Annotated in this window: 50 protein-coding genes, 1 tRNA gene, 2 pseudogenes and 3 riboswitches (2 of these 56 cut by a window edge); of the genes and pseudogenes, 41 read left to right on the top strand and 12 right to left on the bottom strand. The window is 61.5% G+C overall.

Features of this window, described 5'->3' with window-relative positions; translation table 11 throughout:
* A riboswitch (molybdenum cofactor riboswitch) is annotated at positions 1-50 on the bottom strand (it extends 68 nt beyond the left edge of the window).
* A 96-nt stretch (positions 51-146) separates the two neighbouring features.
* A complete protein-coding gene (locus DSOUD_RS05280; RefSeq protein ID WP_053550019.1) occupies positions 147-1,310 on the bottom strand; it encodes an iron-containing alcohol dehydrogenase in 1,164 nt (387 codons plus the stop codon).
* 584 nt (positions 1,311-1,894) lie between these two features.
* A riboswitch (molybdenum cofactor riboswitch) is annotated at positions 1,895-2,013 on the top strand.
* Between the two features lie 87 nt (positions 2,014-2,100).
* A riboswitch (molybdenum cofactor riboswitch) is annotated at positions 2,101-2,218 on the top strand.
* A gap of 100 nt (positions 2,219-2,318) precedes the next feature.
* Between DSOUD_RS05280 and DSOUD_RS05275 the strand changes: the two genes are divergently transcribed.
* The 5 genes from DSOUD_RS05275 (at position 2,319) to DSOUD_RS05255 (ending at position 7,140) form a co-directional block, all read left to right on the top strand.
* Positions 2,319-3,566: a porin gene (locus tag DSOUD_RS05275; RefSeq protein WP_053550018.1), complete on the top strand. Its 1,248-nt coding sequence runs from the start codon at positions 2,319-2,321 to the stop codon at positions 3,564-3,566.
* Positions 3,567-3,708: 142 nt separating this feature from the next.
* Entirely contained in the window at positions 3,709-4,512 is an 804-nt protein-coding gene (locus DSOUD_RS05270; RefSeq protein WP_053550017.1) for an ABC transporter substrate-binding protein, read from the top strand.
* A gap of 18 nt (positions 4,513-4,530) precedes the next feature.
* The gene (locus DSOUD_RS05265) at positions 4,531-5,217 is read left to right on the top strand and encodes an ABC transporter permease (protein ID WP_053550016.1); all 687 of its coding nucleotides are present in this window, start codon (positions 4,531-4,533) and stop codon (positions 5,215-5,217) included.
* A 4-nt stretch (positions 5,218-5,221) separates the two neighbouring features.
* Positions 5,222-5,923, top strand: coding sequence for an energy-coupling factor ABC transporter ATP-binding protein (locus DSOUD_RS05260; RefSeq protein ID WP_053550015.1), 702 nt, complete (start codon positions 5,222-5,224; stop codon positions 5,921-5,923).
* Positions 5,923-7,140 (top strand): molybdopterin molybdotransferase MoeA, encoded by a 1,218-nt coding sequence (locus tag DSOUD_RS05255; protein WP_053552302.1) that lies wholly within the window; start codon positions 5,923-5,925, stop codon positions 7,138-7,140. Before DSOUD_RS05260 ends, DSOUD_RS05255 begins: the two co-directional genes overlap by 1 nt.
* Positions 7,141-7,203: 63 nt before the next feature.
* Here DSOUD_RS05255 and DSOUD_RS05250 read toward each other — a convergent pair whose 3' ends face one another.
* The gene (locus DSOUD_RS05250; protein ID WP_053550014.1) at positions 7,204-7,416 is read right to left on the bottom strand and encodes a TOBE domain-containing protein; all 213 of its coding nucleotides are present in this window, start codon (positions 7,414-7,416) and stop codon (positions 7,204-7,206) included.
* A 226-nt stretch (positions 7,417-7,642) separates the two neighbouring features.
* Here DSOUD_RS05250 and DSOUD_RS05245 point away from each other — a divergent pair, with 226 nt between their 5' ends.
* The 7 genes and pseudogenes from DSOUD_RS05245 (at position 7,643) to DSOUD_RS05220 (ending at position 15,184) form a co-directional block, all read left to right on the top strand.
* Complete coding sequence (locus tag DSOUD_RS05245) at positions 7,643-8,791, top strand: iron-containing alcohol dehydrogenase (RefSeq protein WP_053550013.1); 1,149 nt, start codon at positions 7,643-7,645, stop codon at positions 8,789-8,791.
* 271 nt (positions 8,792-9,062) lie between these two features.
* On the top strand, positions 9,063-10,721 hold the full coding sequence (locus DSOUD_RS05240) for a GAF domain-containing sensor histidine kinase (RefSeq protein ID WP_053550012.1): 1,659 nt from the start codon (positions 9,063-9,065) through the stop codon (positions 10,719-10,721).
* Positions 10,722-10,778: 57 nt separating this feature from the next.
* Positions 10,779-12,290 carry a sigma-54-dependent transcriptional regulator gene (locus DSOUD_RS05235; protein WP_053550011.1) on the top strand — a complete coding sequence of 504 codons (1,512 nt, stop codon included), beginning with the start codon at positions 10,779-10,781 and terminating at the stop codon, positions 12,288-12,290.
* A 42-nt stretch (positions 12,291-12,332) separates the two neighbouring features.
* Positions 12,333-13,667, top strand: a complete 1,335-nt coding sequence (locus tag DSOUD_RS05230) for a radical SAM/SPASM family putative metalloenzyme maturase (protein ID WP_053550010.1) — start codon at positions 12,333-12,335, stop codon at positions 13,665-13,667.
* Between the two features lie 168 nt (positions 13,668-13,835).
* Positions 13,836-14,255, top strand: a pseudogene (locus DSOUD_RS19145) (NUDIX domain-containing protein); the annotation flags it as partial.
* Positions 14,256-14,324: 69 nt separating this feature from the next.
* Positions 14,325-14,846 carry a molybdopterin-guanine dinucleotide biosynthesis protein B gene (mobB, locus tag DSOUD_RS19140; RefSeq protein WP_053552301.1) on the top strand — a complete coding sequence of 174 codons (522 nt, stop codon included), beginning with the start codon at positions 14,325-14,327 and terminating at the stop codon, positions 14,844-14,846.
* 29 nt (positions 14,847-14,875) lie between these two features.
* Positions 14,876-15,184, top strand: a complete 309-nt coding sequence (locus DSOUD_RS05220) for a ubiquitin family protein (protein ID WP_053550009.1) — start codon at positions 14,876-14,878, stop codon at positions 15,182-15,184.
* Positions 15,185-15,258: 74 nt separating this feature from the next.
* Here DSOUD_RS05220 and DSOUD_RS05215 read toward each other — a convergent pair whose 3' ends face one another.
* From DSOUD_RS05215 to DSOUD_RS05205, 3 genes are all read right to left on the bottom strand, one after another.
* Positions 15,259-15,549, bottom strand: coding sequence for a hypothetical protein (locus tag DSOUD_RS05215; protein WP_053550008.1), 291 nt, complete (start codon positions 15,547-15,549; stop codon positions 15,259-15,261).
* A gap of 386 nt (positions 15,550-15,935) precedes the next feature.
* Positions 15,936-16,265 carry an AzlD domain-containing protein gene (locus DSOUD_RS05210; RefSeq protein ID WP_232426505.1) on the bottom strand — a complete coding sequence of 110 codons (330 nt, stop codon included), beginning with the start codon at positions 16,263-16,265 and terminating at the stop codon, positions 15,936-15,938.
* Positions 16,262-16,966 (bottom strand): AzlC family ABC transporter permease, encoded by a 705-nt coding sequence (locus DSOUD_RS05205; RefSeq protein ID WP_053550006.1) that lies wholly within the window; start codon positions 16,964-16,966, stop codon positions 16,262-16,264. The genes DSOUD_RS05210 and DSOUD_RS05205 overlap by 4 nt, the downstream gene beginning before the upstream one ends.
* A 185-nt stretch (positions 16,967-17,151) precedes the next feature.
* On the opposite strand from DSOUD_RS05205, the gene DSOUD_RS05200 reads away from it, so the two are divergent.
* From DSOUD_RS05200 to DSOUD_RS05130, 15 genes and pseudogenes are all read left to right on the top strand, one after another.
* Complete coding sequence (locus DSOUD_RS05200; RefSeq protein WP_053550005.1) at positions 17,152-18,513, top strand: anthranilate synthase component I family protein; 1,362 nt, start codon at positions 17,152-17,154, stop codon at positions 18,511-18,513.
* On the top strand, positions 18,510-19,343 hold the full coding sequence (locus DSOUD_RS05195; protein ID WP_053550004.1) for an aminotransferase class IV: 834 nt from the start codon (positions 18,510-18,512) through the stop codon (positions 19,341-19,343). Before DSOUD_RS05200 ends, DSOUD_RS05195 begins: the two co-directional genes overlap by 4 nt.
* Positions 19,344-19,537: 194 nt before the next feature.
* Positions 19,538-22,450, top strand: a complete 2,913-nt coding sequence (locus DSOUD_RS05190) for a PAS domain-containing sensor histidine kinase (RefSeq protein ID WP_053550003.1) — start codon at positions 19,538-19,540, stop codon at positions 22,448-22,450.
* A gap of 3 nt (positions 22,451-22,453) precedes the next feature.
* Positions 22,454-23,881: a sigma-54-dependent transcriptional regulator gene (locus DSOUD_RS05185; RefSeq protein ID WP_053550002.1), complete on the top strand. Its 1,428-nt coding sequence runs from the start codon at positions 22,454-22,456 to the stop codon at positions 23,879-23,881.
* A gap of 318 nt (positions 23,882-24,199) precedes the next feature.
* Positions 24,200-24,619 (top strand): hypothetical protein, encoded by a 420-nt coding sequence (locus DSOUD_RS05180; protein WP_157671771.1) that lies wholly within the window; start codon positions 24,200-24,202, stop codon positions 24,617-24,619.
* Between the two features lie 129 nt (positions 24,620-24,748).
* Entirely contained in the window at positions 24,749-26,539 is a 1,791-nt protein-coding gene (locus tag DSOUD_RS05175; protein WP_053550000.1) for a cache domain-containing protein, read from the top strand.
* Between the two features lie 2 nt (positions 26,540-26,541).
* Positions 26,542-27,057, top strand: coding sequence for a chemotaxis protein CheW (locus tag DSOUD_RS05170; RefSeq protein ID WP_232426504.1), 516 nt, complete (start codon positions 26,542-26,544; stop codon positions 27,055-27,057).
* 23 nt (positions 27,058-27,080) lie between these two features.
* On the top strand, positions 27,081-29,339 hold the full coding sequence (locus tag DSOUD_RS05165) for a putative bifunctional diguanylate cyclase/phosphodiesterase (RefSeq protein WP_053549998.1): 2,259 nt from the start codon (positions 27,081-27,083) through the stop codon (positions 29,337-29,339).
* 77 nt (positions 29,340-29,416) lie between these two features.
* A tRNA-Leu gene (locus tag DSOUD_RS05160) sits at positions 29,417-29,502 on the top strand.
* Between the two features lie 81 nt (positions 29,503-29,583).
* Entirely contained in the window at positions 29,584-30,285 is a 702-nt protein-coding gene (locus tag DSOUD_RS05155) for a four helix bundle suffix domain-containing protein (RefSeq protein ID WP_082351080.1), read from the top strand.
* Positions 30,286-30,483: 198 nt separating this feature from the next.
* Positions 30,484-34,098: a class I SAM-dependent DNA methyltransferase gene (locus DSOUD_RS18810; protein WP_232426503.1), complete on the top strand. Its 3,615-nt coding sequence runs from the start codon at positions 30,484-30,486 to the stop codon at positions 34,096-34,098.
* Between the two features lie 157 nt (positions 34,099-34,255).
* Complete coding sequence (locus DSOUD_RS05145; protein ID WP_053549997.1) at positions 34,256-34,519, top strand: AbrB/MazE/SpoVT family DNA-binding domain-containing protein; 264 nt, start codon at positions 34,256-34,258, stop codon at positions 34,517-34,519.
* 72 nt (positions 34,520-34,591) lie between these two features.
* Positions 34,592-34,726, top strand: a pseudogene (locus DSOUD_RS19135) (cell filamentation protein Fic); the annotation flags it as partial.
* Positions 34,727-35,052: 326 nt separating this feature from the next.
* Positions 35,053-35,469, top strand: coding sequence for a nucleoside diphosphate kinase regulator (gene rnk / locus DSOUD_RS05135; protein ID WP_053549995.1), 417 nt, complete (start codon positions 35,053-35,055; stop codon positions 35,467-35,469).
* 92 nt (positions 35,470-35,561) lie between these two features.
* Positions 35,562-36,473, top strand: coding sequence for a rod shape-determining protein (locus DSOUD_RS05130; protein ID WP_053549994.1), 912 nt, complete (start codon positions 35,562-35,564; stop codon positions 36,471-36,473).
* Positions 36,474-36,980: 507 nt separating this feature from the next.
* On the opposite strand, the gene DSOUD_RS05125 is transcribed toward DSOUD_RS05130, so the two are convergent.
* Positions 36,981-38,060 (bottom strand): IS5 family transposase, encoded by a 1,080-nt coding sequence (locus tag DSOUD_RS05125; protein WP_053549738.1) that lies wholly within the window; start codon positions 38,058-38,060, stop codon positions 36,981-36,983.
* Positions 38,061-38,181: 121 nt separating this feature from the next.
* Here DSOUD_RS05125 and DSOUD_RS05120 point away from each other — a divergent pair, with 121 nt between their 5' ends.
* From DSOUD_RS05120 to DSOUD_RS05075, 10 genes are all read left to right on the top strand, one after another.
* The gene (locus DSOUD_RS05120; RefSeq protein ID WP_232426502.1) at positions 38,182-38,886 is read left to right on the top strand and encodes a transglutaminase-like domain-containing protein; all 705 of its coding nucleotides are present in this window, start codon (positions 38,182-38,184) and stop codon (positions 38,884-38,886) included.
* A 278-nt stretch (positions 38,887-39,164) separates the two neighbouring features.
* Positions 39,165-39,404, top strand: coding sequence for a type II toxin-antitoxin system Phd/YefM family antitoxin (locus DSOUD_RS05115; RefSeq protein ID WP_053549992.1), 240 nt, complete (start codon positions 39,165-39,167; stop codon positions 39,402-39,404).
* The gene (locus DSOUD_RS05110) at positions 39,391-39,786 is read left to right on the top strand and encodes a type II toxin-antitoxin system VapC family toxin (RefSeq protein WP_053549991.1); all 396 of its coding nucleotides are present in this window, start codon (positions 39,391-39,393) and stop codon (positions 39,784-39,786) included. The genes DSOUD_RS05115 and DSOUD_RS05110 overlap by 14 nt, the downstream gene beginning before the upstream one ends.
* Positions 39,787-39,801: 15 nt before the next feature.
* Positions 39,802-40,866 (top strand): virulence RhuM family protein, encoded by a 1,065-nt coding sequence (locus DSOUD_RS05105; protein WP_053549990.1) that lies wholly within the window; start codon positions 39,802-39,804, stop codon positions 40,864-40,866.
* On the top strand, positions 40,863-41,504 hold the full coding sequence (locus DSOUD_RS05100) for a hypothetical protein (protein ID WP_053549989.1): 642 nt from the start codon (positions 40,863-40,865) through the stop codon (positions 41,502-41,504). The genes DSOUD_RS05105 and DSOUD_RS05100 overlap by 4 nt, the downstream gene beginning before the upstream one ends.
* A 54-nt stretch (positions 41,505-41,558) precedes the next feature.
* On the top strand, positions 41,559-41,945 hold the full coding sequence (locus DSOUD_RS05095) for a hypothetical protein (RefSeq protein ID WP_053549988.1): 387 nt from the start codon (positions 41,559-41,561) through the stop codon (positions 41,943-41,945).
* 80 nt (positions 41,946-42,025) lie between these two features.
* A complete protein-coding gene (locus DSOUD_RS05090; RefSeq protein WP_053549987.1) occupies positions 42,026-42,286 on the top strand; it encodes a BrnT family toxin in 261 nt (86 codons plus the stop codon).
* Positions 42,276-42,503 carry a type II toxin-antitoxin system BrnA family antitoxin gene (gene brnA / locus DSOUD_RS05085; RefSeq protein WP_053549986.1) on the top strand — a complete coding sequence of 76 codons (228 nt, stop codon included), beginning with the start codon at positions 42,276-42,278 and terminating at the stop codon, positions 42,501-42,503. The genes DSOUD_RS05090 and brnA overlap by 11 nt, the downstream gene beginning before the upstream one ends.
* Positions 42,504-42,577: 74 nt before the next feature.
* Positions 42,578-43,090 (top strand): peptidylprolyl isomerase, encoded by a 513-nt coding sequence (locus DSOUD_RS05080; RefSeq protein ID WP_053549985.1) that lies wholly within the window; start codon positions 42,578-42,580, stop codon positions 43,088-43,090.
* Between the two features lie 162 nt (positions 43,091-43,252).
* On the top strand, positions 43,253-44,953 hold the full coding sequence (locus DSOUD_RS05075; RefSeq protein WP_053549984.1) for an alkaline phosphatase family protein: 1,701 nt from the start codon (positions 43,253-43,255) through the stop codon (positions 44,951-44,953).
* Here DSOUD_RS05075 and DSOUD_RS05070 read toward each other — a convergent pair.
* Positions 44,943-46,142: a class I SAM-dependent rRNA methyltransferase gene (locus tag DSOUD_RS05070; RefSeq protein ID WP_053549983.1), complete on the bottom strand. Its 1,200-nt coding sequence runs from the start codon at positions 46,140-46,142 to the stop codon at positions 44,943-44,945. The two genes, DSOUD_RS05075 and DSOUD_RS05070, sit on opposite strands and share 11 nt — an antisense overlap.
* Before the next feature lie 139 nt (positions 46,143-46,281).
* Here DSOUD_RS05070 and DSOUD_RS05065 point away from each other — a divergent pair, with 139 nt between their 5' ends.
* On the top strand, positions 46,282-46,995 hold the full coding sequence (locus DSOUD_RS05065; RefSeq protein ID WP_053549982.1) for a hypothetical protein: 714 nt from the start codon (positions 46,282-46,284) through the stop codon (positions 46,993-46,995).
* A gap of 104 nt (positions 46,996-47,099) precedes the next feature.
* Here the strand turns inward: DSOUD_RS05065 and katG are convergent, their stop codons facing one another.
* Positions 47,100-49,292, bottom strand: a complete 2,193-nt coding sequence (katG, locus tag DSOUD_RS05060) for a catalase/peroxidase HPI (RefSeq protein ID WP_053549981.1) — start codon at positions 49,290-49,292, stop codon at positions 47,100-47,102.
* A gap of 191 nt (positions 49,293-49,483) precedes the next feature.
* Positions 49,484-49,942 carry a Fur family transcriptional regulator gene (locus tag DSOUD_RS05055; protein ID WP_053549980.1) on the bottom strand — a complete coding sequence of 153 codons (459 nt, stop codon included), beginning with the start codon at positions 49,940-49,942 and terminating at the stop codon, positions 49,484-49,486.
* Positions 49,943-50,290: 348 nt separating this feature from the next.
* Here DSOUD_RS05055 and DSOUD_RS05050 point away from each other — a divergent pair, with 348 nt between their 5' ends.
* Positions 50,291-50,716, top strand: coding sequence for a hypothetical protein (locus tag DSOUD_RS05050; RefSeq protein WP_053549979.1), 426 nt, complete (start codon positions 50,291-50,293; stop codon positions 50,714-50,716).
* Between the two features lie 197 nt (positions 50,717-50,913).
* Here the strand turns inward: DSOUD_RS05050 and DSOUD_RS05045 are convergent, their stop codons facing one another.
* Positions 50,914-51,894, bottom strand: a complete 981-nt coding sequence (locus DSOUD_RS05045; protein ID WP_053552298.1) for a serine/threonine protein kinase — start codon at positions 51,892-51,894, stop codon at positions 50,914-50,916.
* A gap of 382 nt (positions 51,895-52,276) precedes the next feature.
* Between DSOUD_RS05045 and DSOUD_RS05040 the strand changes: the two genes are divergently transcribed.
* Positions 52,277-53,140, top strand: coding sequence for a chemotaxis protein CheX (locus tag DSOUD_RS05040; RefSeq protein WP_053549978.1), 864 nt, complete (start codon positions 52,277-52,279; stop codon positions 53,138-53,140).
* A gap of 134 nt (positions 53,141-53,274) precedes the next feature.
* On the opposite strand, the gene DSOUD_RS05035 is transcribed toward DSOUD_RS05040, so the two are convergent.
* Entirely contained in the window at positions 53,275-54,267 is a 993-nt protein-coding gene (locus DSOUD_RS05035) for a permease (protein WP_053549977.1), read from the bottom strand.
* A gap of 407 nt (positions 54,268-54,674) precedes the next feature.
* On the opposite strand from DSOUD_RS05035, the gene DSOUD_RS05030 reads away from it, so the two are divergent.
* Complete coding sequence (locus tag DSOUD_RS05030) at positions 54,675-55,478, top strand: class I SAM-dependent methyltransferase (RefSeq protein WP_053549976.1); 804 nt, start codon at positions 54,675-54,677, stop codon at positions 55,476-55,478.
* 156 nt (positions 55,479-55,634) lie between these two features.
* Here DSOUD_RS05030 and DSOUD_RS05025 read toward each other — a convergent pair whose 3' ends face one another.
* Positions 55,635-56,907 carry the 3' portion of a citrate (Si)-synthase gene (locus tag DSOUD_RS05025; protein WP_053549975.1) on the bottom strand. 59 nt of this gene lie beyond the right edge of the window, so the window shows 1,273 of its 1,332 coding nt (coding positions 60-1,332); the start codon falls outside the window, past its right edge — the gene reads right to left on this strand; it ends in the stop codon at positions 55,635-55,637.

Genomic DNA, 56,907 nt, shown 5'->3' with positions numbered 1-56,907 from the left:
CGCCCTAAGGAAAACCTCGTAGGCGGAAGAGCTCGGAGATCAGTGTTGAAACTCTACATTAATCTTTCCCCGCTTCAAGGGGAAAGTGGGAAAAGGGAGGGGAGTCCCCCTCCCCTTTCCCGGAATCCGTCCCGGGGGACACCTCCTTACATGGCGGCCTTGTAGATGCCGATGACGCAGTCGAGGGTGGCGGTGCGGGGGTTGGTGAGCATGCAGGCGTCCTTCATGGCGTTCTCGGCCATGATGCGCAGGTCGGTCTCCTTGACGTTGAGGTTGGTGAGACCGGCCGGAATCCCGATGTCGCCGGAGAGTTTGCGGATGGCGGCGATCCCCTTGGCGGCGGCGTCGACGGCGGAGAGGCCGTCGATGTTCTCACCCATGGCGACGGCGATGTCGGCGAAGCGCTTGGGATTGGAGATCATGTTGAACTCGCAGACGGCCGGAAGGAGGATGGCGTTGCAGACGCCGTGGGGGAGGTTGTAGAAGCCGCCGAGCTGGTGCGCCATGGCGTGTACGTAGCCGAGGGAGGCGTTATTGAAAGCCATGCCGGCGAGGTACTCGGCATAGGCCATTTTGTCGCGGGCCTCGAGGTTCTTGCCGTTGGCCACGGCGGGACGGAGGTACTCGGCGACCAGTTCGATGGCCTTGATGGCGCAGGCGTCGGTGATCGGGGTGGCGATGGTGGAGACGTAGGCCTCGACGGCGTGGGTCAGGGCGTCCATGCCGGTGGCGGCGGTCAGCGCCGCCGGTTTCCCGACCATCAGAACGGGATCGTTGATGGCGACGTTCGGGGTGCAGCGCCAGTCGACGATGGCCATCTTCACCTTGGTGTCGGTGTTGGTGATGATGCAGAAGCGGGTCATTTCCGAGGCGGTGCCGGCGGTGGTGTTGATGGCGACGAAGGGAGGCATCGGCTTGGTGGTCTTGTTGACCCCTTCGCAGTCGCGGATATTGCCGCCGTTGGTGGCGACCATGCCGATCCCCTTGGCGCAGTCGTGGGAGGAGCCGCCGCCGAGGGAAATGATCGAGTCGCACTTGTTGTCCTGGTAAACCTTCAGGCCGTCAGCCACGTTCTTGTCCGTGGGGTTGGGCTCGGCGCCGTCGAAGATGATGACGGCCACGCCGGATTTTTCCACCTGCTCCTTGATCTGAGCGGCCATCCCCATGGCGGTGATCCCCTTGTCGGTGACCAGCAGGGCCTTCTTGGCGCCGAGGGATTTGACCTGCTCGCCGGCTTCCTTGGAAGAGCCGACGCCCATGAGAGAAACGGTGGGGATGAAGAAGCCGTACGTCTGATCTGCGAGTGCCATGGTTCCATACTCCTTTGCGGTTGGGTGCTTCATTGCGGGTTGTTTAAAGTGACCGACGAAAAACTTCGACGGATAATCCGGAGTCCGGACCATCCTCGTTCACATCAGCCGTCCAATGGAATAGAACATTGGTTGAGGTATACAGCAACAAGGATGCCAGCCGATTTAAAAACGCCCCAACATACCGTTTTCGAATGATTTTTAGCGTCTCAACCTCTCCGATTACCCCCCATTTTCCACCGGCGGCGAGCCATTGCGGCTCGCTTTGTTCCAAAGCGCACCAAAATGTGCCAGGGGCATCCTGCGGGGGCCGAAAACACCGGCATTCTTCGACGGACGACTGTTCCCTAACGACCCACACTGTTCCATTCTGGAACACACGCCCCCGTTCCAACCTGAGACATCCATCCCTCCCGGGGGATACTCCAGTCCCGAAAGAGGGGCCTGGAGATTTTTTTGTCGTCCCGTCAATGAGGCCGTAAACGGCGGCGCAGCGCCCTCCACAGCCGATGGCTATTGCCGCGGCGTCGATAAAAAACACTTTTTCGGGATCCCGTAGACGTTTTGCGTACAAAACTTGCTAAGATTAATCCCATCTCCGAGCCGCGGCGCCTAAAGGGTCACACCCCAGGGCGTCCGGCCAACGGGTACCGCCGGAAACGGCGGCGCCTCCCTTTTGGAAAGGAGACCCTGGGGCACACCTTTTATCCGAAGGTGTTCATCAAAGGGCTCTTTCCTGCGGGAGAGGGCTTTTTTATTGCTCAAAACCATAGCGCTCCCCTCACCGGTTGCGCCGCTGAATCTCCGAACCGCTGCGCCTACGGAAAAATTTCTATGGCAAGCGGTCTACGGGTCCTGCCGGAAACGGCTCGGCCTCCCATTGTGGAAAGGAGATACCAGGCTTCTTCGCCGTCTTACGGCGAAGGCCCTGGCCCCTTTCCCTTGGGAGATATTCCGGGCGGGCGGTCCGCACCGGAGAATTGAAACTCTTTCAAGGAGGAAGAAAAAATGCGGAAAAAGATTTTTTTATCGATGGCCCTGCTAACCGTCAGCGTCGGGTTGACCGCACAGGGTGAAGCCAAGAGCATCGAGGAGATTCTCAAGGAAAAAGGGGTCATCACCGTCGAGGAATACCAGGAGGCCGTCACCCAGAAACCGGACGTCGCCTACGTACCGGGGAAAGGATTCACGGCGGCAACGGCCGACGGCAAGTACAAGCTCCATATCGGCGGCTATGCCCAGTTGCTCTACAAATACACGGATGTCGACAGCAACGCTGCGGACGACAAGAGCGATTTCAACATCCGCCGCTTCAAGCTGCAGATCGCGGGGAACGTCGTCAGCAAGGACTTCGGCTACAAGTTCCAGGGCGACATGAAGAACGGCTTTACGACCGAGGATGCCTTCATCAACTACAAATTCGCAGCGCCTCTCACCGTACAGGTCGGCCAGTTCAAGCCGGCCCAGGCCCGCCAGGAGCTGACCAGCGCCGCCAAGCAGCTCTTCCCCGAGCGCTCCCTGGCCAACGACACCTTCAACCTCGGCCGCGACCTCGGAGTGCAGGCCGCCGGCAGCTTCGCCGGTAAAATCGTCGAGTACCGCCTCGGCCTCTTCAACGGCAACGGCCCCAATACCGCCAACCCCGACGACCGCCACATGGTGACCGGCCGCCTCGACCTCAACCCCTTGGGCGCCTACGCAATGGACGAGGCCGGCTGGACGAGCGACAAGCCGCTCCTGAACATCGGCGGCTCCTTTGCCTGGAACAAGATCGGCGGCGGCGATGTCGGCAGCGGGTTTTCCAAGGACAACGACGTGATGGACGTGGCGCTGAATCTCGATGATGCCGCAACGGCGGCCGCTTTCACCGCGAACTACGGCAGCGACCTGACCTGGCTGCTGTGGACTGCCAACGTCAACGCTGCCTGGATGGGCGCCACCCTCGCCGGCGAATACTACGCCCTCAACGCCGATCCGTCCCTCGGCAGCGACTGGGACGCCGACGGCTACTATGTGCAGGCCGGGTACCAGGTGATCCCCCAGACACTGGAGCTGGCGGCGCGTTATTCGGCGGTCGAATCGACCGACACCCAGGCCTCGGCCAAATTCGACAAGGCCGAGACCCAGTTCGGCGTCAACTATTACTTCGCCAAACACGCCGCCAAGGTGCAGGCCGACTACACCCTGGTCAGTGACGACTGGAATGCCGACAAGGACGACAACATCGTCCGCCTGCAGGCGCAGTTTTACTATTAATCGGCCGATCCGGCCCCGCCGCACCCGGCGGGGCCGGAAATCCGGGAAAATTCTTCGGAGACAGCCGTTTCCTGATTCTGCTATTCTCAGAACCGATCACTCCGGTGAGAATCAATTGATGGCCCACATAAAGGACACCGCCATGAAAAGGTTCCGTATACTTCTTGCTGCCGTACTCGCCTCCCTTCTCTTTTGCGGCGTGGCGACCGCCGCCGAGCACCTGCGCCTGGCCACCACCACCTCCACGGAAAACTCCGGGCTCCTCGCCGTCCTCCTCCCCCCCTTCGAAAAGGCCAATGACTGCAAGGTGGACGTCATCGCCGTCGGCACCGGCAAGGCGATCAAGCTCGGTGAAACCGGCGACGTCGACGTCATTCTGGTGCACGCCCGCGCCCGGGAGGAAAAGTTTGTCGCCGAAGGATACGGCGTGAACCGCCGCGACGTCATGTACAACGACTTCGTGATTCTCGGCCCGGCAGAAGACCCGGCCGGCATCAAGGGGCTGGCCGATGGCGCCGAGGCGCTGAAAAAGATCGCCGCCGCCCAGGCAACTTTCGTCTCCCGCGGCGACGACTCGGGGACCCACACCAAGGAAAAAAGCCTGTGGAAAAAAGTCGACATTACCCCGGAAGGCCAATGGTATCTCGAAGCCGGTCGCGGCATGGGGGAGGTTATCACCATGGCCACGGAGCGGCGCGGCTACACCCTCGCCGACCGCGGGACCTTCATCGCCTACAAGAGCAAGACCGACCTTCAGGTTCTGACGGAGGGGGACAAGGCCCTCTTCAACCCCTACGGCGTCATCCCCGTCAATCCGAAAAAACACCCCCATGTCAAGATTGACCTGGCCGAAGCCTTCGTCGCATACCTCACCGGAGCCGAAGGGCAGTCGATCATCGCCAATTACCGGAAGAACGGCGAGCCGCTTTTTTTCCTCTACAAATAACCAGGAACGGGTCCGGACTTGGGATTTCTCTTCGAATCATTCCAGCACGCTATTTCCCTGATCCTCTCCTTCGACCGGGAGGTGTTCGATACCGTCTGGACCTCCCTCTACACCTCGACGGTGGCCATTCTCCTGGCGGCCGCCGTCGGGGTCCCATTCGGGACGTTTCTCGGCCTCGGGCGCTTTCCCGGGAAGCGGGCGGCCCTGACCCTCCTCAACACCCTCATGGCCCTGCCGACGGTGGTGGTCGGTCTGGTCCTTTTCGGTTTATTCAGCCGCCAGGGACCGCTGGGAAGCTGGGGCTTCCTTTTCACGCCCATGGCAATGATCGCCGGCCAGATGGTGCTGGCGACCCCCATTGTCGCCAACTACACGGTGGCGGCAGTCGCCGGCGCCGACCCCCGCATCATGACCACCGCCCTGACTCTCGGCGCAAGCCGCCTGCGAGCCATGCGGCAACTCCTTGTCGAGACCCGGTTCGGCATCGTCGCCGCCATCGTCGCCGGTTTCGGCCGGGTCATCGCCGAGGTCGGCGTGGCGATGATGCTCGGCGGCAACATCCGGGGGTATACGCGCACCATGACCACCGCCATCGCCCTGGAGACGAGCAAGGGCGAATTCGCCTTCGGCCTGGCTCTGGGAATCGTCCTGTTGGCGGTGGCCCTGGTCGTCAATCTCTTTTTGAATCTCCTTCAGCAGCGGTAGGGCCATGGAACCGATCCTCTCCATCCACAATCTGGAGTACCGCCGGGGCGACTTCACCCTGGCCGTCGAAGAACAGACCTTCCTGAAGGGGAGGATCTATTGCCTCACCGGCCCCAACGGCGCGGGGAAAAGCACCCTCCTCCATCTTCTTGCCCTCCTCCTGGAGCCCGACCGGGGCGAGATCCTATTCGAAGGGACCGTGCTCGAGGGGTCTGCCCAGCGGCAACGGCTGCGGCAACGGATCACCCTGGTCGAGCAGGCTCCGTATTTGTTCGACACCACGGTTTACGACAACCTCGCCTTCGGTCTGCGCCTGCGGGATGTCGGCAGCGACCTGCAGCGCCGCCGCATCGCCCGGGCCCTGCAGACGGTGGGGCTCGACGGTTTCGAAAGCCGCCGGGCTCGCACCCTCTCCGGCGGCGAAATCCGCAGGGTGGCCCTGGCCCGGGCGATGGTCCTGCGACCCGGCGTGCTCCTCCTCGACGAGCCGACCGACGGCCTCGACCGCCGGATTCTTCCCCTCTTCGAAGGGTGCCTGACCGCTCTCTCCGCCAAAGGGGTCACGGTCATCGTCGCCACCCACGATGCCGATCAGCCAGGGCGCCTCGGCGGAGAAATCCTGCGCCTCGACGGCGGACGACCGGCATCACCGGCCGGGGGAGGCGTCCCGGCACTCGCGAACGAACCAACGGAGAAGTCCTCATGATGATCGGATTCGAAGAAGCACGCAGATTGATTCTGGAAAACGTCCCCACCCTCGGCATCGAGCGGGTCCCCCTTCTCGACGCCGCCGGCCGTGTTCTCGCCGAGGCGCTCAAGGCCCCCTGGGAGATGCCCCTGTGCGACAATTCGGCCATGGACGGCTTTGCCGTGCGGGCCGCAGACTGCGCCTCCGTTCCGACGACCCTGCGCATCACCGGCTATATTCCCGCCGGCGGTCTTCCCGAACTCGCCGTAGAGCCCGGGTGCGCCATAAAGATCATGACCGGCGCGCCGATTCCCCCCGGCTGCGACGCCGTCGTCCCGGTAGAGGAGACGGAGGAGTCCGAAGGGACGGTGCGCATCCTCGAAACGGTCGAACCCCGCCAGCACATCCGCTTTCGCGGCGAAGACGTGGCCGCAGGAGACCTGGTCATCCCGGCGGCGACGCTCATCCGCCCTCCGGAAATCAGCATGCTCGCCTCCAACGGGATGGCGATGGTGCCGGTGCACCGGCGGGCCCGGGTGGCCATCCTCTCCACGGGGGACGAGCTGGTCGAACTCGGCCGGACGCCGTCGTCCGGGAGCATCATCAACTCCAACGCCTACTCCCTCGCCGCGGCGGTGCGCGAATGCGGAGCCGAGCCGGTCCTTCTCGGGATCGCCCGGGACAACCATGCCGACCACCGCCGGCTCCTTGCCGAAGGCCTCAACTGCGACGCCCTCATCACCTCGGCCGGGGTCTCGGCCGGCGACCGCGATCTGGTGCGGGAGGTCCTGGCCGAGCTCGGCGTCGAACAGCTCTTCTGGAAGGTGGCCATCAAGCCGGGGGGGCCGACGGCCTTCGGAATCAGGGAGAGCACCCCCGTCTTTTCCCTCCCGGGGAACCCGGTCTCCACCATGATTACCTTCGATCAATTCGTCCGCCCGGCCCTGCTGCGGATGATGGGGCACCGCCGGGTCATCCGCCCCTACGTCAAGGCGACCCTGAAGGAGGACGTGCGGAAAAAACCGGGGAAAGTCAACTTCCTGCGGGTGCAGGTCGTGGTCGAGAAGGGGCGCTACGTCGCCTCCACCTCCGGCGATCAGCACACCGGCATCCTGCGGACGATGGTCAACGCCAACGGTCTGGCCGTCCTCCCCCGGGAGGCCTCCTTTCTTCCCGCCGGCTCGGAAGTCGACCTGCAGCTCCTCCGGGACGAAGTGGCGATGCTGGAGAAATAAAAAAGCGCCCCGTCTCCCCGGAAGGGGGACGGGACGCTCGAGGTGCACAGGAAGGAGAATAATCTAATGATCGACGGCCAGCATGACGCTGGAGGCCTTGATCACGGCGTAGGCCTCCTTCCCTTCCTTGAGGCCCAGACTCTCCACCGCGTCCTTGGTGACGATGGAGGTGACAACGACGCCGCCGGGGAGTTCGAGGAAAACCTCCGAATTGACAGCGCCGACGACGATTTTCTTCACCTTGCCCTTGAGAATATTGCGTGCGCTCAGTTTCATCTTCATCCTCCGCTTGCCGGGTGTTGACTGTCTCTTCGTTAACGGTAGCAGGAGAATAAACATTCGCAAGAAGCCGCCGCCAAGGGGACTGGACCAGTTGATCAGGGAGCCGCGTTCCTGCGGGGCGGTGTGGCGCCGCAAGGCGACGCCGTGATATCATGGCCCGTCGACTGAAAAAACATTGGAAAGAAGAGATTCCCGTCCAGGAAGAGTATCAGGAGACTCCGTGAACATCAGCAAATTCGTTACCCCGGAAATCATCTTCGGCTGCGGCTCCCTGAGCCAGGTCGGCGAAAGCGCCCTGCGCCTCGGCGCCTCGAAGGTCTTTCTCGTCAGCGACGCCGGAGTCATCAACGCCGGCTGGGTCGACAAGGCCCTTTTTTACCTCAAGGAAGCCGGACTGGCGTGTGAAACCTTTTCGGCCCTGACCACCAACCCCAAGGATTTCGAGGTGGACGAGGGAACCCGGCGCTACCTCGCCTCGGGATGCGACGCTCTCGTCGCCGTCGGCGGCGGCAGCCCCACGGACGTCGCCAAGGCCATCGCTCTGCTGGCCACCAACGGCGGGACGTTGCGGGATTACGAGGGAATCAACAAGATCGTCCATCCCCTGCCGCCGATGGTCATCGTCCCGAGCACCGCCGGAGCCGGTTCGGAGGTCAGCCAGTTCACCATCGTCGTCGACACCGTCCGCAAGCTGAAGATGTCCATCATCTCCAAATCGCTGATTCCCGATATCGCCATCGTCGACCCGGAGCTTCTGCAGACCAAGGACAGCCTGCTGGCGGCGGCCACCGGCCTCGACGCCCTGACCCACGGCATCGAATCCTACGTCTCCCTGGCGGCGACCCCCCTGACCGACATTCACGCCCTCAAGGCCATCGAACTGATCTCCCGGAACCTGCGCCGGGCGGTCGCCGACCGCCAGGACATGGAGGCCAACACCAACATGGCGATGGCCAGCCTCACCGCCGGCATGGCCTTCTCCAACGCCATCCTCGGGGCCACCCACGCCATGACCCACCAGGTCGACGGCCTCATCGATCAGCACCACGGCGAGACCAACGCCTCGATCCTCCCCCATGTCATGGAATTCAATCTCGACACCTCGCCGGGACGCTTCCGGGAGATCGCCCTGGCCTTCGGCGAGGACGTCTCCGGCCTCGATGCGGCCGCCGGGGCCACCCGCTCCATCGCCGCGGTCCGGCGCCTGATCCGGGACATCGGCCTGGAAAAAGGTCTAGGCCAGCTCGGTCTGCAGAAGGAATTCATCCCCCTGCTCAGCCGCAACACACTCAAGGACGCCTGCCTGGTGACCAACCCGCGCAGCGCCACCTACGAGGACATCGTCGCCATCTTTCACCGGGCGATGTGAAAAATTGGGTTTACCACAGAGGCACAGAGACACAGAGGTAACCTTCCTGGGCCCAACCATTTTCTTTAATTGAGTATTGTTGGATTTTTTTGCCATCAGCAAAAACAGCAAATGATGAGCTGCATTAACCACAGAAACACCGGGAATCCAGAGATAGTCAGAAAAAAACAATTTTGATTTTCTCTGTGTCTCTGCGCCTCTGTGGTGAAAAACTTTTCTTGAAAAGTCGGACAGCCGGAAGATGAATGGGTCAAATGGCAAGGAGAACGTGTTGAACGACAGGGAAAAGCTTCTCGAACAGCTGACCGGGGTCGATTCGTCGAAGCTCAACTACTACGTCGAGCTCAAGAAGCGCAACCAGGAGGTTCTCAAGCAGAACAGCCGCCTGCAGATCCTCCACCAGCTCTCCCGCGACATCAACCTCGACATGTCGGTGGGCGATATCCTCGAGCGGGCCTTCACCAAACTGCCGCAGACGCTCCCCTGCGATTTTCTCGGCCTGGTGACGGTGAAGGACGGAGTCCTTTCTCTCAAGGCGTCGATGCCCCGGAATTTCTGCAAGATCGACGATTTTCCCGCCCACTCCCCTTCCCTCAAGGTCATCCGCGATAAAAGAGGGGGGATTTTCAATCTGGGCCCGGAAGATCTCCTCCACGTCCGGCACAACCCCGGTAACCCCGGACCCCTCCGGGCGCTGGCGGTCGTCCCGATGTTCAAGCGCGACGAGGTGATCGGCGCCCTGATCGTCGCCAGCCTCAGCGACGGCGCTTATCTCCGGGAGGACCTGAGCTTCGTCCAGCACCTGGCCGACCAGCTCTCCATCAGCATCCTCAACGCCCGTCTCTACAAGGAGGTTTCCCGGGCCAAGAAGGAGTGGGAAGAGACCTTCAAGGCGGTCACCGACCCGATCTTTCTCATCGACACCGACTACAACGTCCTGCTGCACAACGACCGCCTGCCACCGGAGATGAGCGCCCAGTGGAACAAGGTCCTGAGCAGCAAGTGCTTCGCCAAACTCCATGACCGGGACAGGCCGTGCACCTCCTGCCCCCTCGAGGACGTCCGGCGCAGCGGCAAGCCGGTCTACCGGCGCTGGCAGACGGAAGGGGGGATTCTCCTCGACCTCTCCTATTACCCGGTCTTCAACGAAGAGAAACAGCTCTCGGCGGTGACCATCATCTTCAAGGATGTCACCGAGAAGACCAAGATGGAGGCGCAGCTCGTCCACTCGGCGAAGCTGGCCGCCATCGGCGAGATGGCCGCCGGCGTCGCCCACGAGCTCAACAGCCCGATGACGGTGATCATCGGCACCGCCCAGATGCTGGTCCGCGACTTCCCCGGCGAGGTGGACCGGGACAAGATCGAGGCCCTGGAGGACATCATCAACTGCGGGCTGCGCTGCAAGAGGATCATCCAGAACCTTTTGACCTTCTCCCGCCAGGACGAGCTGCCGACCAGCGAAATCGACCTCAACGAAGAGGTGGAGCGGGTCCTCTCCTTGATCCGCTATCAGATCAACCGCAGCCAGGTCGAGATCATTCCCCATCTCGACCCCGACCTCCCGAAGATCAACGCCAACGGCCCGCAGATCCAGCAGGTGCTGACCAACTTTCTCGTCAACGCCCGGGATGCCCTTGACGACGGCGGGCGCCCGGAGAAGATCATTCAGGTCACCACAGCCCTGCGCCGCCGGGACAAAAAGACCTGGATCGTCCTTTCCGTCCGCGACAACGGCACCGGAATCGCACCGGAAGCGCTCCCCAAGATCTTCACCCCCTTCTTCACCAGCAAGGAGGCGACCAAGGGGACAGGGCTCGGCCTTTCGGTGAGCCTGGGGATCGCCGAATCCCACGGCGGCACCATCGAAGTCGACAGCATCCCCGGGGAGGGGAGCACCTTTTCCCTCCTCCTCCCCCTCGAACAGCTTTAATTCCCCGGGAGCCTGTCGGCAGGCTCCCGGGGGAGGCAACCCAAAGGCGGTGAACCCGTGTCGCAAATCCGCATCCTGATCATCGACGACGAGGCCGATGTCTGCACCTTCTTCCGCCGCCTCCTGACCCGCAAAGGATACCAGGTGGTCACCGCGGTCAACCAGGTGCAGGCGCTGCAGGCCCTCGATGAACACAGCTTCAACGTCGCCCTGGTCGACATGAAACTCCCCGACACCGACGGCCTGACGTTGCTGCAGACCATCAAGTCCCGGCAGCCGCCCTGCGAAGTCATCATCATGACCGGCTACAGCACGGTAAAGAGCGCGGTCACCGCCATCCAGCTCGGCGCCTACGAATATCTTGAAAAACCCTTCGACCAGATCGAGGCCATCGAGGAACTGGTGGAAAAGGCCGCAACCTTCGGCCAGGGGCCAGCCACCGAGGAGGAATGGAGCGCCGTCGCCCAGAGAGTCGGCTTTCTGGTCGGTTCTTCGCTGACCATGCGGCGCCTGGTCTCCCTGGCCTACAAGATCGCCCGCAAAAACATCAATGTCGTCATCCAGGGGAAGACCGGCACCGGCAAGGAAGTGCTGGCGCGCTTCATTCATGCCGCCTCCGGCCGCGCCGGCCAGTCGTTCCTCCCGGTGAACTGCGGGGCCCTGCCGGAGAACCTGCTGGAGAGCGAGCTCTTCGGCCATGAGCGCGGCGCCTTCACCGGCGCCAGCCAGACCCGGCGCGGCATCTTCGAGCTGGCGCACCGCGGCACCCTCTTTCTCGACGAAATCGGCGACGCCAGCCCGCTGATCCAGGTCAAGCTCCTGCGGGTCCTGGAAACCGGCGAATTCATGCGCGTCGGCGGAGAGAAAACCATCACCTCCGACGTCCGGGTGATCGCCGCGACCAACGTCGACCTCGAAGAGGCGATCCGCGAAAAAACCTTCCGCGAGGATCTCTACTACCGCCTCAATGTGGTGCGCCTCGAGATCCCGCCGCTGCGCAGCCGCACCGAGGACATCCCCCTGCTGGCGGAGCATTACGTGCAGCAGCTCAACCCCGACCTGCGCCTCTCCCCCGGGACGATGCGCCTGATGAAGGAATACGCCTGGCCCGGCAACATCCGCGAGCTGGTCAACGTCATCCGCCGCGCCGTCGTTCTCTGCCCCGGCGACACCATCCTCCCCAAGCACCTCGGCTCCGCCCTCTTCTCCGGCGGCGACGGGACCCCGGAAATCCCGGCGGCGACGGAAAAGGCCGGCGTCCCGGCGGCCTCCATGGAGAGTTTCTGGGCCCATTACGGAAAGGAGGAGGTCCTCGAGCAGATGAGCGCCGGCGAACTGCAGCAGATGCTCCACTCCCTCCACGGCCTGGAGAGCGGTCTGCTGACGGTGATGCGCCGGCGCGGCCTCTGCTCCCCCTCGAGCGGCGGCCTCAAGGAGAGCGAAGTGGAGATGATCCGCCGGGCCCTCGACCTCAATCACTGGAACATCACCGAGGCCGCCCGCTCCCTGGGGATCGCCCGCAACACGCTGCATCGGAAGATCAAGGCGTTTAATTTGCGCAATGGGTGAGGCTGAATTCAGAAAACAGAATATAGAATACAGAAGGTAACCATGTCCCAAACTCCAACAATACAAAAAAAACGGATCGAGCTGCCGCACCAGGCCCCGTTCCCCCGCAAACTCTTCGTCGAAACGACCACCCGGTGCAACATGACCTGCCCGATGTGCGTCAAGCAGACCGAACACAGCACCATCGTCAACGGTCACATGACTCAAGAAACCTTCGCCGCCCTGACCCCGGCCTTTGCAGGTCTCGAAGCCCTCATTCTCAACGGCGTCGGGGAATCCCTTCTCCACCCCCGCCTCGAAACCTTCATCGCCGAGGCCCGCAGCGCCATGCCGGATTCGGGATGGATCGGCTTCCAGTCCAACGGCCTCCTGCTCGACGAGAAGAAAGCCTGCGCCCTGGCCGAGGCGGGTCTCGACCGCATCTGCATCTCCCTCGACGCCGTCTCCCCGGAGATCTTCCGCCGCCTGCGCGAAGGGGGGGAGATCGGCGCCGTGGCCCGGGCTTTTTCTGCTTTGCGGAGCGCGAAAAAAAATATCCCTGGCTCCCGCCTGCGCGGCGGCGTCGAATGCGTCGTCATGCAGGACAACCTCCATCAGCTCCCCGAGGTGCTGCGCTATGCGGCCCGGCAGGGGGCGCAGTTCGCCATCGTCTCCCAGCTGATCCCCTATGCCGCCGGGCAGCAGGACCAGATCGCCTACGGCACCGACACCGATGCCGCAGTGGAGCTCTTCGAGCGCTGGCGGGCAGAGGGAGAGCGCCAGGGGATCGATTTGCGCACCGTCTCGCTGGGGTCCTGGGGCATTTCCGGGATCGGCGATCCGCGGGTGAGCGCTCTGGTCGAGGGGATGAAAAGCGAAGCCCGAAAGAAGGAGATCTTTCTCAACGTCAAGGAGATCCGGGATCGCCTGGGGCGGGAGGAAAACAGCGAAGAACTGGCCGAGGTCTTCGCCGAAGCCCGGGCAATTGCCGACAAGCTCGGGATGGAACTTTTCCTGCCGGCTCCGCGGCCGCAGCAGGAACGCCGCTGCGCCTTCGTCGAAGAGGGGGGCGCCTTCGTCTCCTGGAACGGCGAGGTCCACCCCTGCTACAACCTGTGGCACGGCTATCGCTGCTACCTCAACGGCTGGGAACGCACCGTCCGGCCGCAGGTCTTCGGCGATCTAGGACACCAGAGCCTCGCCGAGATCTGGAACGCCCCCGACTTCCGGCGCTTCCGTGACAATGTCCTGCGCTACGACCACTCGAACTGCATCAGCTGCACCGTCGCTCCCTGCGACTACGTCGAGGACGAAGTTTTCCAGCAGGACTGCTATCTCAAGACCGAGCCCTGCGGCACCTGCCTGTGGTCCATGGGAATCCTGCAGTGCCTGCAGTAGACAAATAGCGGACAATTTCAACGCAGAGGCGCAGAGGCGCAGAGGAACGGAGAGAACCTGTGAGCTTGCAGGTCGGCCAGGACAAGAATTTCTCTCCAACTCTCCTATCCCTGCGTCTCAGCGTTGAGGTATTTGCCCCGAAGAACTTTTCCCGAGGAGAGTCCATCCATGGCGGAAACCGCTTTGAAAAATGCCCTGATCTGCCCCCACTGCCACAAGGTCGCCTCCCCCTGGCGCAACCCGACGCCGACCGTCGACATCATCATCCGCATCGGCGATAAAATCGTCCTCATCGAGCGCAAGAACGCCCCCTTCGGCTGGGCGCTGCCGGGAGGATTCGTCGACTACGGCGAATCGCTGGAGAGTGCCGCTCTCCGCGAGGCCGAGGAGGAGACGGGACTCAAACTGCGCGACCTCCGTCAGTTCGGCGCCTATTCGGCCCCCGACCGCGACCCGCGCCAGCACAACATCTCCGTCGTCTTCACCGCGGAGGGGGTCGGGACCCTCTCCGCCGGCGACGACGCCGCAGGAGCCGCATTGTTTTCCCTCGACGCCCTGCCGAATCCCTTGTGTTTCGACCACGCCACCATCCTGGCCGACTACCGTCGGCGGGGAGAAAAGTCCCTCGGACCGCCAGAACCTTCAGGAGAAAAGACCATGCGCAGCAAAGCCGTATCCTTCATCGCCAAATCGGGGACGGGAAAGACCACCCTGCTGGAGAAAGTCATCGCCGATCTCAAGAGCCGCGGATACAAGGTCGGCGTCATCAAACATGACGCCCACCAGTTCGAGATCGACCACCCGGGGAAGGATTCCCACCGCCTCACCGCCGCCGGGGCCGACACCATGCTCATCACCTCGCCGGCCAAGCTCGCCCTGGTGAAACAGCACGACGCCTCCCCGCCCCTCGACGAGCTTCTCAATCTCTACTTTTCCGACTGCGACATCGTCGTCACCGAAGGATTCAAGAAGAGCGGTCTCCCCAAGATCGAGATCAACCGTGCCGAGCGCAGCGGCACCCTGATCTGCCGCGACCAGGAGTACGATCCGACCCTGATCGCCGTCGCCAGCGACCAGCACCTCGAGGTCGACGTCCCCCTCCTCGACCTCAACAATCCCGGCCAGATTGCCGACTTCGTCGAGGAGCGCTTTCTCAAATCCGCAGTCAAAGGGGTCTGATCCGCCCCGATCCCGAGAAAGGAGCCCCCATGGAGAAGAAGGCAAACGCCGTCATCCGCCTCTACGGCAACCTCCACACCCTGCGCAAGGAACGGGGTCTGCCGTCGGTAGCCGAGCTCTGGCTCCCGGCCGGAGGGCGCACGGCGGCAGAGGTCGCCGCAGAGCTCGATCTCCCCCTCGAGCGCATCGAGGGGGTCTTCTGCAACCACAAGGCCTACGGCCTCGACCGCATCCTGTGCCCGGGCGACGAGCTGGCTTTCATCCCCACCGGCATCCCGGGACCGCACCGCTACATGCTCGGCATCCACGCCGCCGGCAAGAAACATTCTCACGAATAGCCCTCCACGCCGCCACGACGCAAAAAGGCCTGCAGCAAACGCTGCAGGCCTTTTTCCTACTCCCTACCCCCGCCTCAGATCATGTAGTAGGTCATCTCGGTATGACCGACCAGAAGCTCCAGTCCGAGAAGGGCCGGTCGCTCGCAGGGGAGAGCCCCCCATTCTTCGAGGAGAGGTGCGGCGTGTTCGGCGCTCTCGGGGGAAATCAGCAGCTCGACGCCGCCGTCATCCAGCTCCCGCGCAAAGAGGGCCATGGTACGTGGCCCCCGGGCCGCGGTGAAGGCGGCGGAAAAAGCCTCCCGGTAGGGCTCCACCGCGCCGGCGGCGACCTCTTCAGATGTCAGGATCAAACGAAACCAGTCCATTTTTCTCCTTGTCGAGGTCCCGGGGGACAGGGACACATCGGAAAACCAGTTTAGCACCGATCTTGCGCGGAGGTTTAGTTGGAGGTTGACCGGGGCTGTTTTTCCACCAGCAGCCCCTCAACAAAATGCCCGCGGCAACGACGGTGATCGCACTGCCCTTGGCAGGTCCACCCGGTGGTTGAACCGCCGCGCCGGACGTCTCTGTATCAAAGGGACATTGCTTCCCGATCCGTTACGACCCATGCCGACCGCAGGTCAAGCGCTTTTCTGCCTACTCTTTGGTCGCTTTACAAAAGAGTAGGTCGGCGTCGGGGGCCGAGACCCCCGGGTCTTGTCCTTAAATGAACTATGATTTTCGCACAAAAGCTACGAAAGATTAGCGGGCATCAGAGGACCAAGCCCGTCAGCCAGTAGAGAAACATCCCGAGAAGCACGGTCCCGCCGAGGGAGCGGGTTTTGAGGGCGAAAAGAAGGGTGGGACCGGCGACCAGAAGTTCCGGCTTGCCGAGATTCAGGGCACGGGGAGCGCTGTCGGCCAGCAGCGCCGGCGCCAGGAGAGCACTGAGGACGGCCACGGGGATCAGATCGAGCCAGTCGATGAGCCACGACGGCAAGGGGCGCCGGGAGAGGAGAAAGACCGGGAGCCAGCGCGGCAGATAAGTGACGGCGCCCATGGCGCCGAGGAGAAAGAGGTAATCGGCAAAAGCCATACTCATCGCCTTCCCCTCCTTTTGTGCCGCTGCAGCAAAAAGCCGGCGCTCGCCGCACCGACGGCGGCGACCACCACATAGGAATCCCCCGGGACGGCCAGATAGCAGGCGACGGAGAGGACGCCGGAGATCAGGGCGGTGAAGAGATGGAACGCCCCCCGCAACTGGAAGACCAGCAGGCAGAGAAACATTCCGATGAGTGCGTAATCGATGCCGAAGGCCCCGGCGGGGATCAGCTCGCCGAGAAAGGCCCCGGCGACGGTGGAGAGGACCCAGGCGGCGTTGGCGGCCTGGTTGACGATCAGGGCCCGCCAGCGGTCCCAATCACCGCTGCGGAAGCGGGTCATGTTGACGGCAAAGCTCTCGTCGGTGATGCCGTAGGCGAAGAGGGCGAGAAAGCCGGGACCGACGCCGCGCAGGTAAACCGCCAGGGCCGAGCTCATCAGCAGATGGCGGAAATTGACGACCAGGGTGGCCAGCACGATGGCCCCGACGGAGGCGCCGGAAGCGAGCATCGCCACGGCGATGAACTGGGCGCTGCCGGCAAAGACGAGGAGCGACATCAGACCGATCCCCAGCGGGTCGATCCCGGCCTGACGGGCCAGCACGCCGAGGGCGATCCCCAGGGGGAGGTAGCCGAGGCAGATCGGCCAGGCGGCGCCGAGCCCCTGTCGCCAGCGCGCCGATGTCGTGAGCGAATTTTCCATCCCCTGCCCTTTTAAAAAACGGGAAACGACGCCGCGGGAATCGGGGCGTTTCCGCAGGGTGCCCCAGGACGGCGTGACTGTCAATGCAGGATCCCCGCAAGAGAGGAGGCAGGGGGAATTCCCCTTGTAATTTATGGCGTCAGCCATTAACGTGAGTGCCTTCCCCCTGAAGGAATCACCGATCGATGAGCAGCAACTGCCGCACCTTTTCCCTCGAGCGCTTCGACCCCCTCCTCCTGACGCAGCGCCTCTGCCCCGAAGGGCCGGGTTTTCTCGAGACGCTCAATTCCTCGGCCAAAACCGGGCGCTACAGCATCGTCCCTCTGCGGCGCCGCGAAGCGTACCGCCTCGACAGAGGCGGCCTGATGCGCATCGAAGCCGGCGTGGAGACCCCCCTCGAAGGCGACCCCTTCCTCGTGCTCGGGGCGCTCCTGGAATCCCGGCGGCGAAGCGACTCCGGCGTCCTCTTCCCCGGCGGTTTTTTCGGAACCCTCGGCTACGATCTCTCCGCCTGGATCGAGACCCTGCCGCAACGGGCCGCCCGCGACCTCCCCGTCCCCGCTCTGTGGCTCGACTGGGTCGACCTGACCGCGGTCTACGACCACGACGAAAAGACTCTGACCCTGGCCTCCCTCGATCCGCAGGATGATCTTTTTTCTCTCGAGGAAAAGGTGCGCCGGGCCCTCGCCGTCCCTCTTCCCCTGCCGGCGCCGGGCCGGACCGCCCCCCTCGTCCCCCGCCTCTCCGAAGAGGACTTTACTGCCATGGTCCGGCGGGCCAAGGAGTACATCGAGGCCGGCGACATCTACCAGGCCAACCTCTCCTGCCGCTTCGACGGCCCTTATTCCGGGAGCGCCGCGGACCTCTACCGCCGGCTGCGGGCCGTCAACCCCTCCCCCTTCGCCTCCCTTTTGCGCCTCCCGGGAGTGGAGATCGTCTCCTCGTCCCCCGAGCGCCTTGTCTCCCTGCACAACGGCGTCGCCGAAACCCGCCCCATCGCCGGAACGCGGCCGCGGGGGTACACCCCTCCCGAGGATTCCCATCTCGGCGAGGAGCTTCTGGCCCACCCCAAGGAGCGGGCCGAGCACGTCATGCTTGTCGACCTCGAACGCAACGACCTCGGCAAGGTCTGTTGCAGCGGCACCGTCGAGGTGGACGAACTGATGGTTCTCGAGCGCTACTCCCACGTCACCCACATCGTCTCCAACGTCCGCGGCCTTCTCCGCGACGGCGTCGGCCCCTTCGAACTGCTGCGGGCGGTCTTTCCCGGCGGCACCGTCACCGGAGTGCCGAAAAAGCGCTGCATGGAGATCATCGACGAGCTCGAACCGACGGGGCGCGGCAGCTACACCGGATCCGCCGGCTACATCTCCGTCACCGGCGGCATGGATTTCAACATCCTGATCCGCACTTTTCAGAAATTCGGCGCCACTCTCACCTACCAGGTCGGCGCCGGGATCGTCGCCGACTCGATCCCCGAACGGGAGTGGCAGGAGTGCCTGGCCAAGGGGCGGGCGCTGCAACAGGCCCTGGAGGATTTCCCATGATCGTCAACATCGACGGCCGCTTCGTGGCCGAAGAGGAAGCAAGGATCTCCATCTTCGACGGCGCCGTGCGTTTCGGCGACTCCCTCTTCGAGACCCTCAAGGCCAAAGAGGGGCGGATCTTTTTCCTCGAATACCATCTCGACCGCATTGAGCTCTCGGCCCGCCTCCTCGGCTTTCCCTGCGACCGCGCTGCGGCCCGCTCTGCTTTGCAGGAGAGCGCCGCCCGTCTCGGCGCCCCCGTCGCCCGGCTGCGCCTGACCCTGACCCGCGGCGCCGGATCCGGTCTCTCCTTCCCCCCGGCAAAGGAGGGACGCATCCTCGTCACCGCTTTACCCTATGCCGAGCCGACCAACGACGAACGGCTTGCCGGAGCGGCCTGCGTCCTCGCTCCCAACCGCCGGGTCAACCCTTTGAGCCACCTGCCGCAGATGAAGCGCGGCAACTATGCCGACTGTCTCTATGCCGCCGATTTCGCCCGTCGCCGCGGCGCCCGCGAAGCGCTCTTCATCGACGAGGGTAACAACGTCCTCGAAGGGGCGACCAGCAACCTCTTCGCCGTTGTCGACGGCACCCTCGTCACCCCCCCCGCCGGGGAACTGGTCCTGGCCGGGATTCTCCGCGCCCGGGTTCTCGCCGGAGCCCGCGCCCTCGGCCTGCCGGTGCGGGAGGGGGAGATCCCCCTCGAGCGGCTCTATCGGGCAAAAGAGGCCTTTCTCGCCAACGCCCTCATCGGCACCCTGCCTGTGTCAGCGATCGAAGGACGCCCACTGAAAAGGGGAAGATGGGCGGAGATTCTGATGGCGCGCCTCGAAGCCGACGCCCCGCTGTAAGTTTCGGGGTGGCGCGCCGAACCCCGAGTATGATAAAATCCTGTTTTAAAATATCCCATCCTCCCACGACATCCGATCACCGCGCCGTCGACGACTTGGAACGGCCAGAATCGTCCTGACGGCGGAGGGGCGCCAGATCCGGCATTGCCTCGGGACGAATCAACCTTTGGCAAATTTCCCCCAACAGGCCACCCATGTCCCAAAACCCTTTTTCCCGCCTCATTTCCCGGTTCACAGCTGCCGCCCTGCAACGCCGGACCCGGGCGGAGCGGGCCCTGCAGGAACTCAACGCCGAACTCGAAAAGCGGGTGGCCGAGCGCACAGAGGCGCTGCGACAGGCCAACGCCCAGCTCAAACGAAACGCAACCCTGCGCCAGACCATTCTTGACACCATCCCCGCCCCCCTCTACTACAAAGACGATTCCGGAGTCTACCTCGGCTGCAACGGCGCCTTCGAGGACTTCATCGGTTTGACCCGGGAGGAGATCGTCGGCAAAACCGTCTACGATGTCGCCCCACCGGAGCTGGCGGAAATTTACCGCAAGGCCGACGACGATCTCCTCTCCCGGGCAGGGAGCCAGGTCTACGAAACGACAGTGCGCTTTTCCGACGGCTCCCCGCACGACGTCATGTTTCACAAGGCCGTCTTCCACAACGAGGGCGGCGCTCCGGCGGGTATCGTCGGCGTCATGCTCGACATCTCCGAACGCAAACGGATCGAGGAGGCCCTTCGGGAGAGCGGGGGGCGCTTTCGCCGCTTGATCGACTCTTCGCCCCTGGGGATGTACCTCTTTCGCCTGGAAGCCGAGGGGACGCTGCGCCTCAGCGGAGCCAACCCGGCGGCAGACGCCATCCTCGGCCTCGACCACGCCCGACTCCTCGGCAAGAGCCCTGAAGAAGCCTTTCCCGGGATCGTCGGCAGCGATATCCCCGGCCTACTCCTCGGCGTCTGCCGGGAAGGGACGCCCTGGAGTGCGGACAACTTCGAATACCGGGACCGCGGGCGCACGTGGATTTTCGAAATCACCGCCTTTCAAAGCGCTCCCGGCGAGATGGCGGTCTTCTTTTCCGACGTGACCGGCAGGAAGGGGCAGGAGGAGATGATCCTGCGCATCGCCAAAGGGATCACCCCGCAGACCGGCGACGGTTTTTTCCGCCAACTGGCCTGCGCCCTGGCCGAAACCCTCGAGGCCGATTACGCCTTTGTCGCCACCCTCTGCGACGGCGGGGTAGAGACGGTCAAAACCATCGCCGTCTGTGCCCAGGGTGCCATCGCCGACAACCTCAGCTTTTCCCTGGCCGGCACACCCTGCAACGACCTCTTCGACGGCGGTGTCTGTACCTACCTAAAGGACGTCCGGTCCATTTTTCCCGAAGACCCCCTCCTGAGCGAGCGGGGGGTCGAGGCCTACGTCGGCACCCCCCTCTTCGACTCCCTCGGACGCCCTCTGGGGTTCCTCGCCGTCCTCTTCTGCCACCCCCTGCAGAATTCCGAGACCGCCGAGAGTCTGCTGAAGATCTTCGGCGGCCGGGCGGCGGCGGAACTGGAACGCCAGAACAGCGAACAGGTCCTGCAGGAGAGCGAAGAACGTTTCCGGGTCGCCTTCCAGAGCTCCCCCGATGCCGTCCTCCTGGCCCGCGCCGACAACGGCACCATCGTCAGCGTCAACGACGGTTTCGCCGCCTGGAGCGGCTATTCCCGCCAGGAGTGCATCGGCAGGACCTCTTTGGATTTGGGCCTCTTCGAAGATCCGTCCTTTCTTGAGGGGATGGAGGAGGTTCTGGCCGGCACTGGCGAAATCAGCAACCTCGAGGCCCGACTGCGCCTCAGGGACAAAACCATCACCACCGGGCTCGTCTCGGCGCGAAGGATCCACTTCGGCGGTTCTCCCTATCTGCACATATCCATCCGCGACATCAGCGCCATCAAGGCGACCCAGCAGGCCCTCGGAGAGAGCGAGCACCGCTTTCGCACTCTCTACCAGCAGTTCCAGGCCCTCCTCGACGGCATTCCCGACGCCCTCCTCCTCCTTTCTCCCGACCTCCGGGTCGTCTGGGCCAACAGCGGAGCGGCGATCCATTTCGACCGTCCCGGCGAGGACCTCGCCGGACTCCCCTGGCAAACGATCTGGGGCACCCTCCCCGAGGAATGGGACGGCTGTCTCAGAGAGGTCTTCAGCAGCGGCGAAGCGGCGGAGCTGATGACGCAAAGCGCCGACGGCCGTTATTGGGGGGTCAAGGTCTTCCCCCTCCGGGATCCGGGGGGAACAGTGGTCAACGTCATCCAGATCGCAAGCGATGTGAGCGAAAAGGTCCGGCTGCGCGAGCAGGCCCTGCAGTCGAGCCGCCTTGCCGCCCTCGGTATCCTGGCGGCCGGAGTGGCCCACGAGATCAACAACCCCAACGCCCAGATCCTCCTCAATCTCCCCATGGTCGCCGAAGCGGTGGCGGAGAGCCTGCCGATTCTCGACCGCCACCGGCAAGAGCACGGCGACTTTACCTGGGGGGGATTGCGCTACTCGAAGATGCGCGACGAGATCCCCCTCCTCGTCGCCGAAATGGAAGAGGCCGCAGGGCGCATCCGTTTCATCGTCGACGACCTGAAGAACTTCGCCAGCAAGGAGCCCCTCGACCGGAGCCAGACCGTGGACATCAACGAAGCGGTCGCCACCACGCTGCGTCTGGCCGGTAACATCATCCGCCGCTCGACCCGACGCTGCGAAGTCGACTACGGCGCCGATCTTCCCTCCCTCCCGGGGAACCGCCAGCGTCTCGAACAGGTCTTCCTCAACCTGATCATCAACGCCTGCCAGGCCCTCCCCGACCCGGAGAGGGGACTCTTCGTCACCACCCGTTTCGACACCGGGGACAACTGCGCCCTCATCACTATCCGCGACGAGGGGCAAGGGATGAGCCCCGAGATCCTCGGCCACATCACCGACCCCTTCTTCACCACCCGCCGCGATGTCGGCGGCTCCGGCCTCGGACTCTCCATCTCCGCCCGCATCGTCAAGGAGCACGGCGGCGACATCCGCTTTTCTTCGGCACCGGGAGCGGGAACCGAGGTCATCGTGACCCTGCCTTCCTCCCAGGAAAGGATCTCCTGATCCATGGATGAAACGCTCAAGCCCCTCCTCCCCATCCTGATGGTCGACGATGAACGCCCCTGGCTCCACAGCCTGGCGCTGACCCTCGAACGCCAGGCGGGACTCAATCACACCCTCCTCTGCTGCAACGGCGACGAAGCCCTGAAGCTTCTGGCCTCCACCGCCTTTTCCCTGGTTCTCCTCGACCTGACCCTGCCGCCGCCGACGGGAGAGGACATCATCGGCTGGATCCGTAACGAACGCCCGGAGCTGCCGGTGATCATCATCAGCGGCATCAACCAGCTCAACAGCGCAGTGCGCTGCATGCAGCTCGGCGCCTGTGACTATTTCGTCAAGACCGACGACCGCAACCGCATCATGACCGGAATCCTCCGCGCCCTGCGCCTCCGGGAGCTGGAGACGGAAAACGAGAAGCTGCGCAGCGGCATCCTGCACCGGAGCCTCGGTCACCCCGAGGCCTTTGCCGAAATATCCACCGTCAACCCCCGGATGCAGGCGGTCTTCCACTACCTCGAGGCGGTCTCTCCCAGCAGCCAGCCGGTGCTGATCACCGGCGACAGCGGCACCGGCAAGGAACTGGTGGCCCGGATCGTTCACCGCCTCGGGCGCCCGAAGGGGCCCTGGGTGGCCGTCAACGCCGCCGGACTCGACGACAACGTCTTTGCCGACACCCTCTTCGGCCATGTGCGGGGCGCCTTCACCGGGGCCCAGCAGGCCCGCAAGGGGATGGTCGAGGAAGCCGCGGGGGGGACGTTGTTCCTCGACGAGATCGGCGACCTGAGTCCGGGGTCCCAGGTCAAGCTGCTGCGCCTCCTCCAGGAAGAGGAATATCTCCCCCTCGGCGCCGACCGCCCGAGACGGTCGAACGTCCGCATCGTCGCCGCCACCAATCTCGACCTCGCCGAACGGATGGCCGCCGGGGCCTTCCGCAAGGATCTCTATTACCGCCTCAAGGCCCACCACGTCACCCTCCCGTCCCTGCGGGAGCGCCGCGACGACCTGCCGCTCCTTCTCGAGAAGTTTCTCTCCGAGGCAGCCGAAGCACTGGGGAAAAAGCGCCCTCTGCTCCCCGTCGGACTCTCCGACCTGATGGGGGACTACCCCTTCCCCGGCAACGTCCGGGAACTGCGATCCATGGTCTTCGATGCCGTCAGCCAGCACCAGTCCGGACGGCTCTCCCTGGCACCCTTCCGGAAAGCCATCGGAGAGCAGGCTCTCCCCTCGGGCGCTGCACCGTCTTCGCCCCTCCCCGCCGATACGGGCGGACGGAAACTGATTTTCACCGAAACGCTGCCGACCCTCGACGAAGCGGGGGGACTGCTGGTTCGCGAGGCCATGGAGCGGGCCGGGGGAAACCAGTCCGTCGCCGCTTCCTTCCTCGGCATCTCCCGCCCCGCCCTCTGTCAGCGGCTGAAGAAGATGCGCGGCTGACTTTTGCCCCGGGAGCCAACTCCCCCGGGGCATTTTTTCACCCCTCTTCTCCGCTCAAGCTCGAAAGCCGTAAGGAAACGAAACAGGTTTCAAAAACCAACACCCCGCCCCGATCCCCCGAAGCCGGAGTTTTCCCCGGCCTGCCCCGCCTGCCCCCGTAAGTTTTCTTACACCCCGAATGTCAAGCAAAGATAAAACAGTCTTTTCTATAAAAATAACTTGTATTTTTGGTTACTTAAAAATTTGGCAAGGGGCTTGCTATGTAACAACACAGCTATATACGAACATCGTTTGATTAAATTCCGGGACAGGCCAATCATGACGACGGAGCCCACAAGGGTGATGCTGCTGGACGGAGGGAGCGATGCGCTTCTCGGCATCACTTTTCATCTTCACCTCTCCGGTTTTGCCGCCGATATATTCAAGGATGCCCACGATGCCCTGAACTGGGTCAGGAACTGTCCGGTCGGCAATTACCTGTGCCTGATCGTCAACACCCTGGACGAGCGATTTGCCGCCGAAAGCCTGGAGAAAACCCTCTTGCGACCAACCTTCCCTCTCCCCGTCCTCTTCATCACCGGGAATACGGGGGCGAAGCGACCGCCGAGGAACGACGACAGCTCCGCAGAAATCCGGTGCTGCACCCCTGAAACCCTGATGCAGCACTTGCGCCTGATGAAGACAGAGACGGCCGTGACGGCCGAAGCTTATTGCCCACAGGAGTACCGCGATGTTTAAGACCATTCTCACCGCCGGGGCTTCGGCCAGGATCGTCAGACCGTTCAAGCCGACCCAGCTTGTCAAGATCGTCCCGATGATTCTTGGCTGACAGTTCATCACCCCCCGGAAAAAGGAGCACCAGTGAAAATGCCGACTATTAAACTGACCCACAAATTGACCGCCCTGGTCTGCTTCTGCCTGGTGGCGATCTGCGCCATTTCGGCGGTCTCGCTCACCATCAACAAGAATAACCTGATCAACGACCGCAAGGAAAAGACCCGGCACGTCGTCGAAACCGCCCAGGCCGCCGTCGTCTTTTTCCATCAGCAATTCCTCGACGGCGCCTTCTCCGAAGACGAAGCCAGGCAAAACGCCATGTCGGCTCTGGAGAAGATGAGGTACGGCGACAACGACTATTTCTGGATCAACGACATGACCCCGCGCATGGTCATGCACCCCTTCAACAAGGACCTCAACGGCCAGCTCCTCGACGACTACAAGGACCCCAACGGCACCGCCCTGTTCATCGAAATGGTCAAGGTCGTGCGGCAGGACGGCGCCGGTTTTGTCGAGTACGTCTGGAACAAGAAGGGAGCCAAGGAGCTCGCTCCCAAGGTTTCCTACGTCAAGGCGTTCGAGCCCTGGGGGTGGGTGATCGGGTCGGGGATCTACCTCGACGACGTTGACACCGACTTCTGGATGCAGGCCAAGCGCTTCACCTGGGCCATTTCACTGCTGGTTCTGGTCATGGCGCTCTTTTCTTATTTCTTCGGCCGCAGCATCACCCGCCCCCTGGCCCGGGCCGTCAATGCCGCCAAGCACCTGGCCCGGGGAGATCTGGGGGTGAACGTCGCCTCCGAAAAGCGGGACGAAACCGGCGAGTTGCTGAACGCCATGGGGGAGATGATCGCCTCGCTCAAGGGGGTCTCCGGTCGGGCCAAGGAAATCGCCGCCGGCGATCTGACGGTGATGATTCAACCCCGCTGCGCCGAGGACGAACTGATGCACGCCTTTTCGACCATGGTTGAACGCCTGCGGGAGGTGGTCGGCGGCGTCATGGCCGCCTCGGAGAACGTCAACGCCGGGGCCATCGAAATGAGCGCCGGGTCGCAGCAGATGTCCCAGGGCGCCTCCGAACAGGCCGCCTCCGTCGAACAGGTGTCAGCCTCCATCGAAGAGATGGGCGCCAATATCCGGCAAAACATGGAGAATGCCCTGGAAACGGAAAAAATCGCCGTCAAGGCGGCCCTCGACGCCAGTCAGAGCGGGCACGCGGTGGCGGAAACGGTGCAGGCGATGCGCAACATCGCCGAGAAGATCATGATCATCGAGGAGATTGCCCGGCAGACCAACCTCCTGGCCCTCAACGCCGCCATCGAGGCGGCCAGGGCCGGCGAGCACGGCAAGGGATTCGCCGTGGTCGCCAGCGAGGTGCGCAAACTCGCCGAACGGAGCCAGCTGGCCGCCGGAGAGATCAACGCCCTGTCGGCTTCGAGCGTCACCGTCGCCCGGACGGCAGGCAAGCTCCTCGGCGAGATGGTCCCCAACATCCAGCGCACCGCCGAACTGGTGCAGGAGATCACCGCCGCCAGCCGCGAGCAGGATACCGGCGCCGAGCAGATCAGCAGGGCGATCCAGCACCTCGATATCGTCATTCAGCAGAACGCCTCGTCCGCCGAAGAAACGGCCTCCACCGCCGAGGAACTCTCGAGTCAGGTCGAGCTCCTGGCCGACACCATCGCCTTTTTCCAGGTGGGGAAGGCGGTTGGCGAGAATATTTCCGCGCCAAAACAGAAAACGGCCGGACAGGGCACACGTGCACTCCCGGCCCCGGCCGGGACGTCCTCCCATCGTCAGTCCAGGGGGAAGATCGAGAAGCCCCGATTCGCCGCCGCGGGGCACAGCGACCTCCTCGACAGCGACTTCGAGACCTACTGAGGATGGGAGCAGCTATGGAGAGCAAGGGGCAGGCCCGAATCGAACAGTACCTCTCCTTCAACCTCGGCGAGGGGCTTTTCGCCGTCGAAGTTCGCCGGACGAAGGAAATCCTCGACTATCGAGAACCGACCAAGGTTCCCCAGACGCCGGACTACATGCTCGGGGTCATCAACCTGCGCGGGGCCGTGGTTCCGGTCATCGACCTGCGGCGCAAACTGGGGCTCCCTGCCCGGGACGTATCGCAGGCGACCTGCATCGTCGTCCTGGAAATCGCCCGCGACGAGGAGGTGCTCACCGTCGGCGTGGTGACGGATTCGGTCCAGGAGGTGCTCGAACTCGGCGCCGAGGAGATCGAACCGCCGCCGCGCATCGGATCGGGGCTGAACATCGACTACATCCGCGGCATGGGGAAAAAGGGGGACAACTTCATCATTCTTCTCGATGCCAATCGCATCTTCAGCAGCGATGAAATCGTCCTGCTGCAGGGGGATCTCGATCCCGCCGTCCTTTGCGCCTGAGCCGACCGCCGGAAGATAGACCGATGAGCAGACCCTCCGGGCATGAGAAAATGAGTCCTGCCGAGGCGCTGGACGAACGGGCTTGCACCCTGCTCCGGGACATCTTTCCCGCGATCTGCTCGACCGTGGGGAAGGCCTTCTTCGCGGTGCTGATGAATCACCTCGTCGACCGCCTCGAGGCCCGGGGCGCCTTTGTCGCCCGCTCCGTTGCCGAAAAACCCGGCCACTACGAAATCTTTGTCGCGGCAGGCCAGTGCCCCCTCCCGGAAGAGGGGACCTTCGGGCTCTCCGCGCAGCAGCAGTCCCTCCTCTTTTCCCGGGGGTCGGCCCCAGCGGAGCTCAACCTGGAGAGGACCCTGGCGGCGGCGTTCCAGGACCCGCAGCTCCGATCCCTGCTCGCTCTCCCCCTCGCCGCGGCCGACGGCTCTCCCCTGGGGATAGCCGTTCTCTTCTGGCCGGAGGCCGACCAGGAGACACAGCTGGCCGCCGCGGTCCTCCTCCCGTTGAAGGAGCGCCTGGGCGCCGAACTGGAGAGGGAAATCTCGGCGGCAGCGCTGCGGGACCAGGTCCATTTCCTACAGGAACTGATCGACGCCATTCCGACACCGGTCTTTTACAAGGATCAGAACCTGCGCTACCTCGGCGGCAACCGCGAATTCCTCGGCGCCCTCGGATTGAAAAAGGAGGAGATCCTCGGCAAGACCGTGCACGACATCGCTCCGGCCGATTTTGCCGACAGCTATCACGCCACCGACCGGCGCCTTCTCGGTGGGCAAAAACTCGAGACCTACCAGGGACCGATGGTCTACGCCGACCGCAGCCGCCGCGAGGTGATCTTCACCAAGTCGGTCTTTTTGACCCCGTCAAAGGCCATCGGCGGCATCGTCGGCACCATGCTCGACGTGACCCTCAACAAGCAGCTCGAGGAGAAGGCTTACCGCCTGGCCAACTACGACCCTCTGACCGGTCTCCCCAACCGGATGAATTTTCTCCAGAAGCTCGACAAGATCCTGCGCCTGGCCGCCAAGGAGGAGCGCCCCGTCGCCGTTCTCTGCCTCGACCTCGACAAGTTCAAGGCGGTCAACGACTCCTTCGGCTTCGAAGCCTGCAACACCATGCTCAAGATCTACGCCGAACGCCTGGTCGCCCAGGCCCGGGGCCGGGACATCGTCGCCCGCACCGGAGGGGACCGGTTCGCCATGGCCCTCTACCCCATCGCCCACGAAGAGGATGCCGCCCTGGTGGCCCGCCGGATCCTACAGATCATCGGCGAGCCGATCCTCCTCGAGGGGGGGGCGATCCACGGCACCGGCAGCATCGGCATATCCCTATATGTCCGGGACGGCAGAGACGCCGGGGCCCTCCTCAACTGCGCCGATTCGGCCATGTACCAGGCCAAGGCCCACAGCAAAAACTCCTATCAGTACTTCTGCCGGGAGATCAACGCCGCCACCCAGGATCAGCTCGCCCTCGAAGCGGCCATGCGCCGCGGAATCGATGAGGGGGAATTCTCCCTGCACTACCAGCCCCTGATCGACCTGTTCTCGGGGACGGTGATCGGCGCCGAGGCCCTGTTGCGCTGGACACGCGCCGACGGCTCCTCCATCCCTCCGGACCGGTTCATCCCCGTCGCCGAGGAAAACGGCCTGATCCACCCCCTCGGCCAGTGGGCCCTGCGGGAAGCCTGCCGCCAGAACCGCGCCTGGCAGGAGGCCGGGTACCCCCGCATTAAAATGGCCGTCAACATCTCCGGATTCCAGCTGCGCCGAAGCGACTTCGTCCCCCTGGTGGGGAGCATCCTCCTCGAAACCGGCCTCCGCCCCGGCGACCTCGAGCTCGAACTCACCGAATCGTCGCTGATGGAAAATTCCGAAGTGAACGTGTTGCGGCTCCACGCCCTCAAGGCCCTCGGGGTGTCCCTCTCCATCGACGACTTCGGCACCGGCTATTCCTCCCTGAGCTATCTCAAGCGTTTCCCCCTCGACGTTCTCAAGATCGACCGCTCCTTCATCACCGACGTCCCCCGCGGCGAGCATGACCGGGTCATCACCGAAGCGATCATCGCCATGGCCCACCGTCTCGGCCTCAAGGTCCTCGCCGAAGGGATCGAAACCGCCGACCAGCTCCTCTTCCTGAAACGACACCGTTGCGCCATGGGACAGGGGCATTTTTTCAGCGAACCCCTCCCCGCCGGCGAATTCGCCCGATTTCTCGGCCACCACAGCCGCCTCTGCCCCAGGAGTTCGACCTCCTCCGGCTCCTACGACTATGCACCGGCCTGAGGTCCCTGTGCCCAAGGGGGCAAGGTGTTTTAACCCTTGACCATTGCCCCCCTTGACCCTATAATTCAACCGCTTTTGCCGAAGTGGTGGAATCGGTAGACACGACGGTCTCAAAAACCGTTGCCTTCTGGGCGTGCCGGTTCGATTCCGGCCTTCGGCACCAACTAACAATCCAAAACAATTCATAAAAACCAGCCCTTCAGGCTGGTTTTTCTGTTTGCTGGCAAGCAGGTCGGAGGTTGTTATGAAAAAGACAGGCAATGGGAAGCATGAAAATAATGGGAAAGCAGCGATGCCTTCCCATGACTCCCATGACTCCCATGACTCCCATGACTCCCATAACTCCCAGAATCCACTTGGCTCGCAAAATCCCCAGCCTCTGATCTTACCCCCAAGGGGCGACTACCAGACCCTGCTCTCTTACCAGAAGTCCGAGGTGGTCTACCAGCTCACCTTTCGGTTCTGCCAGAGCTTTCTCAAAAAGGGCGACCGCACCGTCGATCAAATGGTGCAGGCGGCGCGCTCGGGCAAGCAGAATATCGTCGAGGGAAGCAAGGCCGCGACCACCTCGAAGGAGATGGAGATCAAGCTGACCAACGTGGCGCGGGCGAGCCTCGAAGAGCTGCTGGAGGATTACCGCGATTATCTGAAAGTGCGCGACTTGCCGATCTGGGATAAAGACTCCAGGGAGGCGCAGTATGTGCGCAAGCTCGGTCGTGAGAGTGATGTGAGTTATGAGATGTATCGGACCTTTGTCGACACCCGCCCCGCCGAAGTGGTGGCCAATATCGCGATTTGCCTGATTCACCAGACCAATTTTCTGCTCGACCGGCAGTTGAAAGGGCTGGAGAAGGCCTTCTTGCAGGACGGCGGTCTGCGCGAGCGGATGACCAAGGCCCGCCTGCAGGCGCGGGATGCGCAGAAGAATGGGCGGGGGAAGGTATGAAGGCGGGGCGGGAGAGAAAAACTTGTAACGATTTGCCATCCGCTATTACCAAGGTTCCCTCTCTGCAATAATGACCGACAAAGGTCTTCGTACTGGCAAAGATGCGGTACTTTTGCTAAATTCCCTCCTGACATGAGATTCGCTGCCTTATTACGGTGATCGGTCGTCGGATCGTTCGCAGGAATCACAGGGGGATGTATGACCGAGATGCCGCGCACCGACACCGCTGTCGTTGATTTTATCCACCGCTGGGCGGCCTCCGGCGCCGCCGAACGGGCCAACTATCAACTCTTCCTCTCCGAATTCTGCGATCTCCTCGAAGTTCCGCGCCCCGAACCCACCCGCCCCGACGACCGCGACAACAGCTATGTCTTCGAACGCAGCGTCACCTTCCGCCACGGGTCCGGCCTGACCAGCAACGGTCGCATCGATCTCTACAAACATGGCTGTTTCGTCCTCGAAGCCAAGCAGGGGAGCGATCGTCCCTCCGGGACGGAGCCGCTACTGATTCGCGAGAATGAAAGCGACTGGCTCTCCGGCCGGCGCGGCACCGCCGTGCGCGGCACCAAGGGGTGGGATGTGGCGATGCTCAAGGCCAAGGGGCAGGCCGAGCAATACGCCCGCGCCCTCCCCGTCGCCGAGGGGTGGCCGCCCTTTCTCGTCATCGTCGATGTCGGCCACGCCATCGAGCTCTACAGCGAATTCTCCTGCACCGGCAAGTCCTATCTCCCCTTCCCCGACCCGCGCGCGCACCGCATCCTCCTCGCCGATCTCGTCGATCCCGAGATTCGCACGCTGCTGCGTGAGGTCTGGACCCAGCCGCACGGCCTCGACCCGGCCAAGCGCAGCGCCAAGGCGACCCGCGAGATTGCCGCCAAACTCGCCCGCCTCGCCAAGTCGCTGGAGTCGTCGGGACAGACGCCGGAGCGGGTCGGCAACTTCCTCAAACGCAGCCTCTTCACCATGTTCGCCGAGGATGTCGGGCTGATTCCGGCCCGAAGCTTCACCGCCTTGCTGGAGAGTCTGCGCGGCGATATCGACAACTTCCCGCCGCTGCTGGAATCGCTGTGGACGACGATGCGCGACGGCGGCTTCTCGCCGGTGCTGCGTGAAAAGTTGCTGCGCTTCAATGGCGGCCTCTTTGCCGAGACCGAGGCGCTGCCGATCAGCGATATTCAGCTCAATCTTCTCATCGACGCCGCCAAGGCCGACTGGCGCGATGTCGAGCCGGCGATCTTCGGCACCCTGCTGGAGCGCGCCCTCGACCCCACCGAACGCCACCATCTCGGCGCCCATTACACGCCGCGCGAATACGTCGAGCGCTTGGTCCTGCCGACAGTGGTCGAACCGCTGCGCGCCGACTGGGATGCGGTGCTGGCTGCGGGCGTGACCCTCGATGGTCAGGGCGACAGCGCTGGCGCCATCGTTCTGGTCAAGGCCTTTCACCACAAGCTCTGTTCGTTGCGGATTCTCGATCCCGCCTGCGGCAGCGGCAACTTCCTTTACGTGACCTTCGAACATCTCAAGCGTCTGGAGGGAGAAGTTCTCAATGCCCTCGAAGGTTTCGGCGAAGACCAGACGACGCTGGAGCTCGCCGGCCTCACCGTCGATCCGCACCAGCTTCTCGGCATCGAAGTCAATCCCCGCGCCGCCGCCATCACCGACATGGTGTTGTGGATCGGCTATCTGCAATGGCATTTCCGCACCCGCGGCCATGTGCTGCCGCCGGAGCCGGTGATCAAGAAGTTCCACAACGTCGAGTGCCGCGACGCGGTGCTGGCTTATGACGGGGTGGAGCCGGTGGTCGATGGCGAGGGAAAGGCGGTCAGCCGTTGGGATGGACGGACGACGAAGACGCATCCGGTGACGGGGGAGCAGGTGCCGGATGAGAGCGCGCAGGAAGCGGTGCTGCGTTATCTGAATCCGCGTCAGGCAGAGTGGCCGCAAGCGGATTTTGTGGTTGGGAACCCGCCGTTTATCGGCGCTTCGACCATGCGACAGGCGCTCGGCGACGGTTACGTCGAGGCGCTGAGAAGCGTCTGGAAGGAAGTGCCGGACAGCGCCGACTTCGTCATGTTCTGGTGGCATCATGCCGCCGCGTTGACTCGCACCGGCAAGGTGCGGCGCTTCGGTTTCATCACCACCAATTCGATTACGCAGACATTCAATCGCAAGGTGGTCGAACGGCACCTTGTAGGGGCGCCCCTTGCGGGTGCCCATGGGCAAGGCGGGCACCCGCAAGGGGTGCCCCTACAAATCGCTTTTGCCATTCCTGATCATCCCTGGGTCGATGCTGCGGATGGCGCGGCGGTTAGGATTGCCATGACTGTCGGCCGAGTGGTGAAAGATGGAGAGGTGGGGACTCTGGTTACGGTGACCAGTGAGCGGGGAGGAGACGGGGAAGGCGTGGCCGTTGAGTTGGCTTCTCATCTTGGAGTGTTACACGCTGATTTGACGACGGGAGCAAACGTAGCCGCCTCGGTTCAACTTTCTGCAAATGCTGATCTATGTGCCATGGGCATAAAACTTCACGGCGAAGGTTTTCTGGTCACCGTCGAGGAAGCAAAACGGCTTGGCCTTGGACGAATCCCCAATTTGGAAAAACATATCTGCCCATACCGCAATGGTCGCGATCTCGCTCAGAGTCCACGAGGGCTCATGGTTATTGACCTGTTCGGGCTTAGCGTTGATGAGGTCCGCAAATTTTACCCAGAGGTATTCCAATGGGTTTTGGAGCGAGTCAAACCAGAGCGAGATCAAAACAATCGAGCCAGCTACAAAGAAAAGTGGTGGATCTTCGGTGAACCCAGGAAGGACCTTCGTCCTGCGTTAATGGGCCTAGACAGGTACATTGCAACCGTTCGAACGGCCAAACATCGTATATTTCAGTTCCTGCCACCCGAAGTCCTGTCCGAAAGCAAAATCGTCATCACGGCCAGTGACGAAGCTTTCTTGTTGGGTGTCCTTTCTTCAAAAATTCATATTTGTTGGGCTATTGCAGCAGGGGGGTGGCTCGGCATTGGAAATGACGCGACCTATAACCATACTGACTGCTTCAATAAATTCCCCTTCCCCGCCGCCAGCGACGAGCAGAAGCAAACCATCCGCGCCCTCGCTGAGCAGCTCGACGCCCACCGCAAGCGCCAGCAGGCGCTCCATCCCGACCTGACCCTGACCGGCATGTACAACGTGCTGGAGAAGTTGCGGGAGATCGAAAAATGTAGGGGCGGCATTTATGACGCCCTCGGCGCGACAGAAACGACACCGGGCACGACAGAAACGACACCGGGCGCGATGAATCGCGCCCCTACGATAATCTTGACCGCCAAAGAGAAAACGATCCACGAACAAGGGCTGGTCGCCATCCTCAAACAACTGCACGACGAACTCGACGCCGCCGTCTTTGCCGCCTACGGCTGGCCCGCCACCCTCAGCGACGCCGAAATCCTCGAAAAGGTCGTCGCCCTCAACCGCGAACGGGCCCGGGAAGAAGAGCAAGGCCTGATCCGCTGGCTGCGCCCCGAATACCAGCAGCCGCACGGCGCGCAGGTCACCATTCAGGACGACCTCAATCTCGGCGAAACCGAAGCCACCCCGCTCACAATCAAAGCCAAACTCCCCTGGCCGAAAACCCTCCCCGAGCAGGTGCAAGCCGTCCGCGCCGCCCTCGCCAGCGCCGCCGCCCCGATCACCGCCGAAACCCTCGCCCGCACCTTCCAGCGCGCCCGCGCTGACAAGGTTGGCGAGTTGCTCGAAACCCTGGCTGCGCTGGGGCAGGTGCGGGAAGTGGAACCGGGGAGTTTTGTGGCGTAGAGCGGTCTTAGGTCGTGAACCGAAAAGGGGGGCTGGCACCTGCGGAGCCAGTCCCCAACCATTCTCCCGACAAAAACAAAATCCCCCCTTGCCACCTCCACCTGACCGCGCCATGATCTTACCAGTAAGAATGCAAGAGCAATTAAGGAGCCATACTATGGCAAATCTCGCGACAACCAAGATGTCTTCCAAGGGTCAAATCGTCATTCCTGAAGATATCCGCAAACGACTCAATTTAACGGCCGGTACGCAATTCGTCGTCGTCGGCGAAAACGACGTGGTTATCCTCAAGGCGATCTCCCTACCCGCGATGAATGAGTTTGACACCTTGATTACCGAAGCCCGCCGACAAGGGGAAGAAGTCGGGCTGAAGCAATCAGACATCACCGCTGCAATCGCCAAAGTTCGGAAACATCAATGAAGGTCATCCTTGATACGAACGTCCTTGTGTCCGGACGCTCTCGCTCTGAGGGTGGGACTCTCTTAAAAAACTAACTCGACGTTCTGGCTGACCCAGAAGATGATGTCAACCCTCTACGCTGTCTCGGTTCCCGCCATCAACCAGCATCTGAAACGCATTGTCGCCGACAACGAGCTCGAAGAGGCGGCAGTTATTAAGCAGTACTTAACCCTCGAGTTCCCCAATTTATTCGTCTTGATCATTTTGTACCCTTCTGATATGGTCCTTGACATGAAGTTGAATACTATCCGAAAAATTAAGCTGAATTTGACAATTACCCCCTTAGCGCACTGTAGGCTGGCGGTGGGCAATTCGGGGCGCGTATTATTGTCGTGATGTAAGCGTTTATTTTACCCCAAGACCCGTTTTCGCCAGGCCACAGACTTTTCCCAGTCTGTGGCCTTTTTATTTGTGGGTGCACTTGCCAAGGAGCCCGTAAGGAAGATGCACACGTCGAACAAGACATCATTTATTTCAAACATGGAGAAACTATTATGAAAGAAAGAACTATTTACATCACCGAGCCAGATTTCGTGAAACTCGAAGACCTTCTCGATGGCATGAAAAGGACTCGTTTTCGTGACCGGGACGATTTAACCAGCCTTGAAGAGGAACTTGATAAATGCAAAGTTGTCGCCCAACGGGAGGTACCCCCTGATGTAGTCACGATCAATTCTCGGGTCAGATTCCGAGACATGGACACCGACCAGGAGATGATTGTGACCTTGGTTTTCCCCAGCAATGCGAACTTTTCTGAAGGCCGAATTTCAGTGACCTCGCAGATTGGGACGGCGTTGCTCGGTTATGCCGTGGGGGACATCATCGAATGGGAGGTTCGTGCCGGCACCAAAACCATCCGAATCGAGGAGATTATTTACCAGCCTGAAGCGGCCGGCGATTATCACTTGTAGGTAAAAAACCATAGATTCTTTCCTGTCGTTTTGGAAACGAATCTATGCTTCGTTTTTCAGTCCATCCCTCAGAGGATATGAAGGACTCACATATGAAAAAGCATAGAGTTCCTTTTGCGTGTCGCAACGAAGTGGCTATTGATGTAGGCACGGCGTTTATTCGTTTGGCCACTGCGAAATTCGGAGTCGTGGTCATTCCAACGATGTCGATGTCCGAACCTCCCCTACAACATGGCGTGGTGGCTAATTCACAAAAACTAACTGAAATCGTTAGACCTTTTCTGAACAGGGCCAAAAAATTGGGGCTTCTCAGCCCCCGGGTCATTGTCGGTTCCCCCACGGATGCTTCGGAGGAAGAACGGGAGACGCTCATGGCAGCTTTGTTCGCTGCAGATGCTGCCAGTGTGGAAATTATCTCCGAGCCATTCGCGGCTGCCATCGGTATCGGAATGGATTTTTGCAACCCGTACACACAGTTGATTGTGGATGTGGGAGATGGCGTGACTGATTGTGCTGTTATTCGCGGAAACGAAATCCTTGACACACACGCGTCCAGGGTTGGCTGCGGCACCCTGCGGGAGAGCATAAAGGACTGTTTTCTACGTTGTTGGGGACTCTCTCTTTTGTCAAGTGAAACGGAAAGAATTATCGCATCTGCTGGGGTGGCACAGAACAAACTGACCGACAACAAAATCCAGGTTGGCACTGGCAACAATAAAGACGCGTCGCCGATACCTATAATAATCCGTCAAGCATCGATACATGCCATGATCGAACCTGCAATTTTAAAAATCATCGATACAGTCACCAATCTACTGCGAAAGGTGCCCCCGGCCTTTGGATGCGAAATCATCGAGAGTGGCATCATCCTAACCGGTGGCGGAGCTTTGCTTCCTGGACTACGAGAGAGACTTGCCGAGAGAACCTCAATTCGGGTCACAATCCCAGAAAAACCTCTTGATGCAGTTATTGGCGGGCTTGGTGATATGCTTGTGCACACCTGAATATTGTCTCACTGCTTTTGGTTTTTCGGGCAAAGGGGTCCGCCTTCCGGCCCCTACCCGAACCTGAAGAGAGGCGATTTGCCGTTGATGCAGCCTCCCGCGTTGATTCTGTTCGGGGTCGGACCAAGCTAAGAGTCTGAAATAATAACCAAAAGTGTCAATTCACCCCCAGAAATTGGCCTATGGGTCGATTTTCAGGGGCAAAAATGGGCAATTGGACTTGATGCTTGAAAACAGGTGGCGGAGTTGGCAAAGTGCGTAGGAAAGCCACTGAATAGCTATGGTGTCCCCTTATTCCTGCCACAAGATACCTGATGGGATCCGCACATTCTTGGCGGGCTTAGCAGGTCGTTGAAAAACCAACTGGGAGGCGACCTGTTCCCTCCCGAAATCATTTTTTTGATCTTTGACAATCTGTGTTTCGTTGGTTTCTTGCCAATTCTCCTTGTTTAGTGGCCCGTTAAGGCCGTTTTTCTGCCATCAATCGGCAGTCTTTGCCCTTTTTGCCTATGTTGACCAAATCAAGTTACGCATTCGGGTCAAATTATAAGCGCTCATGGCGAATTCGAATATCCAACCGACCAGGTCAAGCCCTCGATGTCGCGTCTTGCGCAGACAGCCGACAGTTTTGAGCCAGCCGAAGATTTCTTCAACCCGCTTGCGGATTCTCTGGCTGACCCGGTAGCCTTCATGACGGGTGGTTCGTTCATCAATCGCAGTGCCCTTGTCTTTCCGAGCCACATGCGGCGTTGCCAACCGTTCCCGTAAACCATCGACGAAGACCGGAACATCGTAGCCCTTGTCTGCGCCGACCGTGACCCGATTTGTGCCCGGCAGATTTTCAACCATCTCCAGGGCGGCATCCCATTCGGCGGTGCCATTGGCCAGAGTCAGGCGGCTGTCGACCACCATGCCGTTGCGGTTTTCCATCAGGGCATGACCCATGTAGCAGAGTTTCGATTCCTTTCCTTTGCCCTTTTTGAGGAGTCGGGCATCCGGATCGGTGATCGACTGATGCGTGTCGTTCTTGCGCTTTTGTCCTTTGAAATCAACATCAGGGTTGCGGCCGCCCGTTGCTGGCGGGTCTTGATCCTGATCATCCTTGGGGCGGAAACTTTTCATCGAGGCCCAGGCTTCGATCAGGGTTCCATCTACGGTAAAGTGGTCTTTCGACATCAGTCCGGCCCGCTCGGCAAGTCCCTTGGTCGCCTGGAAAAACGCCGTCGCAACCTCGAATTGCATCAGGCGCTCCCGGTTCTTGGAGAAGGTGGAATGATTCCAGACCTTGTCGTCCATGGACAGCCCGACGAACCAACGAAACAACAGGTTGTAATCCAGTTGCTCAACCAGCATCCGCTCGCTACGAATGGAGTAGAGCACTTGCAGTAAAGAGGCTCGCAAGAGCTGCTCCGGCGGAATTGACGGCCGGCCGGTATGCGAATACATCTCCCGAAACAAGGGAGCCAGATCATTGAAGGCGCTGTCGACCATGATCCGAATCGGACGCAAGGGGTGATCCTTGGGAACCCGAGCTTCCGGTGAAACATAACTGAACATGGCCTGTTGATTCTGGTCTTCTCCGCGCATAACGTTTTCTCCTGCAATATCAGACGTTTATGCGCAAAATTATAACAAAATCAAGATATGAAGGCCAGCAAAATCAAGGGCTTGGGCAAATAGTTTTTCAACAGCCTGTTAGGCAAGCGGAATGGCAGATGATCCAACCAGGCGGCGGCAGACGGTCTCCGCTTCGCTCCGCCGCTACGCCCCCGGCCCGTTGGCCCAAACAGAAACAAATTCAATTGAAGACAGCATGTACCCTGAATCGGATGATTTAAACGAATATCTGGTTTCCGACACAATTGTTGATTGGCAGACTCCGGCTGTCACGCAGAAGGCTCTGGAACTTACACGGTCATTATCCGATGAAGTTGCCAAAGCCCGTTGTTTGTACGAATGGGTGAGAGACACCATTCCCCACTCCAATGATGCCGGCCTCGACATTGTGACCTGCTCAGCAAGCGAAGTGCTTCATCACGCTACCGGGATCTGTTTTGCAAAAAGCCATCTCCTGGCCGCCTTGCTCCGGGCGGTAAATATCCCGGCCGGTTTCTGCTACCAGGTTTTACGCCTGGATCCCCCTGTCGATAATGAGCCGGTTTTGCACGGCTTTAATGCCATCTACCTCGCAACCCTCGACAAATGGATTCGAGTCGATGCGCGGGGCAACACCAACGGGATCAATGCCCAATTCAACATCAAGAAAGAGCAACTCGCCTTTGCCATGGACCCTTTGGAGGATGAATTTATCTACGAAGCAATTTTTGCTGCACCGGTAAAAAGTGTGGTTAACAGACTAAAGATGTACAGGACCAGAAGTGAATTGTGGCTCGATTTACCCCAATCCCTATAACTGTTGGGAGTGGTGCAAAAGGTCAACTCTCCATCCCCATTTTCAAACCATCATCGCGATGCAACTGTTAAGCAATACTTAATAGTTGCAAACTGAGGGTGGGTCGCTCTTAAAAATCTAACTCGCCGTACAGCGTCTCCATTGGAGCTTTGTGGCATAAACCCGACCTCAAGATCCTCATTCGCAGTGCCCCTATCCAATCAAAGCAAAAGATTCATACCTTGACCTCGCCCAGCAATAGATGTACGTTTGAAGTGTACATAAAGAGGAGGCGTGCCATGCTCGAAGTATCCGTTACCACATTCCGGAATCATCTCCCCGACTATCTCGATAAAGTACGCAAGGGCGAGGATATCGTTTTGACCTCGCGGGGCAAGGTCATTGCGCGCCTTTTACCGCCAGAAGATGATCGGCAAAATGCGCGGCAACGCCTGGCCGCGCTGCGTGCAACCAGCCGTATCGATGATGTCATCTCTCCCCTTGATGAGGAATGGGAGGTCAGTCGTGCTGATCCTTGATACGTGCGCCCTGATTTTTGATGCTCTCGATCCGGAACGACTCAGCAAGAAGGCGACGGCAGCGATTGCCCAGGCGGACGCAGCCGGGAAGTTGGCTTGTTGTGATATTTCGCTCTGGGAGATCGCCATGCTGGTGGCAAAGGGACGGCTTGATCCTGGAACGAATGCCCTGGAATTTATACAACTTGTTCTGGCGGCCCGGAAAATTGTTGTCATCCCGATAACCCCGGAGATTGCCGTCAAGAGTGCGTTAGCGGAATTTTGCCCCCATGGCGATCCTGCCGACCGGCTCATCGCAGCCAGTACCTTGATCCATAAAGCCAAATTGGTGACATCAGACCGCAAACTGGCTACTGTATCCGGACTGCAGGTCATTTGGTAATGAGAGGTATCCGGGATGAGTAAGAACAAGAAACCACAGGCGTCCAAAAAACAGGAGATATCCCTCGTCCGTTCCTCGGCGGCGGAATACCTGACCTTTGCCGCGGCTGGAGGCGGTTCGGAAGCCAGCGTGGAAATGCGCTACGAGGATGAGAACATCTGGCTGACGCAGAAGATGATGGCAACCCTCTACGCTGTCTCGGTTCCCGCCATCAACCAGCATCTGAAACGCATTTTCGCCGACAACGAACTGACGCGGGAGGCAACTATTAAGCAATACTTAATAGTTCAAACTGAAGGCAACAGGGAGGTTCGGCGCGAGGTTGAACACTACAGCCTGCAGGCCATCATCGCCGTCGGCTTCAAGATCGAAAACGAACGCGCGGTGCAGTTCCGCAAATGGGCCAACCAGATCGTCAAGGACTACACCATTCAGGGCTGGACGATGGATGTGGAACGCCTCAAACACGGTGGTAACCTGACCGATGAGTTCTTTGAACGCCAGCTGGAAAAGATCCGGGAGATCCGGCTTTCCGAGCGCAAGTTCTACCAGAAGATCACCGACATCTACGCCACCGCGCTGGATTACGACCCGACGGCCACCGCCACCAAGCGATTTTTCGCCGCCGTGCAGAACAAGCTGCACTACGCCATCCACGGCCAGACGGCGGCGGAAGTCATTGTCGATCGCGCCGATCACAGGAAGGAAAACATGGGGCTGACCCATTGGGAGGGTGCGCCTCAGGGGAAAATCCACAAATACGATGTCTCCATCGCCAAGAACTACCTCAACGAGTTCGAACTGGCACAGATGCAGCGCATTGTTTCGGCCTACCTTGATATGGCGGAGCTTCAAGCCATGCGCAAAATCCCCATGACGATGGAAGACTGGGAAAAACGGTTGGCGGGTTTTCTGAAACTATGGGACCGGGAAATTCTTCAGGATGCAGGAAAAGTGACAGCAGAGCTGGCCAAGGCCCATGCCGAAAGCGAGTTCGAAAAATACCGCATCGTGCAGGACCGGCTGTTTGAAAGTGACTTCGACCGGCTGGTGAAGCAGCTGGAAGGTCGCGAGACATGAGACACAAGGCCACCAAGGGAGCCTGCACCCTCTGCGGCAAAGAGTACGCCCGTTCGGGCATGGGCAAACACCTGGCCAGCTGCCTGACGCAACAACCGGCGGAATTGGTTGAGGATGATCAGCGTTTCAGCTTGCACCTGCAGGTCATGACCCGTTATCCCTCGGACTATTGGCTGCACCTGCAGGTGGATGAGCGGGCAACCTTCAAAACGTTGGATACGTTTTTGCGCAACCTCTGGCTGGAATGCTGTGGCCATATGAGCCAGTTTTTCGTCGGGCAACAGACCATCGGCATGCAGGGACGGCTGGCCGCGTCGCTGAGGTCGGGTGATGAAATAGATTATGACTACGACATGGGCGAGACCACGGAGCTGCGGATCAAGGTCCTCGGTGAATACAAGGGGCCGGCGCCCAGTGGAAAATCGATAACCATCCTGGCCCGCAACCATCCACCGGAGATTCCCTGCGATGCCTGCGAGCAACATCCTGCGGTGCGCATCTGCCCCGAATGCAATTGGGAAGGTGAAGGCTGGCTCTGCCAGGAGTGCGCAACAGGACATAGCTGTGGTGACGAAGCCGGTTATCTGCCGATCCCCAACTCGCCACGCGCCGGAGTCTGTGGCTACAACGGTGCATGAGACGAGCAGTCCGTCCCAATCCTCAAACACACAATGAACTATCCTGGAATTGCCATGCCAGACAACCAACCCACTTTTCGCCACTGGGCCCCGGATTTTGACGGTTGGCCTAACTCCTGGATGGGGGTCAGGGAAGATCTTGTTTTCGGTCGCAAGCTGCTGTCCTATTTTGCCGAATTTCTCCAGGCCCTTTACGTAGCGGGGGTGACAAGAAGGACTTTTGTCCAGTATCGCGACAACCTCTGGCTGCTCGGTGGAATCATCATCTCTCGCGTTTCCCTCTACGATGATTATCAGGCCGATCCACTGGCGACACTGATCATCGCCGTCGAAATGGACGACATTCTGCCCGATCATCATCACCGCATGAATCAGGCAGAATTGCGTGCTTTCAGCAGGATGTGCCGCCTCTTTGAAAAGCATCTCAGACAATCCGTTTGACCAAGGCCTGACATTACAATTTACCCATCAACCCGAAATCAACATTGACTGAGCCCGATGAAAGGTATATTTTTTATACCATGAGCTTCGAATACGACCCACAAAAGAGTGCCGCCAATTTTGAAAAGCACGGCATCGATTTTGATGAAGCGCAAATGCTCTGGGGCGATTCCGACCTGCTGGAAGTGCCGGCGAAAACCGGCGATGAACCGAGATGGCTTGTCGTCGGGAAGATTGATGGCAAACATTGGTCGGCGGTGATCACTTATCGCCACGAAGTCATTCGCCTCATCTCGGTCCGGCGCTCGCGACAAGAGGAGATCGCACTGTATGAAAGCTGAAGATTTCGACAAAAAATTTGATCAAGGCGAAAGCGTCATTGACGATCTTGACCTGTCCAAGGCACGCCGTCCCGAACAGGAACAGCGCAGAGTCAATGTCGATTTTCCGGTCTGGATGATTCATTCTCTGGACAAGGAGGCGCGTCGACTCGGGGTGCCCCGCCAGTCGATTATCAAGATGTGGCTTGCCGAAAAGCTCGAAAAAACAGCTGGCTGACGATCCCGCCCGTGTTATATCTGACCCCGTCCGGATCCTCGGACAATTCAATTCCAGACAAAGGAGAATCAATCATGAGCGAGCAGCTCACCGTCGTCCGCATGGAAACCTCCATGGGCGAGATCACCATCGAACTTAATGCCGGAAAAGCCCCGATCACCGTTGAAAATTTCCTCGGCTACGTCAAGGACGGGTTCTACGCGGGGACGATCTTCCACCGCGTCATCAAGGGCTTCATGGTGCAGGGGGGCGGCATGACACCCGACATGGGGCAGAAGAAGACCAAGGGGATGATCAAGAATGAAGCCGACAACGGCCTGACCAACGATCGCGGCACCCTGGCCATGGCCCGCACCAGCGTCGTCGACAGCGCCACCGCCCAGTTCTTCATCAACACCGTCGACAACACCTTTCTCAACCACCAGGGGAAGACCCCTTCGGCCTACGGCTACGCCGTCTTCGGCCGGGTGACGGCCGGCATGGACGTCGTCGACGCCATCGAAAAGGTGGCGACGGGAACCAAGGCGGGGCAGCAGGATGTCCCGACCACCCCGGTGACCATCAACAAGGTCACCGTGGTCAAATAGCCAGTGACAAGGAAGCCGGGACCCCAAGGGGTGCCGGCTTCCTTGTTCTTACGCCCCGACGAACAGACTTCGGACTCCTCCTCTCCTGACCCGATGAACTTATTTCACTAATCATCTGCTATACTTGGCCGCAGCCATTCCTCGCAGGCCCAGGGAATCCGGATGCCACTACTCGACCGCCTGTTTCGCATCTATTACTTCTGCAAGTTCTATCCGTTTCGCAGCGAACGGCTCAGCCGCCGTGCCGCCGGTCCCAAGCGCGGCTTCGTCGGCATCCAGCTCGACGGCCTCTCCGCCCCCCACCTGCAGCTGGCCCTCAAACGCGGCTATCTCCCCCGCATCGCCCGCCACCTGCGGCGCGGTTTCGAGCTGCGGGAATACCAGGCGGGGCTGCCGAGCACCACCCCCGCCGCCCTCGGGGCGATCTTCTACGGCCAGAGCCGGGGGATCCCGGCCTTTCGCTGGTTCGACAAGGAGCAGGGACGGGTTTTCACCTGCAACGACCTCGACGACGTGCAGACCTTCCGCGAGCGCCTCTTTGCCGGGCGCCAGGGGATCCTCAGCGGCGGATCGTCCTACGCCAACATCCTCGACGGCGGCGCCGAGCGCAGCATCTTCACCGTCGCCTCCCCCCATCCGCAGACCCTCTTCGGCCGCTTCGGCGGCTGGCGCCTCCTCCTCCTTCTCCTTCACCCCTTGCGGGTCTGCCGCCTGGCCCTGGAGACGGTCCTCGAATACTTCATCGACCGCAACGACCGGCGCCGCCACCGCAAGACCCGTCCCTGGCAGGTGCGGGAGGGTCTCTTCCCCCTGATCCGCATCTTCTGCAACGTCATCCTCCGCGAATTGCAGACGTTCGGAGTGATCGCCGACATCTACGCCGGGGTCCCCTGCATCTACACCACCTACAGCGGCTACGACGAGCTGGCCCACCACTTCGGACCGGCCTCCCCCCCGGCGCTCAAGAACCTGCGCTACACCGACCAGCGTATCGGCGAGATCATGCGCATGCTCCGACACGCCCCCGGCGCCGACTATGAGCTGATCCTCCTCTCCGATCATGGCCAGACCCCCGCCTACCCCTTTCACAGCCGCTTCGGCGCCACCCTCGGCGATACGGTCAGCGCCTTCCTCCGTGACAAGAACCCCGCCGCCGTCATCGCCGGCCCCCTCGATTTCACCCGCGCCCAGCTCGGCTATCTGCAGGACGAAATCGAGGCCCGACCGAGGGGGGTGCGCCAGCGCCTCTTCCGAAGGTGCAAGAACTACCTGCAGCGGCGCATCGGCGAGATGGTCCCGGAGACCCTCAAGGTCGACCCGGAGAACGGCGTGGTCATCACCTATTCGAGCTCCCTGGCGCACCTCTACGTCACCGGGAAACCCCGGCCTCTGACCTGGATGGAGATCGAGGAGGCCCAGCCGCAGCTCCTCGATTTTTTAAGCGGTCACGCGGGGATCGGTTTCATGCTGGCGCGGGGGGAGGAGGGGGAAGTCTGCTTCTTTCACCGGGAGGGGCGGCTCTGCGTGGCCGAGGACGGGCTTGCGACGGGGAGCGCCGTCGATTTTCTGCGCCCCTACGGCGACCCCTGGAAACTCCTGCCGGACCTGATCTCCTTTGCCGGGGACAAGCTCGCCGGCGACCTCATCCTCTTCGGGGCCTACGACGGCGAGCGCATCGCCTGCTTCGACGACCAGGTCGGCGGCCACGGCTCTGTCGGAGGGGAGCAGCTGCGCCCCTTCGTCATCCTCCCCAAGGGGCACCCGGTCCTGAAAAAGCCCGAGCTCTCCGGCTACGACTTCCTCTACCGCGAGGTCTTCCTCCCCGCCCGGGAACCGGACTCGGCAACACACCCTACCCCTTGACGCTCATCACGTACTTGAGATAACGCCCCTCGGGGAAGGTCACCGGATAGGGGAAATCCTCCGGCTGGCCGACGCTGGAAACGACCCGCAGTTCGCATGCGGCCTGGAGGGCGCCGCGGCGCAGCTCCTTGAGATAGTCGGCGAGATCGACCTTCTGGTGGTTGGATGAGGTGATGAGGAGGCCGCCTGCGGCGAGCATCGGCAGGGAGAGGGCAACCAGGTCCGAGGTGCCGCCGCTGGTGGTGAAACGGCTCCTGGCGGTGGTGGAGAAGGAGGGGGGATCCATGAGGATGACGTCAAAGGTCCGCCCCTGCTTCTGCAGCTCCTTGAGGACGGCGAAGCAGTCGCCGGTGAGAAAGTCGTGGCGCTTGGGATTGAGGCGGTTGGCGCCGAAGTTCTCCCTGGCCCAGTCGAGATAGGCCCCCGAGGCGTCGACGGAGGTGACCTTTTCGGCCCCTGCGGCCGCCGCCGCCACGGAGAAGGCGCCGGTGTAGGCGAAGAGGTTGAGCACCCGCTTCCCCGCCACGCGCCGCATCAGGTCGCGGCGGTTGTTGCGCTGGTCGAGAAAGAGCCCGGTGTTAAGCCCCTCTTCGAGCTCGACGAGGAAGCTCAGGTCGTTCTCCAGCACCTTGATCCGCCCCGGCGCAGGACTTCCGGCCAGTAGCCGGCTGTACTTCTTCGACTCCTCCTTCCCCAGGGCCCGGGTCTGCTGGGGACGGAACTTTTCATAGATCCCCGCCGGGGAGAGGAGCTGCTGCAGCACGGCGACGAGGTCGGCGAGATGCGGCGTCCACGAGGCGGCATAGAGCTGGATCATCAGGTGCTCGCCGTAGCGGTCGACGGTCACCCCCGGCAGGCCGTCCCCCTCGCCGTTGACGAGGCGGTAGGCCGTCGTCCCTTCGAGGTCGGCGTGCCCCTCCCGCAGGGCGATGGCCGCCGCGAGGCGCCGCTGTAGCCAGGGTCGGTCGAGGCGCATGGCGCCTGCCTGAAGGACCCGCGCCACCACCCGGTCCCGGGGATCGAGGAGGGCCGTAGCCAGAAGGCGCCCCTTCTCGTCGCAGAGGGGGACGACGTCCCCGGCCTTGCCGGCCGGCCAGAGCTTGGTGTAGCGGTCGGCGATCACCCAGGGGTGCCCCAGCTCGAGCATGCGCACCGTCTCCGGCCCGACCACGAATCCCTTGTCTTTCATAGGTCTCTCTCCTTGCTGCGGTAAATTCTGCCGGGGGTGATTGTACTTGAGGCGCCCGGCGGCGCCAAGGCAAAAGTCCCTTTGCCCCCCCGCTCCCCTGTGCTAAACTCCCCGGCCAACAACAGGGAAAGGTGACACCATGGACAACACACCCAAATCCAAGGCCGAAGTGGCCATCGAACGGATCATGCAGGAGCTCGACCCCGCCTCCGACCGCTACCGGATCCTCGCCACCGCCAAGGTCTTCAAGTCCTCCTGGGTCGAGCTTGGCGAAGAACTCCTCAAGGTCAGCACGAAAAATCTTTTCCGCCAGTGGGGCTACAACTCTTTTGATGATTACTGCACCCAGGAGGTGCGGATCAAGAAACCGACCGCCCAGAAGCTGACCATGGCCTACCGCTTCATGGAAAAGGAAGAGCCCGAACTCCTCGCCCGAGAGCGGGAGCTCAAGCCCCTCCCCGACTACCGCTCCGTCGATCTGTTGCGCAAGGCCCGAGAGGAGAAGGACTTTACCCAGGAGGAGTACGCCGACCTGCGCAAGGCGGTCATCGAGGAGGATCGCAGCCACCCGGCAGTCCTCAAGCGCTTCAAGGAGGTCGCCGCCGCCAAAAGCGACGAGGAGCCGCCGCCGGAAATCCACATCAAGGCGAGCCTCAGCGCCGCCCGCCGTCTCGACACCGCCCTGCGCACCGTCGCCGGCACGCCCGAGGAATTCTCGAGCACCGTCGCCGAACTGGTCGGCTGGCTCGAAGAGCAGCTCAAGACGATCGGCAGCAGCAGCATCCCCACCTCCGGCAACTCCGAAGGTGGTGACGCGGGAACGCCCCCCTGGGAGGATGACGGGGAGATTTGAGGCGAAGGCTGACCCGAGAGCAAAAGAGATGAAAAGAAAAGCCCTCCCGAATCGGGGAGGGCTTTCTTTTATTGTGGACACCTTAATACGCGTTGATCGGAGGCTCAGGCGAGGTCGAAACGGTCCAGGTTCATGACCTTGTCCCACACCGCGACAAAGTCGTGCAGGAACTTCTCCTGCGAGTCCTTACAGCCGTAGACTTCCGCCACGGCCCGGAGTTGGGAGTTCGCACCGAAGATGAGGTCGACACGGGTGCCGGTCCATTTAAGTTCGCCGCTTTTGCGATCCCGCCCCTCGAAGATGTCGTCGTCTTCCGATGTCGATTTCCAGGTCGTGCCCATGTCGAGGAGATTGACGAAGAAATCGTTGGTGAGCGTCTCCGGGCGCCTGGTGAAGACGCCGTGTCGGGACTGTCCACAATTGGCATTCAGCACGCGCAGGCCGCCGATCAGAACCGTCATCTCCGGCGCCGTCAGCGTCAGCAGTTGCGCCCGGTCGACCAGCAACTCCTCCGCCGATACGGCATATTTGCTCTTCTGGTAGTTGCGGAACCCGTCCGCTTTCGGTTCGAGGACGGCGAACGCCTCCGTATCGGTTTGCGTCTGCGACGCATCCGTGCGACCCGGCGCGAAGGGAACGGTGACAACCTGACCGGCCTTCTTCGCCGCCTGCTCGACGGCCGCGCAACCGCCGAGGACGATCAGGTCGGCAAGGGAAACCCTCTTGCCGCCAGCCTGCGCACCGTTGAACTCCTTCCGGATTTTCTCAAGGGCCTGCAGCACCGTCTGCAGCTGCGCCGGCTGGTTCACCTCCCAGTCCTTCTGCGGCGCAAGACGGAGGCGTGCGCCGTTGGCCCCGCCACGCTTGTCGGAGCCGCGGAAGGTGGACGCCGACGCCCAGGCCGTCGCCACCAGCTGGGAGACCGACAGCCCCGAGGCGAGGATCTTCCCCTTGAGGGCGGCGATGTCCTGCGCGTCGATCAGCTGGTGATCGACGGCGGGGACCGGGTCCTGCCAGATCAGTTCCTCGGCCGGGACCTCGGGACCGAGATAGCGCGAGCGCGGGCCCATGTCGCGGTGGGTCAGCTTGAACCAGGCGCGGGCAAAGGCATCGGCAAATTTTTCGGGATTCTGCTGGTAGCCCCGCGCGATCGGCTCGTAGATCGGGTCGAAGCGCAGGGAGAGGTCGGCCGTGGTCATCATCGGCCGGCGTTTCTTGGTCGGATCGTGGGCGTCGACCACCAGGTCCTCTTCGGCGACGTCCTTGGCCAGGTACTGGTTGGCACCGGCCGGACTCTTCACCAGTTCCCACTCGTATTTGAACAGGACCTTCAGGTAGCCCATGTCCCACTGGGTCGGGTTCGGTTTCCAGGCCCCCTCGATTCCGCTGCTGATCGTATCGCCCCCCTTGCCGCGGCCGAAGCTGCTCTTCCAGCCGAGGCCCTGCTCCTCGATGCCGGCCGCTTCGGGCTCGGGACCGACATGGGTGGCAGGAGCCGCGCCATGGCATTTACCAAAAGTGTGCCCGCCGGCGACCAGAGCAACGGTCTCCTCGTCGTTCATCGCCATACGGGCGAAGGTTTCGCGCACGTCGCGGCCGGAGGCGACCGGATCAGGCTCGCCGTTCGGCCCTTCCGGGTTCACGTAGATCAGGCCCATCTGCACGGCGGCGAGGGGATTTTCGAGGTCACGATTACCGCTGTAGCGCTGGTCGCCGAGCCACTTATCTTCCGATCCCCAATAAATATCCTCTTCCGGCTCCCACACATCTTCGCGCCCGCCGCCGAAGCCGAAGGTCTTGAAGCCCATGGACTCCAGGGCGCAGTTGCCGGCCAGGATCATCAGGTCGGCCCAGGAGATTTTTCGGCCATATTTCTGCTTGATCGGCCAGAGGAGGCGGCGCGCCTTGTCGAGGTTGACGTTGTCGGGCCAACTGTTGAGGGGCGCCAGGCGCTGGGAACCGGAGCCTGCACCCCCGCGGCCGTCGCCCATGCGATAGGTGCCGGCGCTGTGCCACGCCATCCGGATCATGAGCCCCCCGTAGTGACCCCAGTCAGCCGGCCACCACTCCTGGGAGTCGGTCATCAGGCTTTCAAGATCCTTCTTTACGGCCGCAAGGTCGAGCTTCTTGAATTCCTCTGCGTAATTGAACTCCTCACCCAACGGATTGGACTTGGAGGAATGCTGGTGCAGGATATGAAGGTTCAACTGGTTCGGCCACCAGTCCCGGTTCGAGGTCCCGCCGCCGACCCGTTTGCTGGATTTACCCGTGACCGGGCACTTGCTCTCTTCACTCATCTTTGTTCTCCTTTCACTTCAGGTTTGGCTCTGCACCGCTAACCAGAGATTTTGCCGCGGCGATATCATACCCAGTCTGTCCCGGCAAGCTCTCACGGCTGGGACAGACTGCGTGTATCGCTCCGGTATTTGGAAATAAAAAATACTTACTAGGAATTTTTCCTACCAACAACCGAAAAAATTTGTATGGGTCAGCCCTGATCCTTACGGGACAGACAGACATGGCAGACGCCGTAAATCACGACGCTGCGGCTTTCGACCCGGCCCCAGGGGGCGATGGCCTCCGGCAGGGGGAGCATCTCGAAGCCGCTCCAGTAAAAATCCATAATCCTGTGGCAGCGGCTGCAGATCAAATGGTGATGTTCGTTTTGCCTCACCTCGAAACGGCCCTGACTCTGCACGGTTTCCACCCGGTGGCTCAGCCCGTAAGTCGCGAAAGTGGCCAGCGTCCGGTAGACGGTATCGAGGGAGAGGGTCGGAATTTTCTTGCGCAATCGCTGATGCAGCACCTCGGCCGACGGATGGTCGACGGCGTCGAGCAGCTCGCGATAGATTTCCAGCCGCTGATGGGTCAGTCGCAACCCCAGCTTCCGGCAGGCCGTCTCGAAGGCGGACAGGTGCCGCTCGTTTGTATCCGACGTCCGATTCATGCTCTCTATCTTTCCAGGTGTCGCGCGAGATAGGAATTATACCTAACTGGCAACGCCTGTCAATGTACTCAAAATAAACCTTCCGGGCGCTGGACACCGATGCCGAAGAGGTCGACGGGAGGGAAGAGGAACACAAGACGATCGGCGCAGCGGCGCTTGCGGCTGCTTTGGTGATAAGGCGGTAATGCCGCACTGGGGGGGAGGAGGGAGAAAACTGAGGCCGAAATTGACGCGAAAGCAAAAAAGCCCAAGGAAAAAACCGCCGGGAAACAGATTAAACGGGTTGAATTTCACCGACCGTCCGTTAAGGTTAAAAATAAACCATCGTTCTGGAAAGGAGGAGCAACCATGGGAATTTTTGCCAAGATGTTCGGCAGCCAGCCCGAGTACCCGGAATTGGAGACCGATACCGCAGCCGCGGGGCAACTGAAGGCGATCCGCGGCCATCTCGAAAAACTTGCCCGCGAGGTCTCCGACCCGCTGGAAGTGGTCCCCGGTGAGAACGGGGGCTATGTCTTCATCGGCAAGCCGCCCAAACGGTTCGGCATTGCCTGGATCGAAGGGGACGAGGTCAAGAGTTTCAAGTCGTTGATGGCCGAACACAACCTTTCCGCCCAGACCATCAACCGGGTTTCCGATGAATTGCGCGAGGCCTACCAGCACCATCAGGAGGCTGACCGCTACCGGGCAACCATAGCCGAGCGCGACGTCGTCATCACCCCTTCCGAGCCGCTGGCCATGGAAGTACGGGAAATTCTCTCACGCCTGAACTGACCGCGGCTGTTCCCTCTGCAATCGCAACCGGGCCCAGGGTCCGGTTTTTCTTTGGCAAAGGTGCTTCCGCACTGCCGCCCCCTGTCACCGGGAGCGGAAGGAACACGGTTGTCGTCCCTGCTGAAACCCGGCCATTATCCATGCGGATATGGCCGGGTTTTTTCGCTTCTCTGCAATGGGGCCGGTGCCGGCAGGATCTACGGAACCTGCAGGGGCGGTTCGGACAGGACGGCAATCTGCTCCCGCAGGGCGAGGATGTGCTCCCCCCAGTAGCGCGGGGTGTTGAACCACGGGAAATGATGGGGGAAGGTCGGATCGCTCCAGCGCCGCGCCAGCCAGGCGGAAAAGTGGAGGATGCGCAGGGAGCGCAGCGCCTCGATCAGGCGCAGCTCGCCGGGGTGAAAGTCGGCGAATTCGCCGTAGCCGTCGAGAAGTTCTGCGAGCTGCAGCATCTGCCGCGGACGGTCGCCGGAGAGCATCATCCACAGGTCCTGGACCGCCGGAGCCATGCGGGCATCGTCGAGATCGACGAGGTGGGGGGCGTTGTCCCGCCAGAGGATGTTGCCGGCATGGCAGTCGCCGTGCACCCGGATGTAGCGATGCCTGCCGTCCATCAGGGCATCGATTCCCTGCAGCAGGTCGGCCGTCAGGGCGTCGTAGCTCGCCTTGTACTCGGGGGGGATGAACTTTTCGCTGATCAGGGCGACACTGTCGCGGCCGAAGCCCTGGCAGTCGAGGCGCGGTCGATGGACGAAGGGGCGCACCGCCCCGACGCTGTGCAGGCGGCCGAGGAGGCGCCCCATCACCAGGAGATTGTCGAGGTTGTCGAATTCGGGGGCGTGCCCCCCCTTGCGGGGAAAGAGGGCGAAGCTGAAGGGGCCGTGGGCAAAGAGGCTCTCCCCGGCAGCGTTGGTCAGCGGCGCCACCACCGGAAGTTCGTGCTCGACGAGCTCGAAGGAGAAGCGGTGCTCCTCGAGGATCTCGGCGTCGCTCCACCGCCCGGGACGGTAAAACTTGGCGATGAGCGGCTCGCCGTCCTCGATACCGACCTGGTAGACCCGGTTTTCGTAGCTGTTGAGGGCAAAGGTGCGGCAATCGCAGACAAACCCCTGGCTTTCGACGGCATCCATGACGAAGCTGGGGGTGAGGGTTTCAAAGGGGTGAAGCGTTTCGGGCATATCGGCTCCAGAGACTTTGCGGGAGGGGAAAAGGGGTTCGAACGTCTCCGACACCATACCACCGATCCCCTCCCCGGGTCCACGCTTGTCCCCCTCCCCTCCCCGCAAAGGCACGCCCCCTTTGCGGCCGACTGTCAAGACCCTGACTACCGGACCGACCTTCTTTCCTGGCCCCTCCCTCCCCGCCATCTTTCCCGCCGCCAACACCCTGGATTTACGCCTTTTCTTCCCGACTGACGTTCATGGCCCGATAAGTGCAATTTCTCCGGAGAAGTCCTTTTTTATGGCGGGAGATTGACAGGCGCTGCCGGAAGAGCCGCTCGTCCCAGTCGCTACGGACGCAAACGAATCAACTTCGTTTTCTTCAGGGAGTTCAATCGATATGGCCGTCAAATTTTTCGGGCAGTTTCTGGTGGAAAGGGGGGTGGTCTCGAGAGAGACGCTCCGCAAGGCCCTTGAACTGCAGGGGTCCGTCAATCTCAAGGCAGGAGAGATCGCGGTCAAGATGCGCCATCTCAACGACAGCGACGTCCTGCGGATCCATGAGGCCCAGCGCTCGGAGGATCTGCGTTTTGGCGAAATCGCCGTCCGGCTCGGACTGCTCGATGAAATGCAGAAGAAGGAGATTCTCACCTGGCAGAGGAATCACCATCTTTATATCGGCGAGGCGATCCGCCGCATCTGCGGCCTGGGCGAGGAGGACCTGGAACGGCTGCTGCAGGAGTTCAGGATGGATCAGGCTCCCTGCGCCAGGGAGGGGAGCCGTCTTCCGCAGGTGGTAGCGGAACCGCAGCTCTGGGAGATGACCGCCGACCTGACCGGCAAACTGCTGAGACGCATCGCCGATCTCCCGACGCGCCCCGGTCCCTGCCGGATCGTCGACAGTCTCGCTGGATCCGAGGTGCGGGCCTCCATGACCTTTACCGGCCCGGCCTCGGGACGCTACCTCCTCTCCGTCTCCCCGGCGACGCACAATTCCATCGCCCGAGCCATCCTCAAAAAAGACGACCTGAGCGGGGAGACGGTCGAGATCCTCGATGAGGCGCTGCGGGGGTTTCTCGGCACCATCCTCGGCAACCTGAGGGCAAAAAGCGCCGAGAAGGGGAGGCTCATGGAGATCTCCCCCCCTTCGGTGAGTCGTTTACAGGCGGGGATCGCCGTCCCTCCCGGCCATATGGGACTCCTCTTCCCCTTTCACCGGGGCGACGGCGACCTGATCGAACTGGCGCTCTTTATTGGCCAGTAACTCTTTCTCCCGGGAGCGAAAAAAAGAGGCGAGGCCGTCCCCCGGGGACGGCCTCGCCTCTTTTCTTTACGGAACCCGAAGGGCTGAACGAACAGTGGCCGAATGTCCTTCCCCGCCGGGGGAATCCCGGATTTTCAGAAGGTGAAGGGGAGGATGCGGTAGGTCAGGGCGAGAAAGAGGGTGCCGGTGATACAGAGCGCCAGATAGAGAAAGAGGACGCGGCGGCGGAACATGGTGAGGAAGACCCCCATCACCGGCAGGGCGGTGACCGGGCCGCCGATGAGAAGGGCAATCCCCGCCCCCTTGGCGAGGACGATCCCGGTGCCGATCTCCGGGGAAAGGAATGCGTAGAGCATGGCCGCCGCCGTCACCTGGGGGAGATGCAGGGGGATGGTGGCGAAGGTCAGGGCAAAAATCGGCATGACGCCGTTCCCCTCGAGGAGCGTGGAGATCCATTCGTTGGGGATCAGTGCCATGGCGATCACCTCGATCATCAGGCCGATGAGGGTGAACTTGCCGATCTTCAGCGTCCCCTCCCAGAAGCGGGCGAGAAAGACATAAAACTTGTTGTGGGTGCAGCGGTCGACCCGGTGGGAGAGCTGCTGGCCGCAGGCGCAGCGCAGCTCCTCAACGGGATAGTCGGGGTCATGGAAATCCCCGGCGGGGAGGGCCTCGCGGAAGAGCCGGTCTTCGGTGAAGCCGTAGCGGCGCAGGAATTGGGTGACGTATCCGGCAAAAAGCCCCATGAAGATGGCGCAGGTCAGGACGACGTTGGCCCACCCCGGACCGAGTTCCCAGCTGAGGAGGGTGTAGCCGGCCGGACTCATCAGCGGCGAGGTCACCAGCAGGGCCATGGCCGGGGCGAGGGGGAGCCCGGCGAGGAGGAGGGAGATGACCAGGGGGAGTGTGGCGCAGGCGCACAGGGGGCTGGCGACACCGAGGAGCGTGGCGACGGCAATGGAGAGGACGCCGAAGTGGGTCAGGGCCTTGCGGATCTTGACGTGCCACTTAAAGGTGCGGATGATCGCCTCGAGGAGGACGCCGATGGCCAGAAAGGGGAGGATGTAAATGAACTCGCGCCACAGCCCGATGCCGAGTTCCGTCAGTGTTTTGGCGATGCCTTCCATGGTCGTCCTTGTCCTTTGGTGCGGTCAGGTTTCTGTCCGAGAATTGCCGGCGAGACGGTTTTCCGCCCGCCCCGTCCCGGCGGGAGGGGGCGGGGGAGGCGCAGCGGCGCGGTTTGGCAGTGCCGGCCGTCAATACCCGGCAAGCGACTGAGCACGGGTTTAGCAAGAGTCATTCCATCCCCGATTCGATGCACATCGGTAATGCAGGGGGAAATCCGGCGTCTCCCGGGGAAGGGGTCGGAAACCCGGCGGCGAAATCACCATCCCGGCCCTTCCAACCGGGCCTTTTTCATGCTATCCTCCCGCAGTTTTTCATGGTTTGAGCAGACCCGGGGTCTCCGGTCGAACATTTTGCCGGGCAAATGCTATACTTGACCCACCTTGAAGGATCCATTCAGGAGCGACCGATGAGCAAGGATTTCAAAGAAAAGGTCCGCGACCAGTTCGCCCGCACCGCGGACGGATACGTGCGCAACAGCGGGTTTGCCAAAGGGGACGACCTCGCCGAGGCCGCGCGTCTTCTCAAACCGACCACCGACGACGCGCTTCTCGACGTCGCCTGCGGCGGCGGGCACACGGCGCTCTACTTCGCCCCCCTGGTGCGCAGCGTCGTCGCCTCGGACCTGACCATGCTGATGCTGAAGAAGGCCCAGGAGTATATCAGCGAAGAGGGGGGCGTCGAGAACATCACCTTCCGCGAAGCCGACGCCGAGGATCTCCCCTTTCCGGCCGGCTCCTTCACCCTGCTGACCTGCCGCATCGCTCCCCATCACTTCCCCGACGTCCCCCGGGCCCTTCTGGAATTTCACCGCGTCCTGCGCCGGGGGGGAAGAATGGTCATCATCGACACCCTCCGCCCCGAGGACCCGGAAATTGCCGACTTCTACCAGGACCTGGAACAGATGCGCGACCCGACGCATGTGCGCACCTACACCGAACAGGAATGGGTGGCAATGGTCGAGGAGGCGGGGTTCGAGGTCCACAAGACCAAGACTTTCCCCAAGACCCACGACTTTCAGGAATGGGCGAAAAGGGCCGGACTCAACCGCCAGGGGGTGCAGAATCTCAACAACTTCTTCATCCAGGCTTCCGCCAAAATCCACGAGTATTTCCAGATCGAGACCTTTGCCGGCGAGGTGGAAAGCTACACCGACCGCAAACTCCTCCTTTACGCCTCGCGCCCGGCCAAGAAGCAGCCGGTTTCACCCTGAAACCCCGGCGCCAGCCCCCTTTGCCCTGAGGTCCTCCGCCGCGGGGAGGGGATGCCCGAATTTTCCTTACCGCGACACCGGACAAAAAAAAAGAGGGGAGATGCCGAAAGCATCTCCCCACTTTTTTTGTTTGGCGCTTTTGCGTCAGGGACAGACTCAGCTGAGCTTGCGCCCGCCTTCAGCAGCCCACTTCTCCAGCATTGCCGTGGTCACCGACTTGGGACGCTCGATGGCGTAGCCGAGGCCGCGGTCCCAGGTGATGTTGGCCATGCAGCCGAGGGCACGACCGACGCCGAAGAGGACGGTGTAGAAGTCCCACTCCTTGAGGCCGTAGTACCACTGGATGACGCCCGACTGGGCATCGACGTTCGGCCAGGGATTCTTGGTTTTGCCGTGCTCGGTGAGGACGCCGGGAGCGACCTCGAAGATCATGGAGACGAGCTTGAAGAGAGGATCGTCCTTGAGCCCCGGGGTATTGAGGCAGAATTCCCGCTGCGACATGTAGCGCGGATCGGTCTTGCGGAGAACGGCGTGACCGTACCCCGGGATGACCTGGCCGGCATTGAGGGTGTCCCACAGGGCCTTGGTGACGAGTTCCTTGGTCGGCTCGACGCCTTTGCAGTACTTCTCCTGAAACTGCATGGTCCAGTCGAGCACTTCCTGGTTGGCAAGGCCGTGCAGCGGGCCGGCCAGACCGTTGATCCCGGCGGAGTAGGCATAGTAGGGGTCGGAGAGGGCGGAATGGACCAGATGGGTGGCGTGGGCCGAAACGTTCCCCGATTCATGGTCGGAATGGAGGATGAAGTACATGCGGGCCACATCCTTGTACTCTTCCTTCTGACCGATCATGTGGGCGAAGTTGGCACCCATGTCGAGCTTCGGATCGATGGCGATCTGCTTGTCGCCGCGGAATTTCAGGTTGTAGATGAAGGCGGCGATGACGGGGATGCGGGCGACGATATCGCTGGCATCTTCGTAGACAGATTCCCAGGCGGTCATCTTGTTGAATTTGCCCGAGCCGTAGAAGGCGGCAAATTTGGAGTCTTTTTGCAGGGTCAGCAGGGCGACGGAGAGCATGACCATCGGATGGCTGTCGCGGGGGAGGGCGCGGATGGCGTCGAAGACGTAGGTCGGAACGACCTGGCGGGTCTTCCACTCGGCGGCAACGTCGTCAACCTGTTTCTGGGTCGGCACATCCCCGGTGAGGAGGAAGAACCAAAACGCCTCGACGGTCGGATACTTGGAACCGTTCGCCTTGGGGAGAGCCGCAAAGGTCTCGGGGATGGTTTTGCCGCGGAACCGGATTCCTTCCTGGGGGTCGAGATAAGAGATGTCGGTGACGAGGCTGCGGATATCGCGGGCGCCACCGATGCACTGGTCGATGGTCACTTCGTCGATCTTGACTTTGCCGAACTCCTTGACAAGCCGA

It is taken from the genome of Desulfuromonas soudanensis, assembly GCF_001278055.1.
GTDB classification, from domain to species: Bacteria; Desulfobacterota; Desulfuromonadia; order Desulfuromonadales; family WTL; genus Deferrimonas; species Deferrimonas soudanensis.
The sequence above is the reverse complement of the archived record's forward strand: the minus strand, read 5'-3'. Positions and strand labels throughout refer to the sequence as shown.

Excerpts from the sequence above, each read along its gene's own strand:
- DSOUD_RS05280 (WP_053550019.1), bottom strand. The coding sequence starts at position 1,310 with ATGGCACTCGCAGATCAGACGTACGGCTTCTTCATCCCCACCGTTTCT.
- DSOUD_RS05275 (WP_053550018.1), top strand. The coding sequence starts at position 2,319 with ATGCGGAAAAAGATTTTTTTATCGATGGCCCTGCTAACCGTCAGCGTC.
- DSOUD_RS05270 (WP_053550017.1), top strand. The coding sequence starts at position 3,709 with ATGAAAAGGTTCCGTATACTTCTTGCTGCCGTACTCGCCTCCCTTCTC.
- DSOUD_RS05260 (WP_053550015.1), top strand. The coding sequence starts at position 5,222 with ATGGAACCGATCCTCTCCATCCACAATCTGGAGTACCGCCGGGGCGAC.
- DSOUD_RS05255 (WP_053552302.1), top strand. The coding sequence starts at position 5,923 with ATGATCGGATTCGAAGAAGCACGCAGATTGATTCTGGAAAACGTCCCC.
- DSOUD_RS05250 (WP_053550014.1), bottom strand. The coding sequence starts at position 7,416 with ATGAAACTGAGCGCACGCAATATTCTCAAGGGCAAGGTGAAGAAAATC.
- DSOUD_RS05230 (WP_053550010.1), top strand. The coding sequence starts at position 12,333 with ATGTCCCAAACTCCAACAATACAAAAAAAACGGATCGAGCTGCCGCAC.
- mobB (WP_053552301.1), top strand. The coding sequence starts at position 14,325 with ATGCGCAGCAAAGCCGTATCCTTCATCGCCAAATCGGGGACGGGAAAG.
- DSOUD_RS05220 (WP_053550009.1), top strand. The coding sequence starts at position 14,876 with ATGGAGAAGAAGGCAAACGCCGTCATCCGCCTCTACGGCAACCTCCAC.
- DSOUD_RS05215 (WP_053550008.1), bottom strand. The coding sequence starts at position 15,549 with ATGGACTGGTTTCGTTTGATCCTGACATCTGAAGAGGTCGCCGCCGGC.
- DSOUD_RS05210 (WP_232426505.1), bottom strand. The coding sequence starts at position 16,265 with ATGAGTATGGCTTTTGCCGATTACCTCTTTCTCCTCGGCGCCATGGGC.
- DSOUD_RS05205 (WP_053550006.1), bottom strand. The coding sequence starts at position 16,966 with ATGGAAAATTCGCTCACGACATCGGCGCGCTGGCGACAGGGGCTCGGC.
- DSOUD_RS05200 (WP_053550005.1), top strand. The coding sequence starts at position 17,152 with ATGAGCAGCAACTGCCGCACCTTTTCCCTCGAGCGCTTCGACCCCCTC.
- DSOUD_RS05195 (WP_053550004.1), top strand. The coding sequence starts at position 18,510 with ATGATCGTCAACATCGACGGCCGCTTCGTGGCCGAAGAGGAAGCAAGG.
- DSOUD_RS05190 (WP_053550003.1), top strand. The coding sequence starts at position 19,538 with ATGTCCCAAAACCCTTTTTCCCGCCTCATTTCCCGGTTCACAGCTGCC.
- DSOUD_RS05185 (WP_053550002.1), top strand. The coding sequence starts at position 22,454 with ATGGATGAAACGCTCAAGCCCCTCCTCCCCATCCTGATGGTCGACGAT.
- DSOUD_RS05180 (WP_157671771.1), top strand. The coding sequence starts at position 24,200 with ATGACGACGGAGCCCACAAGGGTGATGCTGCTGGACGGAGGGAGCGAT.
- DSOUD_RS05175 (WP_053550000.1), top strand. The coding sequence starts at position 24,749 with ATGCCGACTATTAAACTGACCCACAAATTGACCGCCCTGGTCTGCTTC.
- DSOUD_RS05170 (WP_232426504.1), top strand. The coding sequence starts at position 26,542 with ATGGGAGCAGCTATGGAGAGCAAGGGGCAGGCCCGAATCGAACAGTAC.
- DSOUD_RS05165 (WP_053549998.1), top strand. The coding sequence starts at position 27,081 with ATGAGCAGACCCTCCGGGCATGAGAAAATGAGTCCTGCCGAGGCGCTG.
- DSOUD_RS05155 (WP_082351080.1), top strand. The coding sequence starts at position 29,584 with ATGAAAAAGACAGGCAATGGGAAGCATGAAAATAATGGGAAAGCAGCG.
- DSOUD_RS18810 (WP_232426503.1), top strand. The coding sequence starts at position 30,484 with ATGACCGAGATGCCGCGCACCGACACCGCTGTCGTTGATTTTATCCAC.
- DSOUD_RS05145 (WP_053549997.1), top strand. The coding sequence starts at position 34,256 with ATGGCAAATCTCGCGACAACCAAGATGTCTTCCAAGGGTCAAATCGTC.
- rnk (WP_053549995.1), top strand. The coding sequence starts at position 35,053 with ATGAAAGAAAGAACTATTTACATCACCGAGCCAGATTTCGTGAAACTC.
- DSOUD_RS05130 (WP_053549994.1), top strand. The coding sequence starts at position 35,562 with ATGAAAAAGCATAGAGTTCCTTTTGCGTGTCGCAACGAAGTGGCTATT.
- DSOUD_RS05125 (WP_053549738.1), bottom strand. The coding sequence starts at position 38,060 with ATGCGCGGAGAAGACCAGAATCAACAGGCCATGTTCAGTTATGTTTCA.
- DSOUD_RS05120 (WP_232426502.1), top strand. The coding sequence starts at position 38,182 with ATGGCAGATGATCCAACCAGGCGGCGGCAGACGGTCTCCGCTTCGCTC.
- DSOUD_RS05115 (WP_053549992.1), top strand. The coding sequence starts at position 39,165 with ATGCTCGAAGTATCCGTTACCACATTCCGGAATCATCTCCCCGACTAT.
- DSOUD_RS05105 (WP_053549990.1), top strand. The coding sequence starts at position 39,802 with ATGAGTAAGAACAAGAAACCACAGGCGTCCAAAAAACAGGAGATATCC.
- DSOUD_RS05100 (WP_053549989.1), top strand. The coding sequence starts at position 40,863 with ATGAGACACAAGGCCACCAAGGGAGCCTGCACCCTCTGCGGCAAAGAG.
- DSOUD_RS05095 (WP_053549988.1), top strand. The coding sequence starts at position 41,559 with ATGCCAGACAACCAACCCACTTTTCGCCACTGGGCCCCGGATTTTGAC.
- DSOUD_RS05090 (WP_053549987.1), top strand. The coding sequence starts at position 42,026 with ATGAGCTTCGAATACGACCCACAAAAGAGTGCCGCCAATTTTGAAAAG.
- brnA (WP_053549986.1), top strand. The coding sequence starts at position 42,276 with ATGAAAGCTGAAGATTTCGACAAAAAATTTGATCAAGGCGAAAGCGTC.
- DSOUD_RS05080 (WP_053549985.1), top strand. The coding sequence starts at position 42,578 with ATGAGCGAGCAGCTCACCGTCGTCCGCATGGAAACCTCCATGGGCGAG.
- DSOUD_RS05075 (WP_053549984.1), top strand. The coding sequence starts at position 43,253 with ATGCCACTACTCGACCGCCTGTTTCGCATCTATTACTTCTGCAAGTTC.
- DSOUD_RS05070 (WP_053549983.1), bottom strand. The coding sequence starts at position 46,142 with ATGAAAGACAAGGGATTCGTGGTCGGGCCGGAGACGGTGCGCATGCTC.
- DSOUD_RS05065 (WP_053549982.1), top strand. The coding sequence starts at position 46,282 with ATGGACAACACACCCAAATCCAAGGCCGAAGTGGCCATCGAACGGATC.
- katG (WP_053549981.1), bottom strand. The coding sequence starts at position 49,292 with ATGAGTGAAGAGAGCAAGTGCCCGGTCACGGGTAAATCCAGCAAACGG.
- DSOUD_RS05055 (WP_053549980.1), bottom strand. The coding sequence starts at position 49,942 with ATGAATCGGACGTCGGATACAAACGAGCGGCACCTGTCCGCCTTCGAG.
- DSOUD_RS05050 (WP_053549979.1), top strand. The coding sequence starts at position 50,291 with ATGGGAATTTTTGCCAAGATGTTCGGCAGCCAGCCCGAGTACCCGGAA.
- DSOUD_RS05045 (WP_053552298.1), bottom strand. The coding sequence starts at position 51,894 with ATGCCCGAAACGCTTCACCCCTTTGAAACCCTCACCCCCAGCTTCGTC.
- DSOUD_RS05040 (WP_053549978.1), top strand. The coding sequence starts at position 52,277 with ATGGCCGTCAAATTTTTCGGGCAGTTTCTGGTGGAAAGGGGGGTGGTC.
- DSOUD_RS05035 (WP_053549977.1), bottom strand. The coding sequence starts at position 54,267 with ATGGAAGGCATCGCCAAAACACTGACGGAACTCGGCATCGGGCTGTGG.
- DSOUD_RS05030 (WP_053549976.1), top strand. The coding sequence starts at position 54,675 with ATGAGCAAGGATTTCAAAGAAAAGGTCCGCGACCAGTTCGCCCGCACC.